The sequence below is a fragment of the Mesorhizobium sp. M0052 genome (genome assembly GCF_040323255.1).
Taxonomy (GTDB): domain Bacteria; phylum Pseudomonadota; class Alphaproteobacteria; order Rhizobiales; family Rhizobiaceae; genus Mesorhizobium.
On the sequence record NZ_JAMYUS010000009.1, the window covers coordinates 220,405 to 278,075 of the forward strand.

48 protein-coding genes, 2 tRNA genes and 5 pseudogenes (2 of these 55 only partly in view) are annotated in these 57,671 nt (G+C 61.9%); 20 read left to right on the plus strand and 35 right to left on the minus strand.

The annotated features are described in order from the left end of the window. Positions 1-677, minus strand: partial view of a glycosyltransferase family 2 protein gene (locus NKJ77_RS14945; RefSeq protein WP_023694104.1) — the 5' portion only. The gene continues 58 nt to the left of window position 1, outside the view; 677 of the gene's 735 nt are visible here — the first part of the coding sequence; its start codon is at positions 675-677; the stop codon falls past the left edge of the window. A gap of 254 nt (positions 678-931) precedes the next feature. On the opposite strand from NKJ77_RS14945, the gene tyrS reads away from it, so the two are divergent. After that, entirely contained in the window at positions 932-2,185 is a 1,254-nt protein-coding gene (gene tyrS, locus NKJ77_RS14950; protein ID WP_352535387.1) for a tyrosine--tRNA ligase, read from the plus strand. A 17-nt stretch (positions 2,186-2,202) separates the two neighbouring features. Here tyrS and NKJ77_RS14955 read toward each other — a convergent pair whose 3' ends face one another. Continuing rightward, the gene (locus NKJ77_RS14955; protein WP_352535388.1) at positions 2,203-5,589 is read right to left on the minus strand and encodes a hypothetical protein; all 3,387 of its coding nucleotides are present in this window, start codon (positions 5,587-5,589) and stop codon (positions 2,203-2,205) included. A 184-nt stretch (positions 5,590-5,773) separates the two neighbouring features. On the opposite strand from NKJ77_RS14955, the gene NKJ77_RS14960 reads away from it, so the two are divergent. The 3 genes and pseudogenes from NKJ77_RS14960 to NKJ77_RS14970 form a co-directional block, all read left to right on the plus strand. Further along, the gene (locus NKJ77_RS14960) at positions 5,774-6,241 is read left to right on the plus strand and encodes a peroxiredoxin (RefSeq protein ID WP_352535389.1); all 468 of its coding nucleotides are present in this window, start codon (positions 5,774-5,776) and stop codon (positions 6,239-6,241) included. 164 nt (positions 6,242-6,405) lie between these two features. Then, complete coding sequence (locus NKJ77_RS14965; protein ID WP_023708648.1) at positions 6,406-7,689, plus strand: M23 family metallopeptidase; 1,284 nt, start codon at positions 6,406-6,408, stop codon at positions 7,687-7,689. A 93-nt stretch (positions 7,690-7,782) separates the two neighbouring features. Next, positions 7,783-8,040 (plus strand): annotated as a pseudogene (locus tag NKJ77_RS14970) (ABC transporter permease); the annotation flags it as partial. Between the two features lie 47 nt (positions 8,041-8,087). Here the strand turns inward: NKJ77_RS14970 and NKJ77_RS14975 are convergent. After that, positions 8,088-9,269, minus strand: a complete 1,182-nt coding sequence (locus tag NKJ77_RS14975; protein ID WP_352535390.1) for a M24 family metallopeptidase — start codon at positions 9,267-9,269, stop codon at positions 8,088-8,090. Positions 9,270-9,480: 211 nt separating this feature from the next. Between NKJ77_RS14975 and NKJ77_RS14980 the strand changes: the two genes are divergently transcribed. From NKJ77_RS14980 to NKJ77_RS15000, 5 genes are all read left to right on the plus strand, one after another. Then, on the plus strand, positions 9,481-10,647 hold the full coding sequence (locus NKJ77_RS14980) for an ROK family transcriptional regulator (protein WP_352500022.1): 1,167 nt from the start codon (positions 9,481-9,483) through the stop codon (positions 10,645-10,647). Beyond that, entirely contained in the window at positions 10,644-11,408 is a 765-nt protein-coding gene (locus NKJ77_RS14985; RefSeq protein ID WP_023669142.1) for an ATP-binding cassette domain-containing protein, read from the plus strand. Before NKJ77_RS14980 ends, NKJ77_RS14985 begins: the two co-directional genes overlap by 4 nt. Before the next feature lie 41 nt (positions 11,409-11,449). Next, positions 11,450-12,490 (plus strand): sugar ABC transporter substrate-binding protein, encoded by a 1,041-nt coding sequence (locus tag NKJ77_RS14990; RefSeq protein ID WP_352535391.1) that lies wholly within the window; start codon positions 11,450-11,452, stop codon positions 12,488-12,490. A gap of 158 nt (positions 12,491-12,648) precedes the next feature. Continuing rightward, entirely contained in the window at positions 12,649-13,644 is a 996-nt protein-coding gene (locus NKJ77_RS14995) for an ABC transporter permease (protein ID WP_352535392.1), read from the plus strand. 13 nt (positions 13,645-13,657) lie between these two features. Beyond that, a complete protein-coding gene (locus tag NKJ77_RS15000) occupies positions 13,658-14,428 on the plus strand; it encodes an SDR family oxidoreductase (RefSeq protein WP_352535393.1) in 771 nt (256 codons plus the stop codon). Here the strand turns inward: NKJ77_RS15000 and NKJ77_RS15005 are convergent, their stop codons facing one another. After that, positions 14,429-15,250, minus strand: a complete 822-nt coding sequence (locus tag NKJ77_RS15005) for a M15 family metallopeptidase (protein WP_352535394.1) — start codon at positions 15,248-15,250, stop codon at positions 14,429-14,431. A gap of 57 nt (positions 15,251-15,307) precedes the next feature. Here NKJ77_RS15005 and NKJ77_RS15010 point away from each other — a divergent pair, with 57 nt between their 5' ends. Further along, positions 15,308-15,889, plus strand: a complete 582-nt coding sequence (locus NKJ77_RS15010) for a hypothetical protein (protein ID WP_245266122.1) — start codon at positions 15,308-15,310, stop codon at positions 15,887-15,889. 60 nt (positions 15,890-15,949) lie between these two features. Here the strand turns inward: NKJ77_RS15010 and NKJ77_RS15015 are convergent. After that, positions 15,950-16,025: transfer RNA gene (locus tag NKJ77_RS15015), tRNA-Val, on the minus strand. Between the two features lie 218 nt (positions 16,026-16,243). On the opposite strand from NKJ77_RS15015, the gene NKJ77_RS15020 reads away from it, so the two are divergent. Continuing rightward, positions 16,244-16,320: transfer RNA gene (locus NKJ77_RS15020), tRNA-Asp, on the plus strand. Between the two features lie 45 nt (positions 16,321-16,365). On the opposite strand, the gene NKJ77_RS15025 is transcribed toward NKJ77_RS15020, so the two are convergent. The 3 genes and pseudogenes from NKJ77_RS15025 to NKJ77_RS15035 form a co-directional block, all read right to left on the minus strand. Further along, the gene (locus NKJ77_RS15025; RefSeq protein WP_023831318.1) at positions 16,366-17,553 is read right to left on the minus strand and encodes a site-specific integrase; all 1,188 of its coding nucleotides are present in this window, start codon (positions 17,551-17,553) and stop codon (positions 16,366-16,368) included. Further along, on the minus strand, positions 17,546-17,836 hold the full coding sequence (locus NKJ77_RS15030) for a hypothetical protein (RefSeq protein ID WP_023716020.1): 291 nt from the start codon (positions 17,834-17,836) through the stop codon (positions 17,546-17,548). Before NKJ77_RS15030 ends, NKJ77_RS15025 begins: the two co-directional genes overlap by 8 nt. 261 nt (positions 17,837-18,097) lie before the next feature. Continuing rightward, positions 18,098-18,310 (minus strand): annotated as a pseudogene (locus NKJ77_RS15035) (adenylate/guanylate cyclase domain-containing protein); the annotation flags it as partial. A gap of 790 nt (positions 18,311-19,100) precedes the next feature. Here NKJ77_RS15035 and NKJ77_RS15040 point away from each other — a divergent pair. Beyond that, positions 19,101-19,385 carry a hypothetical protein gene (locus tag NKJ77_RS15040; RefSeq protein WP_023831320.1) on the plus strand — a complete coding sequence of 95 codons (285 nt, stop codon included), beginning with the start codon at positions 19,101-19,103 and terminating at the stop codon, positions 19,383-19,385. A gap of 41 nt (positions 19,386-19,426) precedes the next feature. Here NKJ77_RS15040 and NKJ77_RS15045 read toward each other — a convergent pair. From NKJ77_RS15045 to NKJ77_RS15110, 14 genes and pseudogenes are all read right to left on the minus strand, one after another. Continuing rightward, positions 19,427-19,729, minus strand: a pseudogene (locus NKJ77_RS15045) (IS5/IS1182 family transposase); the annotation flags it as partial. A 1,243-nt stretch (positions 19,730-20,972) separates the two neighbouring features. Beyond that, positions 20,973-21,266: pseudogene (locus tag NKJ77_RS15050) on the minus strand (Rieske 2Fe-2S domain-containing protein). Between the two features lie 27 nt (positions 21,267-21,293). After that, complete coding sequence (locus tag NKJ77_RS15055; RefSeq protein ID WP_352535395.1) at positions 21,294-22,388, minus strand: fatty acid desaturase family protein; 1,095 nt, start codon at positions 22,386-22,388, stop codon at positions 21,294-21,296. Positions 22,389-22,506: 118 nt separating this feature from the next. Continuing rightward, positions 22,507-23,682 carry an aldose 1-epimerase family protein gene (locus tag NKJ77_RS15060; RefSeq protein WP_023831322.1) on the minus strand — a complete coding sequence of 392 codons (1,176 nt, stop codon included), beginning with the start codon at positions 23,680-23,682 and terminating at the stop codon, positions 22,507-22,509. A 10-nt stretch (positions 23,683-23,692) separates the two neighbouring features. Beyond that, positions 23,693-24,475 carry an ATP-binding cassette domain-containing protein gene (locus NKJ77_RS15065; protein WP_023831323.1) on the minus strand — a complete coding sequence of 261 codons (783 nt, stop codon included), beginning with the start codon at positions 24,473-24,475 and terminating at the stop codon, positions 23,693-23,695. Next, entirely contained in the window at positions 24,472-25,491 is a 1,020-nt protein-coding gene (locus NKJ77_RS15070; RefSeq protein WP_023685253.1) for an ABC transporter permease, read from the minus strand. Before NKJ77_RS15070 ends, NKJ77_RS15065 begins: the two co-directional genes overlap by 4 nt. Before the next feature lie 46 nt (positions 25,492-25,537). Beyond that, positions 25,538-26,479, minus strand: a complete 942-nt coding sequence (locus NKJ77_RS15075) for a sugar ABC transporter substrate-binding protein (RefSeq protein WP_023831324.1) — start codon at positions 26,477-26,479, stop codon at positions 25,538-25,540. Positions 26,480-26,534: 55 nt separating this feature from the next. After that, on the minus strand, positions 26,535-27,449 hold the full coding sequence (locus tag NKJ77_RS15080) for a sugar phosphate isomerase/epimerase family protein (protein ID WP_023831325.1): 915 nt from the start codon (positions 27,447-27,449) through the stop codon (positions 26,535-26,537). Beyond that, positions 27,446-28,570 (minus strand): Gfo/Idh/MocA family protein, encoded by a 1,125-nt coding sequence (locus NKJ77_RS15085; protein ID WP_352535396.1) that lies wholly within the window; start codon positions 28,568-28,570, stop codon positions 27,446-27,448. Before NKJ77_RS15085 ends, NKJ77_RS15080 begins: the two co-directional genes overlap by 4 nt. 35 nt (positions 28,571-28,605) lie before the next feature. Then, entirely contained in the window at positions 28,606-29,667 is a 1,062-nt protein-coding gene (locus NKJ77_RS15090) for an ABC transporter ATP-binding protein (protein ID WP_023831326.1), read from the minus strand. Position 29,668: 1 nt separating this feature from the next. Beyond that, complete coding sequence (locus NKJ77_RS15095; protein ID WP_352535397.1) at positions 29,669-30,760, minus strand: ABC transporter ATP-binding protein; 1,092 nt, start codon at positions 30,758-30,760, stop codon at positions 29,669-29,671. Beyond that, positions 30,757-31,713 (minus strand): carbohydrate ABC transporter permease, encoded by a 957-nt coding sequence (locus NKJ77_RS15100; protein ID WP_352535398.1) that lies wholly within the window; start codon positions 31,711-31,713, stop codon positions 30,757-30,759. The genes NKJ77_RS15095 and NKJ77_RS15100 overlap by 4 nt, the downstream gene beginning before the upstream one ends. Continuing rightward, entirely contained in the window at positions 31,710-32,570 is an 861-nt protein-coding gene (locus NKJ77_RS15105) for a carbohydrate ABC transporter permease (protein ID WP_023669474.1), read from the minus strand. The genes NKJ77_RS15100 and NKJ77_RS15105 overlap by 4 nt, the downstream gene beginning before the upstream one ends. An 81-nt stretch (positions 32,571-32,651) precedes the next feature. Continuing rightward, entirely contained in the window at positions 32,652-34,265 is a 1,614-nt protein-coding gene (locus tag NKJ77_RS15110) for an extracellular solute-binding protein (protein WP_352535399.1), read from the minus strand. Positions 34,266-34,620: 355 nt separating this feature from the next. On the opposite strand from NKJ77_RS15110, the gene NKJ77_RS15115 reads away from it, so the two are divergent. The 3 genes and pseudogenes from NKJ77_RS15115 to NKJ77_RS15125 all read left to right on the plus strand — a co-directional run. After that, positions 34,621-35,649: a LacI family DNA-binding transcriptional regulator gene (locus tag NKJ77_RS15115; RefSeq protein WP_023669472.1), complete on the plus strand. Its 1,029-nt coding sequence runs from the start codon at positions 34,621-34,623 to the stop codon at positions 35,647-35,649. A 419-nt stretch (positions 35,650-36,068) separates the two neighbouring features. After that, positions 36,069-36,959: an adenylate/guanylate cyclase domain-containing protein gene (locus NKJ77_RS15120; protein ID WP_023705650.1), complete on the plus strand. Its 891-nt coding sequence runs from the start codon at positions 36,069-36,071 to the stop codon at positions 36,957-36,959. Between the two features lie 67 nt (positions 36,960-37,026). Beyond that, positions 37,027-37,128 (plus strand): annotated as a pseudogene (locus NKJ77_RS15125) (CsbD family protein); the annotation flags it as partial. 322 nt (positions 37,129-37,450) lie between these two features. Here the strand turns inward: NKJ77_RS15125 and ligD are convergent. From ligD to nanR, 13 genes are all read right to left on the minus strand, one after another. Beyond that, positions 37,451-39,220 carry a DNA ligase D gene (gene ligD / locus NKJ77_RS15135; RefSeq protein WP_352535400.1) on the minus strand — a complete coding sequence of 590 codons (1,770 nt, stop codon included), beginning with the start codon at positions 39,218-39,220 and terminating at the stop codon, positions 37,451-37,453. Between the two features lie 96 nt (positions 39,221-39,316). Next, entirely contained in the window at positions 39,317-39,676 is a 360-nt protein-coding gene (locus NKJ77_RS15140; RefSeq protein ID WP_050589886.1) for a DUF4112 domain-containing protein, read from the minus strand. A gap of 57 nt (positions 39,677-39,733) precedes the next feature. Further along, positions 39,734-40,228, minus strand: a complete 495-nt coding sequence (locus NKJ77_RS15145; RefSeq protein ID WP_352535401.1) for a YidB family protein — start codon at positions 40,226-40,228, stop codon at positions 39,734-39,736. Then, the gene (locus NKJ77_RS32400; protein WP_502902084.1) at positions 40,150-40,626 is read right to left on the minus strand and encodes a DUF6894 family protein; all 477 of its coding nucleotides are present in this window, start codon (positions 40,624-40,626) and stop codon (positions 40,150-40,152) included. The genes NKJ77_RS15145 and NKJ77_RS32400 overlap by 79 nt, the downstream gene beginning before the upstream one ends. A gap of 41 nt (positions 40,627-40,667) precedes the next feature. After that, a complete protein-coding gene (locus NKJ77_RS15150) occupies positions 40,668-42,641 on the minus strand; it encodes a D-apionate lactonase family protein (RefSeq protein WP_081732516.1) in 1,974 nt (657 codons plus the stop codon). Further along, positions 42,638-43,732, minus strand: coding sequence for an ABC transporter ATP-binding protein (locus NKJ77_RS15155; RefSeq protein ID WP_023833114.1), 1,095 nt, complete (start codon positions 43,730-43,732; stop codon positions 42,638-42,640). Before NKJ77_RS15155 ends, NKJ77_RS15150 begins: the two co-directional genes overlap by 4 nt. An 11-nt stretch (positions 43,733-43,743) precedes the next feature. Beyond that, positions 43,744-44,592 (minus strand): carbohydrate ABC transporter permease, encoded by an 849-nt coding sequence (locus NKJ77_RS15160; RefSeq protein ID WP_023833113.1) that lies wholly within the window; start codon positions 44,590-44,592, stop codon positions 43,744-43,746. Continuing rightward, complete coding sequence (locus tag NKJ77_RS15165) at positions 44,592-45,533, minus strand: carbohydrate ABC transporter permease (RefSeq protein WP_023833112.1); 942 nt, start codon at positions 45,531-45,533, stop codon at positions 44,592-44,594. Before NKJ77_RS15165 ends, NKJ77_RS15160 begins: the two co-directional genes overlap by 1 nt. 84 nt (positions 45,534-45,617) lie before the next feature. After that, positions 45,618-47,273, minus strand: coding sequence for an extracellular solute-binding protein (locus NKJ77_RS15170; protein WP_023833111.1), 1,656 nt, complete (start codon positions 47,271-47,273; stop codon positions 45,618-45,620). A gap of 120 nt (positions 47,274-47,393) precedes the next feature. Beyond that, positions 47,394-48,446, minus strand: coding sequence for an NAD(P)-dependent oxidoreductase (locus NKJ77_RS15175; RefSeq protein ID WP_023833110.1), 1,053 nt, complete (start codon positions 48,444-48,446; stop codon positions 47,394-47,396). Positions 48,447-48,460: 14 nt separating this feature from the next. After that, positions 48,461-49,237: an HpcH/HpaI aldolase family protein gene (locus NKJ77_RS15180; protein WP_023726880.1), complete on the minus strand. Its 777-nt coding sequence runs from the start codon at positions 49,235-49,237 to the stop codon at positions 48,461-48,463. A gap of 47 nt (positions 49,238-49,284) precedes the next feature. Beyond that, complete coding sequence (locus NKJ77_RS15185) at positions 49,285-49,590, minus strand: putative quinol monooxygenase (RefSeq protein WP_023833108.1); 306 nt, start codon at positions 49,588-49,590, stop codon at positions 49,285-49,287. Then, positions 49,590-50,297 carry a transcriptional regulator NanR gene (nanR, locus tag NKJ77_RS15190; RefSeq protein ID WP_023682279.1) on the minus strand — a complete coding sequence of 236 codons (708 nt, stop codon included), beginning with the start codon at positions 50,295-50,297 and terminating at the stop codon, positions 49,590-49,592. Before nanR ends, NKJ77_RS15185 begins: the two co-directional genes overlap by 1 nt. A gap of 1,105 nt (positions 50,298-51,402) precedes the next feature. Between nanR and NKJ77_RS15195 the strand changes: the two genes are divergently transcribed. The 5 genes in view from NKJ77_RS15195 to NKJ77_RS15215 are tightly spaced (at most 23 nt apart) and all read left to right on the plus strand, a layout consistent with a single transcriptional unit that may run on beyond the window. Further along, on the plus strand, positions 51,403-53,040 hold the full coding sequence (locus NKJ77_RS15195; protein WP_023689447.1) for a methyl-accepting chemotaxis protein: 1,638 nt from the start codon (positions 51,403-51,405) through the stop codon (positions 53,038-53,040). A gap of 23 nt (positions 53,041-53,063) precedes the next feature. Further along, a complete protein-coding gene (locus NKJ77_RS15200; RefSeq protein WP_032898240.1) occupies positions 53,064-53,531 on the plus strand; it encodes a chemotaxis protein CheW in 468 nt (155 codons plus the stop codon). Next, positions 53,528-54,769, plus strand: coding sequence for a CheR family methyltransferase (locus tag NKJ77_RS15205; RefSeq protein WP_031196101.1), 1,242 nt, complete (start codon positions 53,528-53,530; stop codon positions 54,767-54,769). The genes NKJ77_RS15200 and NKJ77_RS15205 overlap by 4 nt, the downstream gene beginning before the upstream one ends. After that, a complete protein-coding gene (locus NKJ77_RS15210; RefSeq protein ID WP_023819373.1) occupies positions 54,769-55,473 on the plus strand; it encodes a chemotaxis protein CheW in 705 nt (234 codons plus the stop codon). Before NKJ77_RS15205 ends, NKJ77_RS15210 begins: the two co-directional genes overlap by 1 nt. Then, a protein-coding gene (locus tag NKJ77_RS15215) for a hybrid sensor histidine kinase/response regulator (protein ID WP_023833104.1) crosses the window boundary here: on the plus strand, positions 55,470-57,671 show its 5' portion. 72 nt of this gene lie beyond the right edge of the window; only the first 2,202 of its 2,274 coding nucleotides appear in the window; the start codon lies at positions 55,470-55,472; its stop codon lies off the right edge, out of view. The genes NKJ77_RS15210 and NKJ77_RS15215 overlap by 4 nt, the downstream gene beginning before the upstream one ends.

Below are 57,671 nucleotides of genomic sequence, written 5' to 3' on the forward strand. Positions count from 1 at the left end.
CAGACGCCGGCGAGATCGAGCGCGCCCTGCAGGCCGCGATCGAAGATGCCGTAATTCGACTTGCCGTGGCGGCGCGAGCGGTCGACGACGTCGCAATGGACGACGCGGTAGCCTTCCTGGATGACCAGGGCCGGAACGAAACGATGCGTGCCGTCGAAGAAGGGCAGTTTGCGCAGGATATCGGTGTGGATCGCCTTCAGGCCGCAGCCGGTGTCGCGGGTGTCGTCATGCAGGATCGCGCCGCGCAGCCAGTTGGCGAAACGCGATGCCAATTGCTTGATCTTGCTGTCGCGGCGCTTCAACCGCTGCCCCTGCGCGGCGCCGAAATCGGGCCCTGCCCGACGCAGCGCATCGACCAGCACGGGGATATATTGCGGGTCGTTCTGGCCGTCGCCGTCGATGGTGGCGATTATCGAGCCGCGCGCCGCCCAGGCGCCCGAGCGCACCGAAAGCGACTGGCCGGCGGATTTTTCGTGCCGAAGCTGGCGAAGCGGAAACGGCCGTGTGGCGGCTTCAGCGGCAAGCACCGAAGCGGTGTCGTCAGTCGAACCGTCATTGACAACGATGATTTCGAAGTCGCGCCCGGTCATCGCCGCCTCGATCTCGTCGATCAGCAGCGGCAGGTTCGCCGCCTCGTTGCGGCAGGGAATGACGATGGATATCAATGCGTCCGGCATATCGCGTCGGGCTCTGTCACAAGATATGGCATTCGGTGGATGCCGTGCGGTGCCGTTCCAGCGGATCGAACCCGTTGGCGCGGCGCCTCATTACGCCAGCCGACAGGATGAAGCAAGCATGCGCGGCAGTGCAGAATAGGCTGTCCATGCCGGCGCAAAATCGGAAACCACTTTTGCTTGACGCGCTTGGATGCTAAACGCCCGCGTTCAGGCCATGCCGGGCCGTTCGGACCCGGCGCTTTCAGGAAGAAACAATGCCCGCCTTCAAGTCCGATTTCCTGCGCGTTATGAGCGAGCGCGGCTTCATCCACCAGATTTCGGATGAGACCGGGCTGGATCAACTTTTCGCGAAGGAAACGGTGACTGCCTATGTCGGCTACGACGCCACTGCGACCAGCCTGCACATCGGCAATCTGATATCGGCGACCATGCTCTACTGGATGCAAGAGACCGGCCACCGGCCGATCGCGCTGATGGGCGGCGGCACCTCGATGATCGGCGACCCGTCCTTCCGTGACGACCAGCGCAGCCTTTTGACGCCCGAGGCGATCGCCACCAACATCGAAGGCATCAAGCGAATTTTTGGCCGCATCCTGCGCTTCGGCGACACTGGCAACGACGCCATCATGGTCAACAATGCCGACTGGCTGATGAAGCTCAACTATGTCGAGTTCCTGCGCGATGTCGGCCGCCACTTTTCGGTCAACCGGATGCTGACCTTCGACAGCGTCAGGCTGCGGCTCGAGCGCGAACAGTCGCTGTCCTTCCTCGAATTCAACTACATGATCCTGCAGGGCTATGATTTCGTCGAGCTCAGCCGCCGCCACGACTGCCGGCTGCAGATGGGCGGTTCGGACCAGTGGGGCAACATCATCAACGGCGTCGATCTCGGCCACCGCATGGGCTCGCCGCAGCTTTATGCGCTGACCACGCCGCTGCTGACGACATCGTCGGGCGCCAAGATGGGCAAATCGGCCAAGGGGGCGGTGTGGCTGAACGGCGACCTCTTCTCGCCCTATGATTTCTGGCAGTACTGGCGCAACACCGAGGATGCCGACGTCGAGCGCTTCCTGAAGATCTTCACCCGGCTGCCGCTGTCGGAGATCACGCGGCTGGCCGCCCTTGGCGGCTCGGAGATCAACGAGGCCAAGAAGGTGCTGGCCACCGAAACCACGGCCATCGTGCACGGCCGCGAGGCGGCGCAACAAGCCGAGGAGACCGCGCGCAAGACCTTCGAGGAAGGCGTGACGGCCGAAACGCTGCCGACCGTGGAAGTGGACGGCGCCGCGCTGGAAGCCGGCATCGGCATCCTGTCGCTGCTGGTCAGCGGGGGCCTTGCCGGGTCCAACGGCGAGGCAAGGCGTCACATACAGGGTGGCGCCGTGCGCCTCAACGACCAGCCGGTGGCGGACGACCGGCGGATGGTGACGCCTCAGGATTTGAGTCCGGAAAACGTCGCAAAGCTTTCAGTGGGCAAGAAAAAGCACGTGCTTGTGCGGCCTGCCTGAGCCGTCTTCTGGGATCCTCAGCGATACTCGAAGATCGACCGGAAAATGCCCGGCGCGATTACCGATAGCGGGTTGATGTCCAGCACCGGCTTGTTGGCGTTGCCCTTAAGCCGGTAGGTGACGCCGATCAGCCCGCGGTCGCGGCCATTGCCGAGCAGCGCGCCGACCAGCGGCAGTTCGCCAAAGATGCGGTTGAGGCCATAGGCCGGCATGAAGGTGCCGGTCATGTCCATATTGTTGTTCTGGTCGTAGAGCGTGCCTTGGAAGGTGGTGCCGATGCGCGGGCCGCGCAGCACGCCGTTGGCCAGCTTCAGGTAACCGCTGCCCTTGTCGATCTCGGTAAAGCCGCGCTCGAACTTTACCCGCGAAGTGTCGATCTTGCCCTTGACCGCTTCGTTCAGGCTGCGGCTGTCGCCGGTTGGCGTGGTCGAGACGATCGAGGCGAGCTTCGGTTCATTGACGATGAAGAAGTTGCTCGAATCGACCTGTCCACGCATCGGGCCGTCGGCTGCGCCGCTGAGCGCCAGCGTGATCGATCCGCCTTCCATATGCTCGTAGATGTTGAGGAAGCGCAATATGGCGCCTGCGTCGGCCGACTTCATGGTGAGCGCGCGAGCACCATTGCCTGCCGTATTGCTGATGGTGATGGCGGCGCCGGAACTTGCCGCGGCGCTGACCTTGAGCCTGTTCACCCTGGCGCCGGCGGCACTGTAGTCGAGCTTCAAATTGGACAGGACCTCGTCATGGAACCCGGTTAGCGAATTGACGTCGGCGCTGACCGAAACCGCGTCCGTGCCGGTGGTTTTGGTGGCGGTATCGACATCGGAGGTGAACTGCTTGATCAGCGAGCGGGCATCGAGCGCGTTGCCGCTGACATCGACTGCGAAGCCCTTGCCCGACCGCTTCACCGTCACGGCGACATCGTCGCCCCGGTTCAAGGCGACTTTGCTGAAGCGGGCCGAAGACAGCGCGCCCTTGACCAGGACGACATCGCCTTCGACCGAAAAGCTCTTTCCGTCGAGGTCGAAGTCGGACAGCGTCGTGGTATCGCCGGACTTGCTCATGGTAAAAGTGGCATTGGCGGGAATGCCCGGCCCCTTGCTCCAGCCTGCCCAGGGAATGTCCAGCCTGGCGCTCGTCAGGTCGACGTCGACGTTCTGGCTGCCGCCTTCGCCGCTCTTGTCGATTGCCACCTTGATGGTGCCGGAAATCAGCGGCGACAGGCCAGGCATGGCGATGGCGCGCGTCTTGTCGTCGAGCACAAGCGCCACCTTGCGGCTGCGCGGCGGCCCGCCATCCCTGAGCGGCTCAACCAGATCGAGCTCGGCTGGAATGCCGTTCAGCCGCGCCTTGGCAGAGATCACCGCCTTGCCGGGCCCGACTTCGATCGAGCCGTCGGCATCGGTCACCATCTGGCCTTCGAACGGCTTGGCGAGCGACAGGTCCTTGTAGTCGAGCGATACCAGCCAATCGAGCTTCGACGTGTCGACGCCGGATTGCAACGGAATGTCGGCCTTGACGTGGCCGGTCACCGTGCCCGACAGGTCGTCCGGCAAGATGCCGACATGGCGCATGGCGTTGATCGGTTCGTAGGAGGCAAGTTCGGCGATGGCCGGCGCCTCGCCGGCGACGTCGATGTCGAGCGCGCCGATCACCGGCGGGTGGTTTGCCGCCTTTACCGACAGTGTGCCATTGCTTGCCGCCACGGTGCGGCCGCTCGGCATATAGACGCTGCCCGACGACAGCGCGACGTCGACATCGTTGCCGTGGAAGGAAACGACGCCGACGGCATCGCGTATCGGCGGGATGCGGCCGGCGGTGTCGAAACGCGAGCCCTCGACCTGGAAGCGGCCGAACACCTCGTCGGCCGAAAGCGGCACGCCGTTGCCGAGACGCCCCGGCACGACCTGGAACTGCAGGCTGGCATCGACGACGCGGCCGCCAAACAGGTTCTGCAGCACCCACAGCCGCGCGTTCTTGGCCGAGAACCAGGGCCACAATTGCTTCACGTGCGAGACCGCCATGTCGTGGACGTTGAGCGACACCGAGATACCCGGCGGTCCGTTGTCGATGAAGGAAACCGCAGCGGTTCCCAGCACTTCGCTCCCCGATCCCGACCTGATGCCGATCTGGTCGGCGACAAGCTTGCGGCTCTTGATCTGATAGACGCCGGCGATGCGGGCGAAGAAATTCAGCGCCGGCTCGGGCGATTCCGAAGGCGCCAGCGTCGAGCCGTCGCTGGTCAGGTCGTAACGATAGGAAGGCTCCTCGCCGGCCGCGCCGGTCGACGGCTTTGGCCCGATCGAGCCGGCGAAATTGAACGCCGAGCGCCCGGTCTTTAGAACCAGCCTGCCGACATCGATCTTGTTGGAGCCGGAGACAAGGGCGGCGTCGACATCGACATCGGCCGGCAACAGCCCGCGTGTGCCGAGGTCGAGCACCGAGCCGGTTAGCGACAGCGAGCCCGTCAGCCGCGAATCGGTCTCGCCCGAGCCTTCGGATCCCGTGAGCTTCAAAGCCATCGCGCCGGTTCGCCCGCCGGCCGCCGGCGTTGTCTCCGCGACATCCGCCATGTCGATGGCGGCGTTCAAGGCGGTAACGCGCATCGAGCTCGTATCGCGGGTGGCGGTGGCCGTGACGGTGAGCGCGCGGCCATCGACATCCGCCTCGGACGAGAACTCCATGCTGCCGGGGCCTGACTGCAGCACCGTGGCGTTGGCGATCGTGACCAGCTTGACCGATCCGGCCTCGGGCAGCTCGAACGCGACATTTCTAAGATCGATGCGGCGCATCGAATCCTCGCGCACGGCATCGAGTGCACGATTGACGTCACTGAAGACGGCGGCGGCCAGTTTTTCCGGATCGATGAGACCGTCTTGATTGCGCAGGCGCGCTGTCCAGTCACCACCCGACGGCATTGCCGCGGTGACGATATGGGCGTCGGAAATCCTGGCGCTGGTCAGCCGAACCTCGCCCGAAAGCAGCGGGATCAACCGGATGCCGAAGCGGACGCGCCCGGCATCGGCCATCGGCTTGCCGTCGGCCGTCTCGACGCTGACATCCTTGACCTGCAGCGCAATGAAGCTCGATCCGTCAAGTGTCAGGCTGGCAGGACCGACGGCGACTTTGACGTCGAAACCGGCCAGTTTCTCGATCGCCGTTTCGGCTTCCAACCGCAGCCGTTCGCTGCCGATGCCGGTGGCGCCGATGACGTAGACGGCGGCCGCTGCCAGCAGCACAAGGGCTCCAATGCCGGCAAACAGCCGGGCAAGGATGCGAAAGCCGCGGCCGATCCGTGCCTTGCCGAGCGGCGGCACGCGGCAAGCGGACGGGAAAGCCCCCAGGTCGGTGATCTCGTCACGCCTGAACCGGATTTTCTCGTGCTGCGGTTCTTCCTGATCCACGCAATTTTCCGTTGTGCGAATTCGATCGTGGACGAATCCCCGCCCGACACTATGACGACGCAGGCTAGAGCATGATGCCGAAAAGTGTGAGGCGGTTTTCTCGGACAAACGGTTTCCGTTTGTCCAGACATCATGCTCTATCTCTTTGATTTATGGCCGCGTAACCTCAAACAAGGGCATCGATATGGCTGATCTCGACATTGGCGACGTTGCGCCGCAATTCGATCTTCCGCGCGACGGCGGCGGCTCACTCAGCCTTGCCTCGATGCGGGGGAAGCCCGTTGTACTTTATTTCTATCCGCAGGACGACACCACAAGTTGTACCAATGAGGCGATCAGCTTTTCGCAGCTGAAGCCGGAGTTCGAAAAGGCCGGCGCCGTGGTGATCGGCCTGTCGCCGGACAGCGTGAAGAAGCACGACAAGTTCAAAACCAAATACGATCTCACCGTCGACTTGGTTGCCGACGAGGCGCGCAAGGTGATCGAGGCCTACAATCTGTGGGTCGAGAAGACGATGTATGGCCGGAACTATATGGGCGTCGAGCGGGCGACGTTCCTGATCGGCAAGGACGGGCGGATCGCCGGGATCTGGCGCAAGGTCCGGGTGAAAGGCCATGCCGAAGCAGTGCTGGAGGCGGTCCGCGCGCTCTGAGGCGCCACCGATCTGGCCAACGCCGCGCAGTGCATTAGGGGCATAAGACATATATGCGGTTGGCTGACACCGTTGGTCACTAGCGCGCCCGCGACGGCAAAACTTTGTTAACCCTAATAATGTGTAATCGGGCTTCGTTGGTGTCGTAACGAAAGCTTGGTCCCGTGAACCTAACCGGTCAGTCAGCGGTCTTCGGCAGGCGCAAGGAGCCGCATACGGTCATCATTGCGCGGGGCAATGAAATACGGCATTTCACCATCCGGCCGTGGCTCGTCGCCTTTCTCGGCTCGGCACTGGCGGCGATCGCCATCGGCTATCTCTTGGCGACCTCCTATCTCGTACTGCGCGACGATCTGATCGGCGCCACCACGGCCCGGCAGGCGCGCATGCAGCAGGCCTATGAAGATCGCATTTCCGCATTGCGCGCGCAGGTCGACCGCATCACCAGCCGCCAGCTTCTCGACCAGAAACTGATGGAAACCAAGGTCAGCGAATTGATCGAGCGGCAGAGCCAGCTCAGCCAGCGCCATGGCCGCCTCGGCCCGATTCTCGAGCGGGCCGAAAACGAAGTCGGGACGCTGCCAACCGCTGATGCCGCAGCGACAACAAAACCCGACGAACATGCCGAACTGACTGGCGGCGAGCCACTCGCCTATTCGGTCGCCAGCCTTGGTTCGGGCGACACCAGGCCATTCTCGCTGTGGTCGACACGTTCCGATCCGCTGCCCAGCGAAACGGCTGCGGACCGCGCCGACAAATTGTTCGTCTCGATCAATGATTCACTGAAGGCTATCGAGAGCCAGCAACTCACCCGCATCGAAACCCTGGCCGACAACGCCTACAAGAACGCCGATGCCATCACCCAGGCGCTGGAAGCGGCCGGTCTGCCGGTCGACAGTGATTTCGGCAAAAACGAAAGCGATGTCGGCGGACCGCTGATCCCGCTTGACAGCTCGATGATGTTCGACAGCAAGGTCAAGGAACTGGACGAGGCGCTGGATACGCTCGACCAGTTGAAGAAAGAGGCGCGGCGGCTGCCGCTCGCCAACCCGGCGCCGGGCCACTCCGTCACCAGCCCGTTCGGCGTGCGCACTGACCCCATCCTCGGCACCGCTGCCCTGCACTCGGGCATGGATTTCCGCGCGCCGGTCGGCATGGCAGCCAAGGTCACGGCGGCCGGAATCGTTACCAAGGCCGGCTGGAACGGCGGCTATGGCCGCATGGTCGAGGTCGATCACGGCAACGGCTTTGCCACGCGCTACGGCCATCTGAGCGAGATCGACGTTGCCGTCGGCCAAAAACTCGCAGCCGGCGACATCATTGGCAAAACCGGCAGCAGCGGCCGTTCGACCGGCCCGCACCTGCACTACGAAGTCCGCCACAATGGCGAGGCCATCGACCCGCTGCGCTTCCTGACCGTCGGCAAGAAGGTCGAGCAGTATCTGTAGGGTCAAGCCAGGCGGCTGGTTGCACGCCCCCGCCTCCTTCACCCGTTGTACCATCCTGTTGTTTGGCAATCCGACATCGCGTGCTCCGGCGTCACGTTCTGGAGCCTGCGGCTGCCGCGCGCTTTGCCGATGCTGTTCTCATCGCTGAGGATTGCCTCGGCCACCGCCGTGATCGGCGCCATTGTCGGCGAATGGATCGGCTCCGACCAAGGACTTGGCGCGCTGATCGTCCAGGCGTCCTTCAACTACCAGTCGGACCGCCTCTACGCGGCGATCGTGCTGTCATCGGGCCTGTCGATCGTCCTGTTTTGTCTTGTGGTGCTGATCGAGCGCCGGACGATCCAATATTGAGCAGATGCGTCAGGCGGGTCGCGGTGGCGTCCGTCGTGGCTGACCGGTCAGGATTTGACATGGATGTCTCGCGGGAATTTGGTCAGCGTCTCATGGCCGGTCTCGGTCACCAGAATGGTCTCGCTGATCTCGATGCCCCAGCCATCCATCCACATGCCAAGAATGGAGTGCAGGACGTTGCCGGGTTGCAGCGCGGTCTTGTCGCCGGGCCGCAGGCTGATCGTGTGCTCGCCCCAATCCGGGGGATAAGCGACGCCGATGGAGTAGCCGATGCGCGATTCCTTCTTCAGCCCGTAGCGCTGGATAACCTTGCGCCATGCGGCCTCGACCGCTTCGGCTGTGGTCCCCGGCCTGACCGCGTCGAGCACCGCATCCATGCCTTCGATCACCGCCTTTGCGGTGTCGGCGACACGGGCCGGCGTCTTGCCGAGCTGCATCGTTCGGGCGAGGCCTGCGGCATAGCGGCGGCAGACACCGGCGAGTTCGAGCGCGATCGTCTCGTCCTTGCCGAACCTCCGGTCGCTCCACATGATGTGCGGAGCCGATGCATTCTCGCCGCCGAGGATCGTCGGCGGAAGTGCCGTGATGTCGCCGGCGAAGTCTGGACTGCCGGCAATCTGCGCCGCCTGGATCGCGGCAATCGCATCGCATTCGCGCACGCCTGGCGCGATGACTTCGAAGGCCCGCGCGACAGCTGCTTCAGCCAAGGTCGACGCCTTGCGCAGGTAGGCGATTTCCGGCGCGGATTTCACGGCGCGGATCCAGTTCACCAGGAGATCGGCGTCGTGCCATTTCGCATTGGGCAGGCCAGCGACCAGCCGGGCATGCGCCTTCGGCGAGAAATAATAAGCTTCGAGCTCGATGCCGATATGTCTCGCGCCCCAGCCCTTGGCGACGATCCAGGCCGCCATCCAGTCCATCGGATGGCGATCGGCTCGCTGCACGTGGTCTTCGGGGAAGCCGACCACATTCTCCGGCTTCATCCAGGCCGTCAGCAAGCCGCCTGCCGCATCCATGGCGCGGCCGATCCAGACCGGCTCGGCCTCGTTTTCGATCGGGACCAGCACGACCTGCGGCGTGTAGAACGACCAGCCGTCATAGCCGGTGATGTAATGCTGGTTGGCGACATCGTTGACGACCAGCAGTTCCAGCCCACGCGCCGCCATCTCGGCGCGGATCTTCTTGAGCCGCCGCTGGTACTCATCGCGCGCAAAAGGCAATTCGATCATCGGTTTTCCTGCTGGATTGTTGGCCGGCGAGCCCCGCGCCCGCCTGACGTCATTCACCATTGCGGTGGTTTCAGCCCGGCTGCAATCGGCCAGCGCGGCGCATGGGACAGGTCCTGCACCGCGTCCGGGAACCATTCCGAATTATTTTTGAATTCCATTTGACTGAATAAATTGCCTGTGCAAGTCTTGGTCTTCCTAAGGGGCGCGGGACATGGCACTGCGGGGAACCAATCAGGAGTTCGGACGGCCCTACAACCGGCGCATCGTGCTGGAGTCCATCCGTCTTCACGGTCCCATCGCCCGCGGCGACATTGCCAGCCGGGTCGGCCTCACCGTCCAGACCGTATCGACCATCGTTCGCGAACTCGAAGAGCACGGCTATGTGCTGTCGCTGCGCGAAGAGCCGCGCGGACGCGGGCTGCCGCCGGCGACGCTCAGGATCAACCCCGAGGGCGGCTATGCCGTCGGCGTCCACCTCACCCCGCTAGGGATCGACGCGGCGCTCATCAATCTCAGCGGCGATGTCATCGAGAGCATGCATCGCGAGGCGCCGCATGCGACGCCCAACCATGCCTTCGAGCTGATCGGCGCGATGGTGCCGGAGTTGACGGCGCTGCGGCCCGGCGGGCGCGTGCTCGGCATCGGCATGGCGCTGCCTGGACCGTTCGGCGTGGAGTCGATGAGCTTCGTCGGCCCGACGACCATGGCCGGCTGGAAGGATGTCGCGCTGCCGGAACGGCTGGCGGCGTCGACCGGGCTGCCGGCCTTCTTCGAAACCGACATGGCGGCGGCCGCCATGGGGGAACGGCTTTACGGTCTCGGCTCCGGTTATTCCGAATACTACTACCTCTATTTCGGCGTCGGCCTCGGCGGCGTCATCGTGCATGACGGCGCGGTGATGCGCGGCGCCTGGGGCAATGCCGGCGAAATCGGACACATCCCTGCCGTTCCCGGCGGCGAGCCTTGCCCATGCGGCAACAGCGGCTGCCTCGAACGGTATCTCTCGCTGGAAGCACGTCGCCGCCGCAACATCAGCGACGCCGCCTGGGTGGCCGAGATCGCGCCGATCTTCCGCAACGCCATCGTCACAATCGAGAATATATTCGACCCCGAAACCGTGATCCTCGGCGGGCTTGCGCCCACAGACCTGCTCGAAAAGCTGGTCGGCGCGGCCGGACAGTTCCCCAATTCGGTCTCGGCGCGGCGCGACCGCAAGACACCGCGCGTGACGGTGGCGACCGGCGGCAAGCATTCGGTGCTGCGGGGCGCTGCCGCATTAGCCGTTTCGGGCGTGCTGTCGCCGCGCTTCGGCCAGATGTTCATTGCCGAGCGCGAGCGCCGGTCCGACCTCATGCACAGCAAGGGAGTGGCGGCATGACCGAACCGCTGCTGGTACTCGAAAACGTCACCAAGAATTACGGCGCCATTCATGCGCTGAGGGGCATCAGCTTCTCGATCGGCAAGGGCGAAGTCGTGGCGCTGCTCGGCGACAACGGCGCCGGCAAGTCGACACTGGTCAAGATCATCGCCGGCGGCCTCGAGCCGAGCTCCGGCCGCATGCTGTTCGAGGGCAAGGAATTCCTGGCGAAAACGCCGGCCGAGGCCAAGGCTGCCGGCATCGAGACCGTCTACCAGGACCTGTCGCTCTGCACCAATGTCGACGTCGTCGCCAATTTCTTCATGGGCCGCGAAATCACCCGCAAGGTTCTCGGTGTCCCCATCCTCGACGAGCGCGCCATGGAGGCCGTGGTCGGCAAGGCGCTGGCAAGTGCCGGCACCCGCATCCCGTCGCTGCGCACCAATGTCGAGCATCTCTCGGGCGGCCAGCGCCAGGCCATCGAGCTCAACCGCTTCGTCCATTGGGGCGGCAAGCTGGTGCTGCTTGACGAGCCGTTCGCGGCCCTCGGCGTCGAGCAGACCAGGCGCGGTCTCGAGATGATCCGCCAGGTGGCCAACCAGGGCATCGGCGTCGTCATCATCACCCACATCATGCAACAGGCTTTCCAGGTCGCCGACCGGATCGTGGTGATCCGGCAAGGCGTCGTGGCCGGCGATGTCGCACGCAACAAAACAAGTCCCGATGCGGTGATCAACATGATCACCGGTGAGACGCTTGCCGGTGCCGGACCGGCAGGTTGAGGGACAAAAGAGGGGTCCGGTATAAAAGAGGAGCGAACGACATGAAGCGAATACTGGTTCTTGTCTTCGGTATCCTGGCACTGGCTCTTGCCTCGCTCACGCCGGCAATGTCCCAGACCAAGGGAACCGTCTATTATATGGTCCCGACCCTGCTCGATGAATTCCAGACCGGCTCGGTGAGCGCGCTGGAGCTGTTCCTCAAGCAGGTCGGCTATGAGGTGAAAACACTCAACGCCGACAACAAGACCGACGCGCAGCAATCGCAGATGAACGACGTCATTGCGCTGAAGCCGGCGGCGATCATCCTGGCCGCCGTCGATTTCAACGCGCTGAAGCCGTCCATCGAAGCGGCGCGTGCAGCCGGCATCCCGGTGGTCGAGTTCGACCGCCAGATCACCTCGACCCCGTCCGATTTCACCTCGGTGGCGGGCACGGTCGAGACCGGCTACGTCGCCGCCGAGCAGGCGCAAAAGCTTCTGACCGCCAAGAACGGTTCTGTGAAGGGCAAGATCCTGCAGGTGCTCGGCGATCCCGGCGATCCCTACACGCTCGACATCCAGAAGGGTTTCGAGGAGAAGTTGAAGGCGTTTCCGGACGTCAAGATCATCTCGCTGCCGGCCATGCAGTGGGAAGCCAGCAATGCCGGCACCATCGTTGCCGACCAGATGCTCGCCAACCCCGATATCGACCTGATCTTCAGCCATGCCGCGCACCTCTCGGTTGCAGCCGTCGCCTCGCTCGAGGCCGCCGGCAAGAAGCCGGGCGACGTCATGTTGATGAGCTCGAACGGCGCTCCGGTCGGTCTCGACCTGATCCGCAAGGGCTGGCTCAATGTCGAAGTCGAGCAACCGCTCTACGCGCAGGCCGCAGCCGTCGCCATGTTCATGGACAAGATCGCCGGCAAGCAGGAAATCAAGCCTGGCGAGTATGACGTGCTCGGCTTGAAGTCGACCGTGACCAAGGAGAGCTGGGGCCCCAACATCAAGATCCCGGGCGCCGCCATCACCAAGGAAAACGTCGACAATCCGGCCTTCTGGGGCAACCAGAAGCCGCCGACGGACACGATCAAGTCTGTCGAATAGTCGCTTAGCGAAGCGCTCCGGGCCATTGCGGCCCGGAGCCTGCCCTTCACGACGCCGTGTCCAGGACGCCGTGGCGAACCTAAACCCGCGCCTGAACCCGACGAAATCGAGTTGATTTCTCAGCCTGATTTTCTCGGGGGCGCCAACCGGATCAGCCCATGAACCCGCGCAGCCGCAAAGCCCTGGAGTTCGTTCTCGACAACCTCGTCTGGTTCATGCTGATCTTTGTGCTGGTTGTCTTTTCCGTCTTCGTCCCCAACTACTTCCAGCTCGGCATCTTCGCCAACATCATCGAGGCCTCGAGCGTTCTCGGCGTGATGTCGATCGGCCTGTCGCTGGTCATCATTGCCGGCCATATGGACCTGTCGGTGGAATCGGTGGCCGCACTCAGCGCCATGGCGGTCGGCATCCTGTTCTGCTCATCGGGCATCGGCATGGGCATACAGCTCAATCCGCAATGGCTGATGGTTCCGGTTTCGCTGCTGGTTGCGCTGGCCGTCGGCGGCCTCATCGGCGCCTTGAACGGCTATCTCGTGGTCAAGGTGAAGATGAGCGCCTTTATCATTACGCTGGCGTCCTACATCTGGGTGCGCGGCCTGGTGCTGGTGATTTCCGGCGGCCGCTCGGCACAGGATCTGGCGCCGGCCATCCGCTGGTTCGGCATCCAGCGAATGGCCGGCCTGCCGCTGACCGCCTGGATCGCCGTCGCCTGTTTCGTCCTGTTCTCGATGATCATGGCCAAGACGCCGTTCGGCCGCCACCTCGTGATGATCGGCGGCAACGAGACCGCGACCTTCCGCGCCGGCATCCGCGTCAACCGCAATCTGATCATCGCCTTCGTACTTGCCGGCGCCATTGCCGGCCTCGCCGGCTGGCTGCTCGCCATCCGCACCTCGGGCGCCACCGCCAATCTCGGCACCGGGCTGTTGTTCAACGCCTTTGCCGCGGTCGTCATCGGCGGCGTCAGCCTGAAAGGCGGTGTCGGCACCTTGCCCGGCGTCTATGCCGGCGTGCTGCTGCTCTCCTCCATCAACACGGCAATCAACCTGATGGGCCTGCCGGCCAATTTCACCCAGGTGATCCATGGCCTGCTGGTGCTCGCCGCCGTGCTGCTCGACGCCTTCAAGCAAACCATTCGCCAAAGACTCGCATGACAGGACAGCTCACATGACCGGACGGCTGCAAGACAAGGTCGCGCTGATCGTCGGCAGCGCGCGCGGCATCGGCAAGGGCATCGCCCAGCGCTTTGCCGAAGAAGGCGCAAGGCTGGTCCTGGCCGACAGCGAGGCCGAAGCCGGCCAGGCGACCGCGGACGAGCTCGGCGCGGATTTCATTCGCACCGACATCTCGCAAATGGCCGATGCAGAAGCTGCGGTGGCGCTGGCGCTGAGCCGCCATGGCCGCCTCGACATCGTCGTGCAGAATGCCGGCATCTATCCCTGGCAGCTGATCGAAAACACCAGCCCGGACGACTGGGACCGGGTGATGGCGGTCAATCTGCGCGGCACGTTCAACGCCACGCTGGCGGCGCTGGCGCCGATGAAGGCGCAAGGTTACGGGCGCATGCTCTACACCTCGTCGATCACCGGTCCGCACGTCACCAGCCCCGGCCACGGCCACTATGCCGCCAGCAAGGCCGGCATCAACGGCTTCATCCGCTCGGCGGCGCTGGAATTTTCGGGCTACGGCATCACCGTCAACGGCGTCGAGCCCGGCAACATCCTGACCGAAGCGATCGAGCTGCATCGCGGCGCCGCCTACATCAAGAACATGGAGGATTCGATCCCGCTCGGACGCCTCGGCAGTCCGCGCGACGTCGCCAACGCCTTCCTGTTCCTCGCCTCCGACGATGCCAGCTACATCACCGGCACCACCATCGTCGTCGACGGCGGCCAGTTGCTGCCCGAAGGCAAGGATTTCCGGCTGCTGCCGCCGTGATCAGCCGGATTTCTTGTACAGCAGCAACTCAGGCCGGTACTCGAAGTGCATGGTGTCGTAGTGATACCAGCGCCCGCCCCAGATGAAGCCGTTTTTCTCGAACAATTCCACGATTTCCAGCGGAATCCGGTTCTTGAAGGGAATGTGGGCCTTCGGGTTGGTTTTGTTCCTGTTGTTGTACCAATAGTCGGAGAAGCCGACATTGATATCGAAGGCCGCTCCGAACGAGTGAACGCTCAACCGGTCGGTGCCGGCGATCGGCCGCCAGACAAAGCCGCCGCCGGGCTTGAGCCCGTAACGGCTCAGTTCCGCGGGCATCGCCTCAAGCGCAGCGGAGACCTTGCCCAGCCGGTCGTTGATGCCGAAAATCCTGGTGACCTGCACGGTCTTCTCGCCGAGCTTCGGCAACCATTTGACGTTGGCGATGTGCTTGCCCACCTCGGCGGCACTTGCCCCGTAGAGCTTCTCGAAGAAAGGTTCATTGCGGATACGGCCGGGATCGAAATCCTCCGCCGGGACCAGCGCGCCCTCGGCTGCTCTGGGATAGACGTAGCGAAACATGTCTTCGATGTCGGGGCTCTCAAGCAGCGCGTCGGCGTCGCGCGCCTTGCCGTCGTCCCACATCATCGTGGTGCCGTCGGTCCAGGACAGCACATTGCCCGAGATGGTGAAAAGTCCGGGATAGGCCTTGAGCAAGGCAGCCTTGGCGGCCGGCTGGTCGACGCCGTCGCCCGCATTCCCTGCATAGGCGAAGCGTCCAGTGCCGACGATTGCCAATGCGAACAGCAACCGCAGCATCAGGCGCCCTGGATGATCCATCATTGTCCTGCCTTCCCGGAGGGCTTTCGTTCATCGTGTATTTAACAAGGCTGCTGTACCATGCTGGTCGAATCGAACGGGAGACAAATCGTGTCAAAAACCTTCAATGCTTTGATCCGGATGACGTTTACATTCATCTGCCTGGTCGGCCTGGCCTCGTCCGTCTCTATTCTTTTTCCAGCCACCGCATCCGCCCAGCGGATGCAGCGATGCGCCGACGAAGGCGAAATCTGCCGCCTGCCCTACCCCTCGGAAGTGGTCTACGGCGCGCGCGGGCAGACCACTTCGCGCTTCATCGATCGTCGTGCCGTGCCGTGTACGAATCGCGTCTTTGGGGACCCGGCGCCTGGCCGCGACAAGGCTTGCTACATCGTGAGGCGCGGCGGCGGTAACGACTATGGCGACAGTGATGACGACGACGACAATTACGGCGATGATGATTACGGCCAGGGCCGCGGCAGATGGGTGGCCTGCGCCCGGGAGAATCAGTTCTGTGATTTCCGTGGCCGCCAAGTGGTCAGATACGGAGCGCGCGGTCGGTTCACGCAAGGCGTTTTCAGGAACGGCGTGCGCTGCGGCAACGATGCCTTTGACGAGGATCCCGCTCCGCGTGCGAAGAAGACCTGCTACATCAGGAAGTAGACAGGTGCCGGCATGAAAGGGGGTGTGGCTCTTTGAGGCCGCGCCCGGAATCCGGGATCTTGGTGGGCGATGACGGGCTCGAACCGCCGACATCTTCGGTGTAAACGAAGCGCTCTACCAACTGAGCTAATCGCCCGCTCCGGCCGGACCTTTAAGCGGTCGCAACCGGCTTCGCAAGGCCAAATGAACAGCTGCGAGCTTAGCCGCACAGTGGTTTTCGCGGGCAAAGTGCCGCCCGTCAAAAAACCTTCTCCTCTTTGCGTTTATGCTGTCCAGCTGCGCTTGACACCCGGTGGCGAACCCCTTATCCACCGCCCCAACGACGAACACGGCTGACACGTGCTCGTCCAATGCGCGGGTGTAGCTCAGTTGGTTAGAGTGCCGGCCTGTCACGCCGGAGGTCGCGGGTTCGAGCCCCGTCACTCGCGCCATTAATTTCAAGGGGTTAGCTACCGCCCCTTGAAAAGTTTCAACTCTCATTCTGCGGAGAGTTTCAACTTTCTGTATTCGTTCCGTTCCAGGCCAAGCAGCTTTCTGCCCTTGCGGCGGCTGGCATCGGCTGAGCGGACGGCGGCCAGATTGACCGGCATATAGGTCTTCTGCAGCCCCTTGTTCCCGTCGATCGAATTGCCCATCTTGGCCGAGATTGCCTCGACCGACGCGCCTCCGGCATTCGCCTCGACCGCGCCGGAACGCCGCATGTCCATCAGCCGCCGCTTCTCCGATGTCCCGAACACCAGCGTGCGCAGATCGGCAAAGTCGTCGACCAGAGAATCCTTCGTGTAAGGCACGCCGGCGCGCGGCCGGCCGCCCTTCGGGCCCGGCGCGAAACCGCGCGAGCGAAAGATCGGCGCATCGTCAAGCAGGGTGACGCCTAGTGATTCGACATAGGCCAGCACCAGGCGCTGCGTGCGTGACGACAGCGTGCCGACAGCCGCCTCGCCACTCTTGCTGCGTGCAATCAGAAAACCCCATTCCTGTGCTGTCTGCATTGCCTGCGCCGGTGTGAGCGTGCGCACGTCGACGGGTGAGAAGCTCGTGTCCCACGCAACGGCGATGATGCAGGCCAGTCCGCGGTAGCCGGCGCGCCAGGCGCCCTTGACCATGCGCACCGCCTCGCCTGCCGTCCAGGTCTGGTGGCGCGGTGGTGGCGTCTGGCGGCGGATCGCCTGCGATGGGTCGGAGCCGGGCGGGCATAGCTTCATGCCGGCCATGACATTATAGAGCGAACGCCACGTCTTTACGGCACGGTAGGCGATGTCGACACCTTTGACCCGCAGCAGACGGCCATACCAGTCGTCGAGCAGCTCGAGGGTGATGTCGGCTGGCGGCAGGTCGGCGAAGTACGGCTCGATGAAGGTCCAGCCGCGCTCCCGATCCTCGCGGGTGCGCGGTGGCTTGCGCTTCCATGCATCCATGCGGCGATAGCGTGCAAAGGCGTCTCCGATGGAATCCTTTGGCCATACATGCAGGCGCGACGGCTCCCTGCCCTTGCGGAGTTCCTGCCAGCGGTCTTCCCACTCCTTGGCGATCGTCCAGGCCTCAGGCCCGTCGACCCCACAGGAAATGCATCTGAAGCCAGCTTCGACCATCTTCGGCGTCGGCAGCCAGTAGCCGTATTTGCCCTTACGGATGACGTAGTGCTTCAACTTGATCTTACCCAAGGGTCGCCAGCCTCGCTCTTGCAATGTCGATGCTAGACTGCGCGCCGGATCCTGATCCTGCAAGACCCGAGCGTCGATCGAGCCAGGCGTCGATCGCAACCATGTCGTAGTTGCCGGTAATTGGGCAGGCCTTGGGAAAGCCTTGATCCTGCAACGCGGGCAGCAATTCCATGAATTCCCGCAGCGTCAGGTGGAGATAACGCGCCGCCTTGATCGCCGGCACGAGCCGCGGCTGTACCGGGAAGCGGATAGATGACGGTTGTAATGTGTGGGTTTGGCTCATGGCACCAAAACTCTATCCACCGTCCATCGGGACGGCGGATGGGCGCTTGTCGTTGAGCGGGTGTGAATTTCGCCCGTGTCAGCACCTCCGCCGCACAGCATGCGATTTTCCTACTCCGTGATCTCGTTATTCCTGCATCGAGGGTGAATGAGGCTTAGAATAACGGCCTTTTTCCCCCATGCCTATTCGTCCAATCCTTAATTCGCAGAATCGGCGGCCACAGGGCGAGAATACTTATAATCGGCGGCTTCGAAGCCGCTACGCCCGGGCAACCCGGATACCCTCGGCGATGTTGACGCCATTACCCATCAGGTCGCCATCGTGCTCCTGCACGACGTCACCCAGGTGAATGCTAATCCGGAACTCAATGTGACGATCATCGGGCACCCCGGCATTGCGCTTAGCAATAGCGTTTTGACGCGCGTAGCGGACTACTTCCACAACGCTGCTGGACTCGACGAGGCTCCCATCACCGCGATAGACAGACGCGAGCGTTGCCTGCCGGTCGCCTGGACTGCCCCCCCGCGCTCCCGCCCCACACAGGATGCCGGCAAGCAGACGCTGAGCCAGGCGCCTCATCTCGGCTCGGGTGGAAATTGGCTACAGTGACGGACACAAGCCTGCTTTGCCACTTACTCGACGCTGCTGAGGAAGGCAGCTTTGCCGCTGTCGCACGAGACTGCGAAGTTGTTTCCCCTTCGTGGCCCGACGCGTCGCAGCTCTCACAATATCCGAATTCTTGAAGGGCCCCGATATTCCCGAACTGGACGGCCGATGTTGCGGGCCAAAGAGCGTTAAAAACGAGGCGCCCGGACCAATCACATTGCCGAGACAGAATTTGCGCTGTCCGGGAATAAAACGCCGCTTGCCGTGGTCCTCCATGCATAAGCTGCTGATTGCCTTGAAGGAACACCACACTGCAAACCTACACTTTGACGAGCACGACGGGGTCGGTCGGCGCACTCCAGGACCTCTGGAAGGCGAGAGGTCCGCCGCCTGCGGCCGGCTGCACCCAAGTACACTGCCTTGGAACGTCGCCTCAGGGCATACCTTTGTTATCAGCGATTGCCCGTCGGCCAAGGCACCGGTTTTGAAATTCGCTTGATGGCGTCCCTGCCCTTCCCGTTCGACTCCGTCGAGTCCTTGTGTGTCAATTTGTTGCGACGAGAGCTAGGGTTCAGACTCAATCAACCTATAGGGCTGATCTTGCCTTCAGTTCCGAGAAGGCACATTCTCTGCGTATCGGGCGGTCTCGTGAGGATCAATGTTCAAGAAAATAGTTCAGAGAGTGCCAGTTGGCGCCGCTGACCCGGTAAGCGACCTGATTGGTCTGATCGACTTGATCGAAATGGAGTTGGGGCTCTGGGCGGGTGGCAAAAGCGTGCGCAACCGTCTCTCCGAGGTCATCAGTGAAATTCGCCGATCCGAAGGTGTCGCGAGCCAGGAGAGTGTGAGCGTTTTGCTCGATGTTATCGAACGACTGGGTAATATTGAGCGGTTTTTGTCCGACAATGGTTTTGAGACTGGCTCTGAAACTTCCAACGGTTGACGCTTCGAACTCTGCTTGTACGACGAGAAGAGCGTGATCGGTCAGACCCAGAATGCGATGAGCGTTGCGAGTGCGACGGCGGAGAGAAAATTCCTTGCGAGCTTGTCGTAGCGGGTTGCGATGCGGCGGAAATCCTTGAGCCTGCAGAAGGCAGCTTCGATACGCCATCGGCCCTTGTATCGGGTCTCATCGTAGCTGATCGTCGCCTTGCGGTTTGATCGTCCCGGGATTACTGCCTGCGCCCCTTCAGACTTCAGGTGCTTGCGCAAGGCGTTGGCATCGTAGCCTTTGTCGGCGATCAGGCATCGCACGGGTCCGGCGGCATCCAGCAGCGGCTTGGCCATCGTGATCGGGATCGGGACAATTGAGAGGCGAAAGCTGTGACAACGAAAAGCCCGCCACCGAGAGCCAGACCAGAAAACTCATATTTTAGCACCTGCGAAACAAAGCTCACTATTCCGCGTTGAGGCTCGTCGAACAACGGAGCTTCACGAATGGATCCGGCAACTGCAGCTGTGATGATTTTGCTTTCTTGCAGTCCCGCCCAGGGAGTCTGCAAGCCACTCGATACATCACCGTCCATGTTCGGATCCCTTGACACATGCCAGTTGGCGTTAGCCGTGAGGCTCGAGGGCGCTCCCAACGGGGAGATCGTGGGGCGATGCAGTTCGATCGACCCCTCCGCTACAGGTTCCGTTCCAGCCGGGTACAGCACGATTGTCGTCACGCGGGGCACAGGGGCGGGTGCGGTGAGCAGTCGCTACATCGTGCCACACAAAAACTGAAGCCAGCCACCGTGAGGCAGCGGGCTATTCATTCTCGACCGGACATTTATAGGCCTTGCCCTCCCTCCATGAAGCCATACTCGGCATCGTTGGCTTCGCGCTCGTCGTCCGCTTCGCCATAGTCGTCGCCGCCCCTGTCATCGATCCCGGTGACTTCGATGCCACCGGCCAGACAGGGTTCGAGATCCGGGTCGCTCTACGAAGTCGAGCAGCTACATCAGGCGTTCTTCATCTTCGATCGAGCGACGGACCGCCATGTCCGAAAGGCAGAGGTTCGTGGCTGGATAGCGAAGAATCGCACACTTTCCTTCATTCGCATGGTTCGCAGAGATTAGCATTATCGCCTACTCTCATCTCGTCCGGCGTCGTCTCCCTCAAAGCAGCGCCGGTAAGGCTCGGCGCCCTTCTTGGTTTCTCACCGTATGTCAAAAGGAGGTCGCCGGGCCTTGCCAGGCCCCGCTGCTCATCGCTTGCGGGGTGTCCTGATGACTGAGCTTGGCCCCGTGGCCTAACGGCCCAAACCAAACGTTCCGAAAAGCTTTCCCAGGCTGGCGACAGCCGAAGGGCTGCAGAAGAGGGATCGTCAGACCGCTCCTGGCGCACCACAGCGACACCACCAAGCTGTAAGTCAGGTCCGTCGGCCCTGCTGATGAGTGCCCTTGGACAGATGGATTGCGTTTGCCACGAAAAAGGAATCGTACCGGCCCGTTCTCAGCACGTCAGCCGGAACGGGCCATGAGCAGAAGCAGCCGACTAGCTAAAATCGCAAGACGACCGAAGGACCACGTCGGCGATAGCACCGTCAGATCTGGATCATCACGTTGCCGGCCTCGCTTCTCACCGGATAGATCGCGAGATTGACGCAGACCGGCGCGCCCTGGCCTGGCCGGTGTTGTAATTGAAGCGGCCATTGTGCTTCGGACATCGATGACGTCGTCGATCACCAGCTTTCGGCTAGATGCGCCTTCTCATGCGTCCAATATCCGTCGGTGGCGAAGAACTCGTCATCGGGCGAGCGGCAAACCGCGAGGATCGAAGCAGATGACATCCTCTTGGAGATGTCGTCCACCGCGCACGCTTCAATCCAGTCAGCCATCTCCGGCTCCGGCAAAATTCGCTATCGCTATTCAGCGGCCGCCGACATATCCACCTGGTGAAATTCGCCGCGATAGGGTCTGGCTGTCGGCGGCAATTTCCGCTTGAGATAGAAATCCTCATATTTCAGCTGTCGAAGCAGCACCGGCCAGACCTCGCGATAGGCATGCCACATCGACGGGTTCGCCACCGGCAGGTCGTGCTTGATCAGCTCGTGCAGTCTTGGCAGCGCATGATAGGGCACCATCGGGAACATATGGTGTTCGACATGGTAGTTCATGTTCCAGTAGATGAAGCGGCTGACCGGGTTCATGTAGACGGTGCGCGTGTTCAGCCGGTGGTCGACGACATTGTCGGCCAAGCCGATATGCTGCAGCAACCCTGTCAGCACCATGTGCCAGCTGCCATAGAGGCGCGGCAGGCCGATCAGCACCAGCGGCAGCAGCGACCACGTGAACAACGCCAGCCCGACTGTCGCCGCATAGATGGCGACATGCCAGCGCGCAGCGATCACCGCCTTGTGCTGCTCCATCTCGGGGATATAGCTCTTCTCTTCATCGGACAGCTTGCCGAACGCCTGGCGCACCAGCGCCGGCAGCGAATAGCGGAAATCGAGAATACCGGTGAAGGCGAGCGCCGCCCGCAGCAGATCTGGGGGGCGCATGACGGCGATTTCGGCATCGCGGCCGACGATGATGGTATCGGTGTGATGGCGGGCATGGCTCCAGCGCCATTGCACTGGGTTGCGCATCAGCATGAAGCTTGAGATCTGGTAGACGACATCGTTCATCCAGCGCGTCCGGAACGCGGTGCCGTGGCCGCATTCGTGCCAGCGCGAGTCGCTCGACGAGCCGTAAAGCACGCCATAGACGAACAGGAACGGCACCACCCACCACGTGCCCCAGAACCATACGATGCCGGCGGCCGACACCAGGATCGCCGCGACCCAGATGATCGTGTCGCGGATTGCCGGCCCGTCGGAGCGTTGCATCAACTCCTTGATCGCCTTGCGCGGGACATCGGTGTGATACCATTCGGCCGAAGCCAATCCGGTCTCGATGGCGCGCTTGGTGCTTTCACCGACCAGGCTGTAGTCACGCTTCCTGCTTGCCGTCATCGTCATCTCCGCTTTCCCGCCTGCTCTCCGCAAGGGCCGCCTGGGGCCGGCCGGGCCGCGCCTGCTTCCGTATTCCGGCGCACTTCCCGCCCGCCGCGGCAACCGATCGTGCGTTTCAAGCCGGTCACGCCTGCAGTCTCGCAAAAGCGCCCGACGGCGCAGGGTAATCCTGTTGCGGCTGCCGGGCGATCGACGCTATCCTCGCTTCCGCTTGGGCGATCTGGCCGGCACCGTCGAGCACCCGGAACACGGCGTCATAGGAGCGGCTTTCGCCATGGTCCAGCCAGATCATCTCGCCCCGTTCCCGCGCGGCGAGATTGCCCAGAACATGATGCGTCGAGGGTTCGATCCCCAACGCATATAGGCCGGCCTGGAAGTTCTGCCACTGATACGTGCATGGCAGCTGATCCTTGCGGGTAACGACCTCGAAGCCGAGGCCCAGGTGGTCATTGACGACGGCCACCGGCACCTCGCCCGCCGCATCGGCGCCAAGCTCGTGCTCCCAGACCTGCTCGCTGAATCCGAGTTGCGGCGCCGGCACGGTTCGGTAGCCGACCTTCTGCGCCTCGTAGCGTTCGCCGGCGTGCGCCGCCCAGACGACATCCCGGATCGGCGCCAGGTAACGCGAACCCTCGTCGAGCAGGGGATGGCTGACGTTGACGTGATAGAAATACATGTGCGGCGTGCGGCTGAAACCATGATTGACGACGCGGTCCGACAGCCGGATCTCGGTGCCGCCGACATCGGCCTCGATGCGGCGCAGCAAATGGAGATCCTCGCCGAACACGGTTGCCTGCTGGACGATGCCTTCCGCCCACAGCACGCAGCGGTCGCCGTCCCAGGCCTCGCCGTAGCCGGTCAGCCGCGCCGGCACGGTGCCGATGCGGCCATGCAGCGAGTGCAATACCCGCTTGCGCCCCGGATACTTGTAGCTTTCGGCCGGCACGTCTTGCCGGCCCAGTATATGGTCGAGGCCGCAGGTGACGAGCAGCCCCGAAAACGACCGGCCAAAGGCGAAACCGTCCTCCCCTTCATGCTCGTGCAGTCCGGGGTGGCGAAAGCCACTCGGCGAATGCCAGCCGATCGCCTGGCCCCGGAAGTCGCAATCGGCGATATCGAGCGCCCGGTCGACCAGCGCCGTGAAGCGCAGGCCGGAGCCGGTGCGGAACTCGAGCATCCGGATGCCGCGCTCCACGCCGTCGCCGAGCGTCATCAGCCGCACGCCGGCAAACTGCGACAGCATGCCGGACCGCTCGGCCACCTGCCTTCGCGACAGCGTCTTGCCGTAAAGCTCTACCATGCGACGTCCTTCACTTTGCCCTCGCCTCCTTGAGCAAGGCCGACATGTCGGCGCCGGTGATGATGCTTTCCACCGTCAACAGGTCGGTGTCGGCGACCGTCTGTTCCGCGACGATTTCGCCGCGGCGCATGACGATGATGCGGTCGGCGACCTGAAACACGTGGTGGATGTTGTGGGTGATGAGCAGCACCGAGTGGCCGGCGTCGCGCACCTCCTTGACGAAGCGCAGCACGCCGTGGGTTTCCTCGACGCCAAGATTGTTGGTCGGCTCGTCGAGTATGATCACCTTGGCGGCGAACTGCATGGCGCGCGAGATCGCGATCGATTGCCGCTCACCGCCCGAGAGGGTGCTCACCAGCGCATCTGCATCGAGCTTTTTCGAAATGCCGACCCGCTTCAGCAGCGCCGAGGCGGCGTTGCGAAGCTTGGCGAGATCGAGCGGCGCGAACACGCCGAGCCAGCCGAAATTGACCGGCTCCCGGCCCAGGAAAAGATTGCGCGCGATGCTGAGGTCCGGCGCGAGCGATGTGTCTTGATGGATGGTCTCGATGCCGAGGTCCATCGCGTCGCGCGTCGAGCGGATCGATGCCTTCTCGCCGCGCACGAAGATGTCGCCGTGGTCGGCCGGGAAGACGCCGGAGATCGCTTTGATCAGCGTCGATTTCCCGGCGCCATTGTCGCCGAGCAGGGCAACCACCTCGCCTTCGTTGAGGGTGAACGAGGCGCTCTTCAGCGCACGCACGTTGCCGAAGGACTTTTGCAGGTCTTGCAGACGCAGCACTTCCATCGTCAGCTCCTTGCGGCGTTCTTCTGCAGCAAAGCGTGCAGGATGAGCATGGCGAGGATGATGACGCCGACGAAGATGTTGTATGCCAAGCCCGGCACGCCGATCAGCACGATGCCGTTGCGGATGGCGCGCAGCATCAGCGCGCCGACGATGGTGCCGAGGATGGTGCCGCGCCCGCCAGTGAGCGCCGTGCCGCCGACCACCACCATGGCGATCACTTCGAGTTCGTAGCCGGTGCCGGCCACCGGCGAGGCGGCCGAAATCCGGAACGCGCTGATCATGCCGGCCAGCCCGGCCACCACCGAGGTCAGGATGAACAGCCAGATCTTGACCGCGTCGGCCGGCACGCCGCGCGCCACCGCTGCGTTGCGGTTGCTGCCGATCGCGCTGATCCAGTTGCCGAGCTTGGCGTAGCGCAGGATGTAAATCGCCAGCAGCGACAGGCCGATGAACCACCAGAGCGAGGTGTAGAACCGGAACGAGCCTACATTGAAGCTGCCGGCAAGCAGCGTGACGAAGAAGCCGGGCTGGTCCCACGACTTCAGGGGGAATCCCTGCGTGATGTAGAGCGCCGCGCCGCGCACGACGAGCAGCATCGACAGCGTGACCAGGAACGAGGAAATGCCGATCTTGGTGACGATCAGCCCGTTGATGGCGCCGATCGCGATGCACAGCACAAGCCCGGCCAGGAGGGCGACGCCGATGTCGATACCGCCATTCTGCACCAGCAGCATCACCACGACGGGCGCAAGGCCGAACACGGCGCCGACCGACAGATCGAACTCGCCCGCCGTCAGCAGCAGCGTCATGCCGAGAGCGATGATGCCGAGCTCGGGCAGGAACGCCATCATGTTGGATATGTTGAGCGGCGACAGGAAGTTGCCGTCGGCGATGGCGAACACCACGAGCAGCACGATGAGGATGATGAGCGAGGAGAATTGCGGCGAGCGCAGCAGCGCAGACCTGCCCTTCGCTCGCTGCGTGTCGTCGTCTGCTGTGATTGCCATATCTGTCAGGACCATGCGTTTCGTCCGGCGCCCGCCATTTCGCGGCGGGCGCCGATTGTCGTCACTTATTGTAGAGTTTCAGGATCGGCTCGACGCTCGAGGCGTCGTAGAGGCTGAATGTGTGAATGTCGTAGCCGATCGGCTCGCCAGAGGCCGCAAGCCCGAGCAGCGCCACCGGCATGAAGCCCTGCGCCGACGGGTACTGCCAGGCCGCAGCATTGACGAAGCCGGACTTGACCGCCTCGGCCGTCTCCTTTGAGTTGCCCCAGCCGACGACCGGGACCTTGCCGGCCGACACACCGGCCCCGTCGAAGACGCGTTTGATGCTTGCTGCCACGGAATCGCCCAGTGCAATGATTGCCGGCGGATTGTTGGCGACCATGTAGTCGGTCATCTTGGCGATGATGCCGGCCGGGTCGGTGCCGCAATCGACCACGTCGTACTTGATGCCGAGCGGATCGAAGACGCTGGCGATGCCCTCGGTCTCGAGCTGCTGGTAGCTGGCGCCCGGCACTTCGACCGGCAGGAACACCTTGTCGCCCTGCTTCACCATCTTGTGGTCGACGAGATACTTGGCCCAGATGACGCCCGCTTCCCTGAGGTCGGCCCCGACATAGGCCTGCCGCCCGGTCGCCGGATCGTCGGTGTTGAAGAACACGATCGGTATGCCGGCGGCCTTGGCGGCCTTCACCTCCTCCGTCCACAGGCCGGGCTGAGCCGAGGTGGTGGCGATGCCGTCCGGCTTGGCGGCGAGCGCCGAGTTGAAAGCCTCCTTCTGCGCCGCCATGTCGCCGCCGCTGAACGAGATCTTGCAGGTCACCTTGAGCTGGTCGCAGGCCTTGGTCGCGCCGGCATTCCAGTCGATCCAGAACGCGTCCGAAGGGCCACCATGCGACAGCAGATAGAAGGTCTTCTGGCCGTCCTGCGCGAATGCCGGCAGGCTCATGGAGACCCCGGCTACCAGCGTTGCCGCGGCAGCCACTTTCAATGCGAATTTCAACATTCATTCCTCCCTTGGTTGGAGTTGCGCCGCCATGCGCCGGCGGCGCAACCGGCGCTCACAGGCCGTTGGCGCGGAACTTCCCGTCGAGGAATTTCTTCGCGCGCGGCACGTCGTCTTCCGAGAGATGCTCGATGATGACCGGGATGTTTGGGTGCTTTTCCGCCAGCCGCTGCAGATAGAGATCGTAATTCAGCGATCCCAGCCCGGGCGCCGGCAGCTCGATTTCGCCGACACCGCGGAAGGTGTGGCTTTCCAGCGCGTCCTCGTCGCCGATATCGGCGTGTTTCTCGGACTTGTCGCCGCCAGAACGCTTGACGTCCTTGGCATGCGCGATCTTGATCTTGTCGGTCAGCGTATCGAACACCTGGTTGAGGATCTGGTCCATCCTGTCGATGTTGTGGGTTTCGAAATAGTTGGTCGGATCCATCAGCAGGCCGAGGCCGGGATGGTCGACGTGGGCGAACATCTTCACCGTCTCCTCGACCGAACCGACGACATTGTTGACGTAGGTCTCGAGCAGGAAGACCGCGCCGTGGTCATAGGCGGTCTGGGCAAGCTCGGCGATCACCTTGCGGCATTCCTCGAATCCTTCCTCGGTCTTGTTCTTCGGGTGATGCACCCAGTCGGATTCGGTGTTGTAGGTACCGGTCTCGGAGATCACGTAGGGCGAGCCGAAGGCGCGCGCATTGCGGATGATCTCCTTGAGATAGCCGACGCGCTTGTCGCGCTCGGCCTTGTCGGGATGGATGATGTTGGTGTAGCCCGACACGCAGCAGATCGGCAGGTTGTTGTCGCGGAAGACGTCGCGCACCTGCTTGGCCTTTTCCTCAGTGATCTGCCCGGCCGACAGATCGATATCCCTGAAATGCAGGTCGAGCTGCACCGTGTTGAAACCGAGCCCGCGGATCTTCTTTGCCGTCTCTTCGAGGCCGTACGGGAAATAGCCCGTGAAAATACCTGCCTGCATCATGATGTGAACTCCTCCCTAAGCGATTCAGTTGGCTGATTTATCGAGATTTCGGAAAGCTTGACGGTGCGGCCCTCGTCGATCGAGCGGTAGCCGGCCTCGACCAGCGCCATCGTCTTGACGTTGTCGGCCACCGATAATGCCGGCGGCGCACCGGTCTTCACCGCGTGCTGCAATTGCTCCATGACGCCGATGAAGGCATGCGGGAACCACATCGTGTCCCAGCTCGGGCTGACCCACTTGCCATCCGTCGTCTCGGTCGACGCATAAGTCAGCGTCGAGGCCACGCCTTTCGGCCAGCCGATCGTGCCTTTGGCGACACCCTTAGTGCCGTCGACGCGCCAGTTGATGTGCTGGTCGTCCTCATAGCCCTCCTGGCGCGGTCCGGACCAGACATCCTCCAGCGACACGGCGAGCACGCCGGAGGGAAAGCGCAGCGTCGACACGGTGATGCCGTCGGTATGCTCGAATGTGGTGCGCGGGTCCTTGCGTGTCAGCGTGGTGATTTCCGAGGGATCGCCGAACAGGAAGCGCAGCACGTCCAGATGATGCACGCTCATATTGGCGAGCGTCAGCCGGTCGTAGTCCTGAAGGAAAGTCTGCCAGTGCGGGATCGCATGCATGTCGATCTGCGCGAAGACGATGTCGCCCAGCGCGCCGCCGTCGATGATCTGCTTCAGCACGCGCATCGACTGGTCGTAGCGCATGTTCTGGTTGACCGAGAGGATCTTGCCTGACTTTGCGACTTCGTCGCGCAGCTTCACGGCTTCATCGACCGACAGCGCCAGTGGCTTCTGCGCCAGGATCGCCTTGATGTGAGGCTGCTTCAGCGCATGGCGGATCAGCGCCGGCTGCAGATCGGGTGGAAAGGCAAGGTCGACGATCTCGACCTCAGAATCCTCGATCAGCTGTTCCGGCGTGTCGTGGACGGTCGGGATGTCCCAACGCGCGGCGACCTTCTGCGCATTGGAACGGGTCCGCGAGGCGATCGCCACCACGTTGAACCCCGCTTCGCGATAGGCTGCCAGATGGCACTCGGCCATGATCATGCCAGCGCCGATGCAGCCGATACGGTATTCTTTCGTGCGGACCTTCACGTCCGGCTCGAAGCCTTCGCTCGCCATGTCTTCCTCCCGAAATTCTGTTTTCGCAGCCGCGATCATCTCGCCAACGCGCCTCCGTCCTGCCCGAAATAATGCACCCGGGCCGGCTCGCAGGATATCGCTACCACGGCATCCGGCCTGATGTCGGGCTGGCCGCGCAGCAGCGCCTTCAGCCGCGCCTCTCCGGCGGCGAGCGTTACCACCGTGTAGCCGCCAAGCGGCTCGACCTCGAACACGCGTGCCGGGCGGCCAACGCCCCCGTCGACCCAGGGCCGGACCTTGATGTCCTCCGGCCTCAGCCCGATTTCGATCGCGTCGGCCGGAGCAGCGCGATCGTCGATGCTGACCGCGCCTTCGGCGGCCTCGATGCCACCGTCGCCGCGCACGGATTTGAGGATGTTCATGACAGGCGAACCAAGCAGTCGCGCCACATAGGTGTTCGCCGGGCGGTCGTAGATCTCGGACGGGGCGCCGATCTGCCGGATCCTGCCATTCTCCAGAATGGCGATGCGGTCGGCGATCGACATCGCCTCTTCCTGGTCATGGGTGACGTAGATCAGCGTCTTGCCGAGTTCGCGCTGGATGCGCTTGAGCTCGACGCGCGTTTCCTCGCGCAGCCGCGCATCGAGCGCAGAGATCGGGTCGTCCATCAGATAGGCGTTCGGGTCGCGCACCAGGGCGCGGGCTATGGCCACGCGCTGCCGCTCGCCACCGGAAAGCTGCGCCGGCGGCTTATGCAGGATATGGCCGATGTGGAGCTTGGCGGCCACGTCGGCGACACGCTTCTCGATCTGGGCCTCGGCGACCTTGCGCTCGACCAGCGGGAAACGCACATTGTCGCGCGCGCTCATATGGGGGAACAGCGCCAGGTTCTGGAACACCATGGCGACATTGCGCTCGGCCGGCGAGACGGTGTTGACCGGTTTGCCGCCGATCAGGATCTCTCCGGCATCAGGCGTCTCCAGCCCGAGCACGAGGCGCAGGATTGTCGATTTGCCCGCCAGCGGCGGCCCGAAGAAGCAGAAGAATTCGTTGTCATTGACGGTGAACGAGGCGTCGTCGACGGCGAGCGTCGTGCCGTAGCGCTTGCTGACATTGCGAAAGACGATATCGGCCACGTCAACCTGCCTTCATCGCAATGCCGCTGCGGGCATCGAAGACACGCACGGACGATGCCACGGGGGCGACGACGGCAAGCTCGCCGATCGACAGTCCGACATTATTGTCGAACACCGCCTTCACGGCGGTCTCGCCATCGCCGAGATGGACGACGGTCCTCGCGCCGATCCGCTCGACGAAGCTCACCCGCATGGCGAGGCCCTGCTCGCTCTGCACCAGCGACACCTGTTCGGGCCGGAAGCCGTAAAGCACCTCGGAGCGCGATCCGCGCAAGGTGGCGGCCAGCTCATCCGGCAGCGTCGGCGTGACCCCCAGCGGCCCGAGATCGACCACCAGGCCCCGATCGCTCTCCGCCGGCCTCCCCCTCAGCAGGTTCATGCCCGGGGCGCCGATGAAGCGTGCGACGAAGACGTTGGCCGGATTGTTGTAGACTTCCAGCGGCGTTCCCACCTGCTGCAGCACGCCGTGATCCATGACGGCAATGCGGTCGGCCATGGTCATGGCCTCGAGCTGGTCATGGGTGACGTAGACCATCGTCTGCCTGAACTGGCGCTGCAGCTGCTTGAGCTCGGTCCGCATCACCGCCCGGAAGGCGGCGTCGACATTGGACAGCGGCTCGTCGAGCAGAAAGATCGCCGGCTCCATGATTGCCGAGCGCCCGATCGCCACCCGCTGCAGGATGTTGACCGAGAGCCGGTCGGCCTTGCGGTCGAGCAGCGGCGTCAACTGCAGCAGCTCGGCGGTGGCGCCGACGCGGCGGTCGATCTCAGCTTTCGCCGCACCGCGCATCCGCGGCCCATAGGCAAGGTTCTGGCGCACCGTCATGTGGGTGAAGATGGCGTAGTTCTGGAAAACGAAGCCGACGCCGCGGCGGCCCATGGGCACGCCGGCCATGTCGCGCTCGCCAAACAGGATCTTGCCGCTGGTCGGCTCTTCCATGCCGGCGATCATGTTCATCGTCGTCGACTTGCCGCAGCCCGAAGGCCCGAGCAGCGCCATGAACTCGCCATCGGCGACATCGAGATCCATGGTCTTCAGCGCCGTGAACTCGCCAAAGGTCTTGACCAGGTTGCGCAACTGGATCGCGCTCATGCCGGCACCAGCCTTGCCCGCGCCATGCGCTTCATGGCGAATACGGCCACGATCGAAAGCACGACCAGGATGGCCAGCGCGATCGCCGCCACATAGCCCCAGATCAGGTCCTGCGTCGTGACCTTGTAGATGTAGACGGAGATCGTCTCCGTGGCGACGCCGGGGCCGCCGCCGGTCATGATGTAGAGCGTGTCGAAGATCTTGAAGTTCTCGATGACGCGGATCGCCAGCGCGATGATGATGATCGTCTTCATCTTCGGCAGCACGATGGTGACGAAGCGCTGCCACGGGTTGGCGCCGAGCAGGGTCGCCGCCTTGATCTGGTCCTGCGGCACGCCGACCAGGCCGGCAAGCAGGATCAGGAACATCAGCGGCGTCCACTGCCAGATATCGGCGATGATCACCGCGATCAGCGCCAGTGTGGGGTCAGACAGCCAGGCGATGGTGACGCGGGAACCGCTGAGTGCCGACAGGATGTCGTTCAGCGGCCCGCCCGACTGGAACAGCATGAAGAACATGTAGCCGGCCACCGCCGGAACCACCATCATCGGCATCAGCAGGATCGAATAGAAGATCCGCTTGCCCGGAAAATCGTCCGCGAACAGCGTCGCCAATGCCAGGCCAAGCAGGAATTCGACGGGCACGCACAAGACCATGACGATGGCCGTGCGCCTCAGCGCGCTCCAGAAGCGCGCATCGGCGGCAAGGTCGGTGTAGTTGGCGAAGCTGTTCCACATCTCCCATGCGTTCCACCAGCCCAGGCCGGATAGCGGCGACCAGTCGGTGACGCTGATGTAGAGCTGCATCAGCAGCGGGAAGACGGAGATGAAGAGCACCAGGATCTGCGCCGGCAGCGTCAGCCGGAATCCCAGCCGCGCTCCCTCGTCCCGCAGCGCGGGCTTGCCAAGCGCGGCCTTTGCGTCCTTCGAGACAGTCACGGTCACCGCGCTCATTGCTTGAGCGCGCCGAACGTCAGCCCGCGCACCAGATGGCGCTGGATGGCAATGCCCATGATGACCGGCGGCACCGCGGCGATAAGACCGAGCGCGGCCTTGGCCCCATAGAGTTGACCGGTCATCGAGGAGGACAGCGAGGCCATGTAGACGGGGATCGTCACCCATTCGCGCGTCGTCAGCAGCAGCGCGATCAGATAGTCCGACCAGTTGAGGATGAAGACGAAGAGGGCGGCGCTGGCCAGCGGTGCGCGCATCATCGGCAGCGTGATGCGCGTGAAGACGCGCAGCCGCGAACAACCTTCGACAAGCGCCGCTTCCTCGATCTCGCGCGGCATGTCGTCGAAGAAGGTCTTCATGAGCCAGAAAGCGAACGGCAGGGTGACGATGCCGTAGATCAGGGCCAGGCCAAACCAGCTGTCGGTGAAGTTCAGGAAGGCCCACATGATCATGACCGGGATCATCACCGCCATTGGCGGAAACAGCCTGAGCTGGATCAGCGCCAGCGGCAGGTTCTGGCCGGAGCCGAAACGCGACAGCCCGTAGGCCGCAGCCGTGCCCGCCGACATTGCGATCGCCGTGCCGAACACCGAAGACAGCAGCGACGACAGGATCGGCTTCAGCGCGGTGCGGTCGAGCGCCACGATCAGATTGTTGTTGGACTCGCCGAAGACGAACTGGAAATTGCCGAGCGTCGGGTTCTTCGGCCACCATGTCAGGTCGGCGCCGGTCGCCGACCATTCGGCGATCGGCTTGAAGGCCATCGACACCATCCACAGGATCGGTACCAGCGTCACCGCCATCGCCGCGAAGATCGCGGCGTAGCGGAATATCTCGAAGGGGACGGAACGCTTCATCTGGCTGCTTTGCTGGTGGCGTTGACTGCGGCGGGGAGGAACAGATGCTCCTCCCCTCCAGCGCTGATCCAGGGAGACGGATCAGCTGATCGGGTCGAGAACCGTCGGCCAGGCCTCCTTGTTCGTCCTGATGGCTTCGAGCAATTTGTCCTCGCCGATGCGGCGGGCGATCTTCTTCCACTCCGCTTCCGTGTCGGCCATCGCCTGTTCCGCTGTCTTGGCCTTGGTCAGCGACGCCATCAGATTTTCGTCCAATGCGTTGTGGAAGGCGGTGGCGCCGGGATAGTTGATCGTCGGCACCGTGCGGGCAACGGTCTCGCGCACCACGTCGATGTGGTAGGCGTGGTAGGTCTGGCGCACCAGCGGATCGGAGAAATCCGAGAGCCGGAACGGATCGAGATAGCCGCCCGGATTGGCGCTCATCCAGGCATAGATGCGGGCGGAGCCCAGCCACTGCAGCAAAAGGTAGGCGACCTCCTGGTTTTTCGACTGCGACGAGACCATGCCGGTCAGCGAGAACCACAGCACGGAACGGCTGATCAGCTTGCCGTCGACTTCGCGGCCGGGCGGCAGCATCGAGCCGATCTTGCCGGTGACGGCAGAATCTTTGTTGCCGGCATTGTCGAGGAATTTCGGCAGGTTCGAGAAGGCGCAGGTCATCGCCGCGCCGCCCTTGGCGAAATTTCCATACTGCTCCGGCCAGCCCCAGGAGATCGCGTCCGGCGAGTGATGAACCAGCGAGCCGACATATTCGTTGGTGGCGGCAATGCCGTGCTCGGAATTGATCAGCGGCTTGCCGTCGTCGCCGAACAGGAACTGGTTGGGCGATGCCATCGAGACATAGCGCTGATACCAGTTGGTGTAGCCCCAGCCCTGGTTGCGCAGGTCGGTGGAGCCGAACAGGCCCTTGTCGGGCCGCTGGAAGAAGCCCGCGATGTCACTGTGCTGCTTCCAGGTCTTCGGCGGCGCCAGATCGTAGCCGAATTTGTCCTTGAACGCCTTCTGCTCGGCAGCGTCGCCGAACAGGTCGGTGCGGTAGACCCAGGTCTGGAAGTCGCCGTCCAGCGACACGCCATAGTTGGACCCGCGATATTTGTTGAGCAGCGACACGCCCTTGGCGCCGTCGACATAGCCGGTCTTGGGATCGTCCCATTCGGGCTTGTACTGGGCGACGAAGTCGTCGAGCTTGGCGATGCCGCCGGTCTCGGCAAGGTCGCCGAGGCGGTTCCATTCCGTCGAGTAGATGTCATAGGCCCCACCCTTGGTGGAGATGTCCTGCATCGTCTTGGTGAATTCCTGGCCGTTCGGCAGGCCGACGATCTCGATCTGGATGCCGGTCTCCTTTTCCCACAGCTCCTTGATCGACGGCGCACCCGCAGGGAAAGGCTGTGTGAGTTGGCCAATCGAGCCATCCGACAGGCCAAGCACGATCTTGGCCGGTGCCTTGCCAGCTCCCCTCAAGGCCTTGGCCGCCTCAACGGCACGGCCTTCCGGCGTGTCGGCGCCATATTGATAGCGCTCTGCGCCCTCGAAACCGGTGGGGCCGCCGACCATGCCTGGCGCCAGCGCGTCGGCCGCAACGGCACGGCCGGGACGGATGAATTGCGGTGCGATACCGGCCGCAGCCACGAACGCCGCGGCCTTTCCTCCGGACGCCAACAAGCCGCGTCGCGATATGCGGATCAGATCAGACATTGGAATTCCTCCCTCAGGGCCGATGTTTCCTCCACGAGCCCATTGAGGGATATTGACGGCAGCACCGGAAGGCTGTCAACATCATAAATACTCAAAATACATCGTAACACCGCAACCGCGGAGAAAATACGTCATGCAAAGGTCGACACACGGGCTCAATGCCTCGATTTGATGGGAAATCTGCCTTTCTGGCACGCGACTATCACGCCGGGCGACGCGATTTAGCCCAACCTCCTTGCGCATCGGCTAAGGCTCGATACATCATTTCCCATCAGAATCGCTGATGGCTGGCAGCTGTGGCCGTCGGACGGGCTAGCGGCATTGTGCGATCTGATGCATTGAGGAGATGAAGACGGTGCGTTCGACCTTGACTGACATAGCCCGGGAAGCCGGCGTTTCCGCCGCCACCGTCGACCGCGTGCTGAACAACAGGCCCGGTGTGCGGGCGCGCACGCGTGAGATCGTGCTCGAAATGGCGCAGCGCCTCGGCTACATCGCGGAGGGCCCGAACGGAGCGCCGCCCAGGCCCTCACCTGGAGAGGTCATCCGTCTCGACTTCGCTCTGCCGGCCGGCACCAATTCCTTCATCAAGATGCTGCATCGACACATCGAAGCGCAGGCCCTAGCGCGCCCCGATCTCGACGTCCACATCGCCACCATAGAGGGCTTCAACCCCGACCGGCTCGCCCGCCTGCTGCAAGAATTGCGTGGACAGACACAAGGCGTCGGCGTGATCGCGCTGGATCATCCAACGGTGCGCGAGGCGATCCGCTCGCTGTCAGCCAATGACGTCAAGGTGGTGACCATCGCCTCCGACATCCTGCATGTTCCGAGAGTGGCCTATATCGGCATAGACAACCGCGCCGCGGGGCGGCTGGCCGGCTATCTGCTTAACCGCTTCATGGGATCGGAACGCCCAAGCAAGGTGGCGCTGTTCGCCGGCTCGCTGTCCTATCGCGGCCATGAGGAACGCGAGATGGGATTCCGGCACATCTTGACCGAGGAGTCGCCCAATCTCAAGATCGTCGAGATGCGCGAAATGCTGGATGACCGAGAGAAGGCTTATTCGGAAGCATCAGCGCTTCTGGACCGGCACCCCGATCTTGCCGCGATCTACAATGTCGGCGCCGGCAACACCGGCATCGCTCGGGCGCTCAAGGAGCGTGGACGCGCCAAAGACATTCTCTTTCTCGGCCACGAGGTGACAGACGGCACCAAGGAACTTTTGTTGGATGGGACGCTCGATGCGGTCATAGATCAAAATCCGCGCGTCGAGGCGCGGGAAGCGCTCAACATTTTAAGCCACTCCGTCAGGCACCTGAACTATGAACCGCATCAACCACGACTTCAGGTCATCTTCAAAGAGAATATACCTGAAATCTGATCAATGGATCCGTGATCTTATCGCAAAGCACAGCGTTGGCGTCGCCACCGGTCACAAATACGAACGAGAGCCCGAATGATCTCGTCAAAGCCGCCGATCTGGCACTATTCCGTGCGAAGTCGGAGGGACGAGATCGGGTCGTGGTTGATGGTGCATGAGAAGGCCGTCGCCCGTTGCACCTCGGTCAGCCTTTCCGAACCTAAAAAGACCAAGTCCACTCATAGCACCGAGGTCGCGAACGATTGGGGCGAAGACGGTTCTGGATGTCGCCGGCACGAAGCCGACGAATGGCATACGCCCGTCCGTCCGCCACGATCACCTGAAGCATCGCCCCGATCAAAGGCGCTCGAGCAGATATGTTGCAGGCGACCTCGTGTGTTACACACGCACGCTGAGTTTTCGGGTCGGACACGAGATCGATGGATCAGGAGACGCTTCTTGCCGCAGTCCTCTTAGCTGATGTCGTGGGCAGCACGCCGCTGTATGAGCGGATCGGAGACGATGCCGCTCTACAGCAGGTCTCGGATTGCCTGGACACAATGCGCGAGATTGTCGCCAAGCACCGTGGTGATTTCATTTACTCGAAAGGCGATGACATACTCAGCCTCTTCGAGAGCCCGGAAATGGCGCTGAGGGCCGTCTGCCAAATTACCCATCAACTGACTAAAGGGCCGTTGAGCGCCCGTATCGGATTGCATTTCGGGGCGGTCATTCGCGCGCGGGGCGCGATATTCGGTGACGTTGTCAATGTCACCGCAAGGTTGTCCACCACGGCGAACCCCGGAGAGGTGCTGATCAGCCAGAGCTTCTGCGAAGCCCTTTCCCCGAGAAGCCGCAAGGGCCTGCGGCTCCTCGACAAAATGGCCTTGAAAGGGAAGCAAGAGTTCTTCGATGTCTATACCCTGTGGAGCGACGATGGGGCCCCCGGTACGCAGATCACCAGCCATGGCGCCACTACAGATAGACGCTCGGTCCTGCCGCGGCAGATTCATCTGGTCATCCGCTACAGAGATCAGCTGCGATCCTGTCGAAACGGCGAATCCGTGACAATCGGCAGATCGGCGGAATGCGATATCATCGTCGAGCGGCCCTGGGTATCGAGGCGCCACGCCGCCTTCACCATATTGAATGGCAGAGCTCGGCTTCTCGAACGAAGCTCTTCGGGCACATTTGTTTCCATGGGACTCGGCCATGAAGTATTCGTACGCCGTGAAGATATTGTCCTCTTCGGCTCCGGCGTCATCTCGCCTGGAGTGAAGTCGGCACTCGACGAAGCCCAGCTTCTTCACTACGAAATTGTCTCGGATTGACCCGGCCCGGCTACTAGCTCGACCGGTTTCGAGCTGGTTCGCTGGCGCCCTCAATGTCGCGCTGTATCACCGCGATCAGCTGGAAGGCAAGATTCAGGAGCGCTACGGCATTGAGAAGGACCGCGCTCAGCGCGACATCGATGACTGGTATGGCCGGCAAGGCTGGTAGGTCGCCGGTTCCAAACTGAACTTGAAAAAGGGCTCCGAGAGTACGTTTTTGCCGCGTTTCCTGTCACCTTTTCGTGAGTCTCACGACAAGAGCGCTCACCGAGAGACGTGGAACCGCCAAAGGTGCCCGTCGTTATCTGGTTCTCGAAATTACATTGGGGGATTAGTTGGACAGAGACGACGCCTCAGCGATCGCAACTGGAGTTAGCGGGCTCGACTACATTCTTCGTGGCGGCTACGCCAGGAACCGCTCCCATCTCATCGAAGGGAAGCCGAACGCGAGGCAAGAAAACGGGCTGATATCGGCTGATGGTCGCGACGCATCACGCGGCTTTTCGACGAGCGGGTCTGAAAGGCTGCGCGAACGTGAAAACGTCTGGCCGGATGCCCGCCTCGACTTGCTTCCATGTGACCGGGTGGGCAATTGGGAAGCCGGGCCGCGCTCGCGGGGAAAAAGCGCCTATTGCGGTATTGCCCCGTCCGTTGCGCAGGTAGTCGAGAAAGATCCGGCCTCCTCGGGCTGCGGGGTCAGCTGACAACAGGTATCGGTCAGGATCGGTATCAACCAGACGGTGGGCGAGCGACTTGGCCAGTTTCCGGGCGCTGTCATGGGTCATCTTCGCAACGAGCGGTGCCATCAAGTGGATGCCTTTGCCGCCAGTGACCTTTGGCCAGCTCTCCAAGCCTGCCGCTTCCAAGATGCCCCGTAGCGCCAGCGTGGCCTCGATCACAGCGTCCCATGGGACGCCTTCTCCGGGATCGAGGTCGAGGACGAGCCGGTCCGCATGTTCGATGTCGTCAATCGTCGCGTTCCAAGGATGAAGCTCAACGGCATCCATCTCGACCAAGCCAAGCAGACCATCCATGTCATCTATCCATACCCGAATGCCTTCGCCGCCTTCGCGCTTTTGAACGCGGAGCTGGTGCACGGACGCCGGTATCCGAGGTAGCGGTCCCTTGTGATAGAAGGTTGCGCCGGAGGCGTGGCGGACCATCTTCAGCGGTCGCCGAACCAGATGAACTAGAGCTTGATCAGCGACCCGCCGCCAATAGTCTGCCAGCTCTTCCTTGGAAGGTGCAACCGCATCGGGTAGCAGCTGGAGAATGTTCTCGCGCGGGACGCCGTGTTGGCCTTCCGACCTCCGCTTGGACGGCGATGGAGGCTTGGGCGGGATTGCCTTAAGGTCCTCGCGGAGTCCCTTGAAGACCGCCTCACGCAAGATGCCCCGGTCCGACACGCCACTGAATTGCACCTCGGCGAGAACGTCTGGTTTGACCCATGTTGCCTTGGGCTTTTTGATCGGCTCCGACAGCGGTGACTTGGCGACTACGAGCGGATTAAGCCGTTCCCTAACGCGCCGGGCTGCGTCCAGCGTATAGCCGGTCTGGGCCTTCCCGGCATAAAGCAGCCGGTCGCCCTCTCGCCTGCCGATGTACAACGATGCGATGCGGCGTGGCTGCGCGCCAAGTTTCTCGACGAAAGCCACGATTGGAAAAGTGTCGCTCTTGACACATTTGACCTTGACCCAACTGGTCTGGACGCCCGAGCGGTAGTGAGCATCCGCTCGCTTGGATACGATTCCCTCTATGCCCATCCGGCAGGCATGGTCGAACATATCCTTGCCGTTCACCTCCAGATGCTCGGCATAAGTCAGGGTTGGCTCGGTTTCGGTCAGCAGCTTCTTCAGCGCAGCCTTGCGCTTCACTAACGGTTGTTCCCGTAGATCACGGCCATCGAGGTACAGGAGGTCGAAAGCGTAGAGAGTCATCCGCAGTGAACTTGGGTTGCCCAGCTCACGTTCCAGGGCTTGATAGTCCGGCAGGCCGGTGTCGCCCAGGACGACAGCTTCACCATCGATGATAGCGGATTTGACCGGCAGGCTTGCCGCGACCTGAACAATCCTCTTGTAACGGTGGGACCAATCGTAGCCGCGACGCGTGAATGCTCGCGCCTTTCCGCCTTCAACGACCAGCTGCGTCCTGTAGCCGTCATATTTGATCTCGTGAAGCCAATCTCCACCTTCGGGAGCTTTCTCGACCAGTGTGGGCGATTGGAACTCGATGAACGAAAGCCGGTCAATGGCACTGGTCATATGCTCGCGACTCCAGGAATCGCGACTCAAGCCCCAGCGCCCCTGTCGGTTCCGAGCCTTTTAGAAGAATTGCATCGCGACGATTGGTTATCCGCCTCACCTGTTGATGTGACGGCGCAGCAGTCTGATGTTGCGATTGTTCGCCTTAAAATAGACGTCGAAGATCGAGCCGAGAATTGGAACACTTCCTACGAGCGTATCCAGCAGCACGTTGCCTAGCATGCGGGCGACCAAGCCGTTTCCGGCACCGACGTTTCGAGCTCGCAAGACGATGTAGGCCGAGACAATGCCCGTCGCCGCATCTCCGAGTACGGGGACCAGACCTACGAGCGCATCCAGTCCAAAACGAATTGATGTGCCTGGAATGCGCCAGCGGGAATCGAGTAGCGCGGCCAATAGATCCAACTCGGCAAGTACGTTTACTGTATGACCACCGTGACCGCCCTGCCCGATCATGCCAACTCGCGCGCTCCAGTACGATTTAGTATCTCTCCCTGATGGATAGCCGTCACCTTAGATATCGCTTTGACCGCCTGAATTCGCTTGCGTCCTGTGCGATGGCACGCCGTCGAGCAAGGCCGTCTCACCGGAGCTTTTCGGCGCCTCAACGGGCAATTCACCAGTAGGCGTCATTTTGCTGATGGCCTCAGGCAAATCTCGCGTGATCCGACTTATGAGTTCCTCGCGCGAAAGGCCGGTCTGCATCGAGAGGGAAGTCAGGGTGTCTTCGTCTATGGCTGCTTCTACCTCGCTTGGCTGGATCGGCTCGTTCGGCCCGGTGCCTACCCACGAATCGACCTTCGATCCGGCGCCTGCCCCTCTGAACCGGTCGAGAATATCGCCAAGCGCGGTCCCCGAAACGCCCTTTGAAAGCTGATCCAGAATCCCGCCTTGCGGGTCATTTGGGTTGCGATCACCCGCTCTACGGATCATGTCGCCGATCTTGTCGCGATTTTGGTATGCCAGGACGCCGAGCATCGCGATCGCCAATTTCCCCAGATTTGCCATTGGTACCTCCACTGTTCAATGGACAAGGGCTCAACATCACAAAAGTTCCGACGGCGACGATCTAATTGAATAAGGCGGGGCGTGTCGACACAGACGTGAGCGGTGCTGCCTAACCGGCTTGTTTCCGTTTGCGGTGCGGCTTCGGCCTCGCAGACGTTGATCGTGCAAAGCTCGTTGCCTGCCTGATCGCGCATGCGCACTAACCATCCGGTCATATCGTCATCGCCCAGATCAGCCAACAGGCCGATTACGCAACGGATCGCTTCGGCGCGAGCGGCCTCAAAACTTGGCGTCTCGGCAGGCGGAACCTGGCGAGCCTGGTCGGCGTCGCGATAGTAGAACGTATAAGCGAGATGGATCCCACGCGCTGCCTTAGAGTATGGAACTACCACCCTCATCCTTGACGGGGGTTTGGCCAAACAGCGAACATCGGCTAGGCCTAAGACGATCGATCGAGCTCGACTCGCGCGACGGCGTAGGCGCCAAGCGAGATGATTTGATCACCCAGCGATCTTGCGGAACTTTCCATGAAGTCGGGATCGGTTGCCGCCCGCTCGAACTGCTCGGCGGCGAGAAGAGCAACACGGGCGCTGCTCGGCGCATCCGAAAGCCGCACAGATTGCGTCTCGGCGGTGAGGTTAGCGACCCACAGGGTCACGCGCCGATCTTTTTCAGCTGCGATCGTGGCGACGCCGTCAACGGCGGAAGTTCCTACGGACAGCAAGGTGGCTTCGCCGAGCTTTGAGAGACCAGCCAAGACATGGAAAGCGGGATAGACCGTTGGGCCATCCTGCTGGTCATACCATGGCTGCACGAAATCAGCCTTCCTATGGATTTGGCCAAAGGGGCCGGCGAAGTCACCGAACGCGACGGCCTCGATTCCTTCGCGAGCGCAGGCCGCGAAATATCCGACAGTCCAAGCCGCATTGAACAGCCCGCGCTGACGAGGATCAATGCGCGATAGACAGACGCGAGCGTTCGCTTCATTCGGCGCAGTGGATTTTCCGTATGGGTTCTCACGGCAGCCGAGCTGGATGGGACCGATACGCAGTGGCAAGCGTTCCCCCATGAAAGCATGCGCGGAGTGGATTAGATGGGGGATTGCCTGAAGTGTCTCCATCACCGAGACATCATCTGCGGCGTGCACGCTTGGACAGGTGGTGAAGGTCACGTAGTCGAGCGCTTCGGCTGGCGGACGCTTGCGGTTGAGTTCGGTGAAGTAAGCGGCCATGCCGCCGCCCAGCGCGATGCCCGGGAAAGCCCGGCGAGCGGCGGAGTAGCTTTCGTGGAAGCTGGGCATAGTCGGCCACGGTGCTCCCGGCTGTACGGATGTCATGTCCTGCGCCGGAAATACGGAGACAGCTTCTAGTTTGAGGCCGAGTGAGTGGACAGCATCCGCGACCGGCGCCAATTCGCCGAATGGATCGCGCGTGCCCTTGCTGACAATCTCAAGGACCACGCCAGCGCCGGTCAGCCGTGCGAGCGCGGCGTAGCTTTCTAGTTCGTCCTGGCCGTGTGCGATCCGGAGATCGACCTGGCAGACCATCCACTGGGGAGCCATTCGTCGTAGGAGCTCGGGGGTTTCGAGCGCGTGCTTTGCCTCGTCGGCGGCGACGCCGACGCCAGTGCGGGGCACTCGGCCGACCGGTCCGCCGATCGTCAGGTTGATGAGTGGATTGCGATTTTCAGACGTCCCGGCAGGGAGCGTTCCTGACACGTGAAGCCGGACGGCCTGCGTGAATTTCTGGCCCTTGGGCAGTCTGTAAGGCCACGGGCGACGCAGAGGGCGGACATAGGTTTTATAGGAGGCGTCAGACCAATTGCGTTGATCCTCCATCTCAAAGGCATCACCCTCCATGGTGCATGTCGCCCAGATCCCAGGCGCGATCTCGTGCGACAACGCCCGGATGTCGGTGAACGGACACTTAGGATCGATGTGGTCCGGAAAGAACGATAGCTCGTCGTGACCATCCTCATGCAGCACCCTTATCGGCTTGCCGGCCAAGGCCTCGATCGGATGAAGGACGACGAAGCCGGTCCGGTTCGTCAAAAGGTCGGTCTCGGGCTCTGCCTCCGCCACAAACGACAGCGCACCATCGCCACGGCCTGAGACGCGCGCCCGGTAAATCAGGCGGCCGGATGTTGCAGCACATGTTGCACGGTATTCAATGGCGAACGCATCCGGCCTCTCGTCGATCCGCAGATCATCGAGAACGGTGGTACATGTTCCCCAGTTTTCGTCCCGTACAAGAAACGAGATTCCGCGCAAGACCTCGATCGTCCCGATGCGGATGTAACGCAACGCCCCATTGTCGAACGCGACCGACAAGGATCCGGCGCGCAGTGTGCGCAGCGGTGCCTCGAGCTGTTCGGTGCCACACAAGCGGACTGCCAGGGAAGCTGTCGAGGTCAAATTGCCCGCTCCGTCGTGGCGTCGAAGATCGAGGCCCGGTTCATGTTGATGTCGATCGCAAGCTTCTCGCCCGGACGGCTGACATCGTGCGCCTGCAGCTCAGCCATCACCGGCGCGCCGGCCAGTCGGAATGTCGCGTAGCTGCGCGAGCCGGTCGGCTGCAGCAGGTCGATCGTTGCCTCATAGCGAAACGTGCCCTGCTCCGGCGTTGCAGTGTGCGCACGAGTGAGGTGTTCTGGCCTCAACCCGAGCAGCACCTGCTGTCCGTCCGCGACGCCCTTCAGCCCCCTGCCGCGCGCTAAAGGCAGCAGTGCATCCGCGAGCCGGATGGCAGCGGCGCCTGCGTCCAAGGCAAGGGTACCTGGCAGGAAGCTCATCCGCGGCGAACCCAGGAACCCAGCGACGAACGTTGAGGCCGGGTGCTCGAACAACTCGAGTGGCGCGCCCTGCTGCTCTATCAACCCGTCGCGCATCAGCACGATGCGGTCAGCCAACGTCATCGCTTCGATCTGGTCATGGGTGACGTAGATCATCGTTGTCGCAATGTCCTGGTGAAGGCGTTTGATTTCGCCGCGCATTTCGTCGCGAAGTTGTGCGTCGAGGTTGGACAGCGGCTCGTCGAACAAAAAAATGCGGGGGTTGCGGACTATGGCGCGGCCGATGGCGACGCGCTGGCGCTGGCCACCTGACAATTGGCGCGGAAAACGCCCCAGCAACGGAGTGATGCCAAGCATGCGTGCCGCCTCGGCGACGCGCAACTCGACCTCTGGCTTCGGCATCTTGCGAGCCTTGAGGCCAAAGCCAATGTTCTTGGCCACGCTCATATGCGGATAGAGCGCATAATCTTGAAACACCATTGCCACGTCGCGATCGCGCGGCCGGAAATCATTAACCACCTCGCCGCCAATCTCGATCGTGCCTTGTGAGCTCTCCTCCAGTCCTGCGATGGTCCTCAGCAGAGTGCTCTTGCCGCAACCGGAGGGCCCAACCAGGACCGTGAACTCGCCGTCGCGGATGTGGAGGTCAATGCCGCGCACGGCATGGAATGCGCCGTAGCGCTTGTGCAAGCCGGTAATTCTGACTTCGGCCATGCCTTCCCTTCCTATCCGCGAACGGCGCCGAGCGTCAGCCCGCGCACAAGATGTCGTTGAGCAAGCACTCCAAGGGCGATCGACGGCACAAGGGAGACGATGGCAAGGGCCGCGGCTTCGCCATATTGCGCGCCCTGGAAGCCGATGAAGGCGCGGAAGACCGTTGGCAGCGTAAAGGCAGTTCGGCTGGTCAAGATCAGAGCGAAGAAGAACTCCGTCCAGCATGCAATGAAGGCGAAGACAGCCGCCGCGACGATGCCCGGTGCTGCGAGCGGCACGGCAACGCGCCAGAACGCCTCCCATCTCGTGCAGCCATCGACGAGGGCCGCCTCCTCCATCGACTTCGGCATGCCGCGGAAATAGGCGAACATCATCCACACCGAGACCGGCAGCGTGAAGACCGTATAGGCGATGATCAGGCCGACATGAGTGTCGTAGAGCCCGACCTGGCGATAGATCAGGAACACCGGCAGCACGATCCCGATCGGCGGCAAAAAGCGCTGCGACAGCACCCAGAAAGACAGATGCTTGCCGCCGGTGTCGTAGCGCGCCAGGCTATAGGCCATCAGCGTGCCGAGCAGCGCCGAAAGCACCGTGGCCGAAAGCGAAATAATCAGGCTGTTGACGAGCCCGTCGAGACCACGATAGGCGAACAGCGCAGCTTTGTAGTGGACAAGCGTCGGAGCGGCGGGGAACCAGACAGGCGGTACGGTGAGGTAGTCGTCGCTGGGCTTGATGGAGGTGTTGAACATCCAGTAGAGCGGCCACAGCACGAACACCAGGAAGAACCCCAGCAGCAGAATTCGGCCGATCGGCAACGACCGGCGTTTCCTGCGGCGGGCGGGCGCGACGGCGGCCATCAGACCGGTTCTACCTTCAAGAGCCGACGCACCAGCAACGTCACGATGAGCGCCGTAAAGATCAGGAACAGCCAACTTCCTGCTGTTGCCTGCGACAGATGAAACTGCGTGAAGCCGATGGTATAAAGATAATAGGAGGCCGTGTAGGTTTGTGTTCCCGGGCCACCCCCTGTCATGATGAAAATGGTATCGAACATACGGATTGCGTCGAGCAGACGGAAGGTCAGCGCCAGCAGCATCATCGGCCCGAGATGCGGGAGCGTGATCGCCCAAAAAACCTGCCAGGCGTTGACGCCGTCGAGTTCTGCCGCCTCATAGAGATTGGGTGGGATTGCGGTCAGCCCGGCGAGCAGGATGACGAACATGAACGGCGTCCACTGCCAGACATCGGCGATGATCAGCGAGACGTAGAGCCACGGGCGCTCCGTCATCCAGCCGATCGTAACCTCCTGCCCCAATAGTTGCGTCAGGATATAGTTCGTCGGTCCGAAAGGCCGCTGTAAAAGCAGCGTCCAGGCTTGGCCGACGATGACCGGGCTGATGAACAGCGGCACGATCAGGATCGACATGATCACACCGCGGCCCGGAAAGCTGCGCACCATTGCCAGCGCCACCAAGAGGCCGAGAACGAATTCTATAGCGACGCTGATGCCCGACAGCGATGCTGTCAGCAACAGCGACCAACGTGCTACGGGATCGAACACGACCCGCTCGAAGTTCTTCAATCCGACAAAGGCGTGGCCCGGCACCTGGAAGTCGTAGTTGATGAAGGATACCACCAGCGAGAACAGAAGCGGATAGATCGACAGTGCCAATATCAGCAGCACAGCGGGGGCGACCAGCAGCCACTTGAAATGACGGTCTGCCCATTGGGCAAAGGCAGACAGCCGGGGCGGTGCGCCGGCGGCCTTCAAATGACGGATCGTGGCTGTGGGCTGCATAGGCGTATCCTATCGCCGCTTAGCGGGGAGGTGTTGCGAGCCAAGCGCCCGCAACACCAATTGCTCCAGAGAGTCCGCCTCCCTTCAGAGGGTGACCGCCATGCCAAGTTTTTCCACCGTGTTGTCGGCGGTGGCGCCAGGCAGTTTCAAGAACTCGGTGTAGAAGCCCTTCTGCGAATCCACACCCAGTCGGTCGGTCGTCTCGTTCCACTCGGCGGCCGCCGTTTCAAGCGATGCCTTCGGATCCGCACCAGCCCACACTGCCGTGCACATGCGATCGATGCTCAAGAAGTAGTCCTGCGCGCCTGGCATGATCGGGTCGAGCAGACCGACATTTGCCGAGTTGTTGAGGTTGGCAAGGTACTCCTTGGCACTCGGGAAGAGCGCGCCGTAGAGCTCGGACTTGAAGTGCGAGATGCGGTACGGGTCGCGTAGCGCGTAGGGCAGCATGCAACGTGCCAGCGAGACGGGTGGCGAGCATACCCATTGCATGAACAGATATGCCGCCTCGGGGTTGGGCGAGTCGGCCGACAGTGCCTTGTTGTAGCCGGTGGCATGTTCCGGATTTCCCGGAACCACGGCATAGCCGACCTTGCCGGCGATCTGAGACTGCGGAATGAAGTTGATTGCCGTGGCCGACTGCGAATAGTTCGCCGCCATACGGCCGCTAGGAGGCCAGGAATAGATCATCGCGACTTTGCCGGTCAGGAAAGCCGCCCACAAGGAGACGGCGTCGAGCTCGTTGTTGCCGGGGATCGAGGCCTTGTTTGCGGCGAGCATGTTTGTCAGCGTCTTGACGCCGGCATCCGAAACCAAACCTGCCTCCATGTCGTCGCCGAAGAGTTTTCCGCCGTTGGCCCGGTACTGCTGCAGAAAGTCGAACTGATTGCCGGGGCTGCCCGCCTTGCGGAAATGTCCCGCGCCATAGACCTTTGGCGCCATCTGGTCGGTGATGAACTGGGCGATCTGGGCATATTCTTCCCATGTCTTGGGCGGTCCAAGCTTGGCGTTGAACTTCGCCTGGTAAGCCTCCACCATTTTCGGATCCTCGAAGATGTCCTTGCGGTAGTAGAGAGCGAACATGTCGCCGTCGTCGAAGAACCCCCAGATCTTGCCCTTGTAGGTCGGCAGCGCCTTGTACAGAGGATGATAGTCCTCGAGGTCTGCCGGGTTCATGTATTTGGCGATGTAGTCGTCTAGAGGGGCGATGACGCCGCCATCGGCAAGCGACGGCGTCCAGGCCGGCGAGATGTCGAGGACGTCATAGGCACCCGAGCCGGCGATGTGCTCGGCGACCGCCTTGGAGTACTGGTCCGGGTTCGACAGTTCGACGACATTCGACTTCATCCCGGTAAGCTGCTCCCACATCGGACCACTGAAATTGCGCGGGTCAAGTGCCTGCAGGCCAGCCTCGTAGGTCATGTTGAGGGTGACGCCCGAATGCGCCTTGGCCGCCTCCGCCGCGCGAAAGGCGGAACCGTCCGGAGGCCCTTCCTTCGATGCTTTTAGGGCTGCGGCCTGCGCCTGGCCGAGCGGCGACGTGGCGTCCGCCAATTCCAATGTTTGCTGCGCCAGCGCCCAATCGGTCATCATCCCCAGCAGCGGGCCGGACACGGCCAACATGCCGGTCATCTGACCGAAGCGGGTGATGAAAGTTCGGCGGGTGGTTTCGCCGCGCATGAAGGCGTCGACCTCTGCTTCGAGACCTGCCTGAAACTCACGTTTTTCATGATCGTTCATAGTGCTTGGTCCTCCCATTTTCCATTTGCTTCACTCGTCCGCCGGCGCAGCGGTCAAGCATTTCCTCCCGTAAGGTCGCCGCGAAGAGGCCGCGGCGGCGCGCCGAAAATCAGTGTCCTCCTAGATTCCAAAGCGGGCGGCGAGCCCAGACAGCCTGGTCTTCCACAGCTCGCTCGAAAGCACCTCGCGATTGACCACGCCGCGCGGCTCGCGACCGCGCTGCACCTCCATTACCGCTTTGACGTCGGCGGCACCGTTGCCGGCAAAGCACTGGTCGGTCCAGCAAAGCGCGTGCGGCGTCAGGATGACATTGTCGAGTTTGAGGATCGCATCGTCTGCCTCGGGAGGCTCTTGTTCCAGCACGTCGAGACCGGCGCCGGCGATGCGGCGCTCCTGCAGCGCTTGCGTCAGCGCTTTCTGGTCGACGATCGGGCCGCGCGCGGTGTTGATCAGGTAAGCTGTCGGCTTCATCAGGGCGATCCGCTCGGCATTGACGATGTGGTGGGTCTGGGGCGACAGGGGGCAACTCACCGACAGCACGTCGGCGCGGTGAAACAGATCCTCCAGCCCGACCAGCTCGACGCCCAGGTCGGCAGCGACCCCCTTGTCGGCAAACGGGTCATGGGCAATGAATTGCATGTCAAAGGGCCTCGCCAACCGGAAGACCTCGGCACCGATATTGCCGATGCCCAGCGACCCAAGCGTACGCCCGACGAGGCCGACCCCCATATGTTCGGAGCGCTTCTCAAAACCAACAGAGCCTTTGCGGGTGAGCGCGTCCTTTGTCAGCAGCTTGCCGGTCAGTGCCAGCATGAAGGTGATGACGGATACGGCGACGGGCCGTCGCACGCCATCGGGCGTGATGACCAAGGCAATACCGGCTGCGGTGCATGCCTCAACGTCGACAGTGTCGTAGCCGACCCCGAAGCGGGCAACGACGGCCAGGCGGCCGCTCCTGGGGACGCTCGTGGCATCGAAACGATGGGCGAGGAGGACCAGCGCATCGAAATCCTCAAGTTGGTCGGCGCGAAGCGGACTGTTTGACTCCAGGAACACCATCTCGACACCTGTCGCATTGCGCAGCGGCTCCAGATCGAAATCTGGGTAGGTCGGCGAGCCGTCCGGCCTGCGGAAATCACCGGAAAGCGCCACCCTGAATTTCACGCTGTCCATCGTCTCCTCCGCTCCTATTGGCACCCGGCCCGGATCTTGGAAACCGCGTCGGCGATCGCGTCGTGCAGGACCCAAACGTCGCCTGAATAACAAATGAAATCGAAGCCCTGTGCGTAGAACTCGTGTCCCTGGGCGACGTTGGGCACCAAGCGTCCAAGCGATTTGTTGTGCTTCTTGGCGGCGGCAACGATTTTGGCCATTGCAGCAGTGAAAGTGGGGTGGGCGAAGTCGCCAGGAATGCCGAGCGAGACGGACAGATCGAAATGTCCAACCCACAGACAATCGACCCCGTCCAGTCCCGCGATGCCATCAATGTTCTTGACGCCGTCGGCGGTCTCGATCAGGCAGATGAACGTCGAGCGCTTGTTGGCGGCCTCGAATTTATCAGCGACCGAGCCTGGCCGGTAGCGGTCATGAGCGATCTGCAGCGCCACGCCGCGGGCGCCGGCAGGGTGGTACTTCATGGAATTGATGATGTGCTGCGCCTGTTCGACGCTGCTCACCATCGGCGCGATCAGGCCTTCGGCGCCCATATCCATGGCGCGGGCAAGGAAGTGGTAGTCCTGCGATGGCACACGCACCATGACCGGCAGGTCAGCCGCCTCGAAATAGCGAATCGCACTCTTCAGCGTCTCCAAGCTAAATCCCGAATGCTCCATGTCGAAAAAGACGAAATCGCAGCCAGCGGACTTCAGGATGTGACCGATTCCCGGCGTCGCGAACTCGGCGACGAGCGTACCGAGTTTGACCCGCCTGTGAGAAGCTAACGCCCTGAGACTTGGCTCCGACATGCACTTCCTCCCGTTTGCCCCAATGGGCCAATCCGCCTATGTTCGCTTCAATGCGTGGCTTCAAGAACGAGGTCGCAGGTCGTCACCAACTTTGTCACGACGAGCGGCGCGCTCTGCGTATTGAATTCGTCGAAATGAGCGGTGCGGCAGTGGTCCTCGAATGCGGCCTCGCTTTCGTAAATCTCATAGAGCAGGACCCGATCCGCTTCGCCGCGCGCCTCCGTCACGTCAAAGCGGCGACAGCCGGCCTCGGTGCGCATCGAGGCGGTCGCATTGGCGTCGACAAGTTCTCGGAATCTGTCCCGGGCACCAGGCCTCAGGCGGAAATCGACCCAGACGACAAATCCGGTCATCACTTGGGCCTCGCAAGTTGCAGATACCGCTTGGCCACATATTCGAGATGGCTGCGCATGGCCGTCTCTGACGCGTCTGGATCGCGCGCGGCGACGGCCTCGAAGATTTCGCGATGAGCCTGGTAAGCCTTGCGGTCTTCACCCTTGGCCAATGTGGTGCGACGCTGTTCGAGCAACCATTCAGCCAAGGCCGCGTGAATAGCTGTAAAGATCCGATTGCGGGTGATTACCGCCAGCACGTAATGGAAGTCTACGTCCGTGCGCTCGAAGCGCGCCAGATCGCCGATCGACTGCCGGTTGAGTTCGAGCGCCTCCTTGAGGCTGTCAATGTCTTCCGGGGTAGCATGCACAGCGGCGTTGCGGGCAAGACCGACCTCGAAAAACAAGCGCGCGCTCTGGAAGTCGTGAACGCCTCCCGGCGCCGAAATCATGTGCCGAGCCGGCCCTGAAAGGGCGTCAATCACGAATTGAGGAGTGGGTCGAGTGACGCGGGCACGCTCCCCCGATTTTACCTCGACAAGGCCCATTTTGCTCAGATGCAGCAGCGCCTCACGGATGGAAGGCCGCCCTACACCGAACTGCCGCATGAGTTCCCGTTCAGATGGGAGACGGTCGGCTTCGGCCAACTCTCCCTCTCGGATCATCCGTTCGAGGTGCGCTGCCACCTCGTCCGAAAGCTTCCGCTGCTTGATCAGAACTCCGATCATGTGGCATACCTGTTATACCAATCAGGTACGTTATGATCCCATAGCACCCTTGTCAACGATGTCTAAGCATCCGGTAGCCGAGCCGTTTAATCACTCCGCCGAGGCGTCCTTTGCACACGCCTTCAACGTCTTCACCAAGGATATCGGTGACTTGAGGAGCGCGAGCACACTCTGCTCGGTGTTCCGATCGGGGACCGTCTTCGAACCCTGGGTCGGGTGGTCAGTTTCAACTGCGGTGTGGACCGCAGTGAGTGCCACCGGGCCGTGTGCTGGCCGAGACCTACCCAACCGCCTGCTTATGAGCTGCAACATGAGCCCTCGATGGCAAAGTAGACCTCGACCTGAGCAAGACCCGCGAATGGAAGTGGGGTTCACAGCCGAGGCGGAAAACGCGAACTCTCGCTGGTGGACCCATTTGGCAATACGCCTGCTCCATCTCGTAATCTTTTTGCGCCGCCGCAATGCCGCAAAGGAAGGTGGTGTCGGGTCAGTTCTCTCTAGGCTCCAGAGCGCTCGTCACGTTGTGCCCATCCTCGTGCGGTGGGCGGCCGCCGCTTGAGGATGCGCATTTGAAACTGGTTTTCTCAAGATCTTTTAGTCCTGAGGGCCTCAGGCGGGGGCGCTTGCCATTTAGTTATCGTCACCTGCAAATGCCGAACCCGCACTCGACGCGAATCTACGCGCTGGCCAGTTTGCGACATCTGGTTTCGGCGATTCCGCTTTCAGTAGCGACGATCATGCTGGACGGCTGATATGAGGCGCGTTCCCGCCTGGCAGCTTAGGGGCAGCAAGCAGGACGTCGGCTTTCTTGCCTCGACCTGGCCTAAGCAGTCATTCAATTCGTGGCCTCAAGCAGCTCATCCACGCTCCTCCTGACGCGGCGTGCCATCCAGCCGATCTCGGGCTGATGTGCGTGGACGGCAGTCGTCCTTTGACCACCGCTTCTGGCGGCGCCGATTGGCGAGCCGCCTCGCCATCATTAGCTATGGAACGGAAAAGAAACCATTCAGCATCAGACTACCGCTTTTCGACGCACCTTTTCGAATATGTCGGAACGAGCGCTTGTCGCGCAGCCCACGATGCCCCCCATTGGTGAACCGGTTCCATGAAGAGTCTGACAATACGCCACCGCATCCTCGTCAGTTTCGCAGCCGTTCTGGTGGTCATGTCCGTGATAGCCCTCATCGCGTACGCCTGGTTTCTTCAGGCGGGGGAGGAGGCGACTGAGGTCGAGAAGGGCATCCTTCCGGACCTTTATCACAGTACCGAGATCATGACGGGCCAGATGGCGGCCCATAGTCTGCTTCAGGAATATGCCCTTCAGGACAACCCGTCAGACAGAAGCACGGTTGAAAACGCGATCACGACCAATCGCAACCAGGTGCAGCGGTCGATGGACGACTATGAGGCAACGATCGTCTCCGATATCGACAAGCAGAATTATGCAGCCGTCAAACAACTCGCCAACCAATTCCGTCTGGCTGAAACTGCTGTGCTGGAAACAAGCCGGGCTGCCTTGTCGAAAGGTGAAACTCCCAATGAAAGCCCAGCTATCAAGAACGAAGTAGAGCCGATCTTTGTAAAATTGCAGTCCGCTCTGCAGGCCATGGTTGAGGATCACAGAGGCGAGGCAAACAGCGCGACGCAGCGGATCAGCTCGATCGTCAGAACGGCCGAAGTCGGTTTGAGCGTTGGCTTGTTGATAGCCCTCGGGCTAGCCCTTCTTTTGGGTTACCAGCTGTTTCGCGCCATTACAGGTCCGCTCACCCGTTTGGTCGACGCGGTTCAATTGATGCGGCAAGGCGACTTCAGCGAACGGCTCGATCTGAGGCGCCGAGACGAATTCAGCGTGCTTGCCGACGGCTTCAACGCAATGGCGGACGATCTCACAACCCTCATTGGTCAGGTTCAAAGGTCCAGCATACAGGTCGGCACGTCGATAACTGAGATCGCCGCCACCTCCAAGCAACAGCAGGCAACTGCGACTGAAATCGCAGCGACCACAACAGAAATCCGAGCGACAGCCAAGGAAATCTCCGCCACATCAAACGAACTGGTCCGCACGATGAACGAGGTCTCCACAGTTGCCGAACAAACCGCTGCCGTGGCTGGCGGGGGGCAAGCGGGGCTGACCCGTATGGAAGAAACCATGCAGCAGGTCATGGAAGCGGCTGGCGCGATCAATTCCAAACTGGCGATCCTGAGCGAGAAAGCCGGCAGCATCAATCAGGTGGTGACGACCATCACCAAAGTGGCCGATCAAACGAACCTGTTGTCGCTCAACGCTTCCATCGAGGCGGAGAAGGCAGGCCAATATGGCCGGGGTTTTGCAGTGGTGGCGACGGAAATCCGAAGGCTCGCGGACCAGACAGCTGTCTCCACCTACGATATCGAGCAAATGGTCAAGGACATCCAGTCGGCAGTCGCGGCCGGGGTGATGGGCATGGACAAGTTTTCCGAGCAGGTCCGTCGGGGTATGCAGGACATCCAGCAGGTCGGCGGGCAACTCTTCGAGATCATTCAGCAGGTTCAGGGGCTGGTGCCACGTTTCGAAGTCGCCAATGAAGGCATGCAAGCACAGGCGACCGGCGCGGGGCAGATCAGCGACACGCTAACCCAGCTAAGCGAGGCAGCTCAGCAAACAGTCGAGTCCCTTCAGCAATCGACGCTCGCGATCGACGAGCTCAATCAAGTCTCAGGCGGCATGCGAAGTAGCATATCGAGGTTCAAGCTACGAGCATAGCGAGCCGGCAGTAGGAGGTGACAATGCTATTCCTCGCCTTCAGCATGGGTCCGGATCGCTACTTGATCGATGTCCACAAAATTGAAGAGGTGCTGCCCTATATCGACGTGAAAGTTCTTCCGGGTGCGCCAACTGGTGTGGTGGGTTTGGTCAGCTATAACGGAATACCCATCCCCCTGATCGATGTCACCCTTCTTGCGCTTGGCCGACCATCGGAGCGCCTGTTGAGCACCCGGATCGTTGTGACGCGCTATCCGGCGGATGATGGCGAGCGACGCCTGCTGGGGCTGATCGCGGAACGGGTGACGGATACGATCGAGCGAGACCCGGCCGATTTCGCGCCGTTCGGACTGGAACCAGGAACCCCGCCCTATCTTGGGCCGGTGGCTTCCGATGGTTTGGAGATCATTCAGTGGGTCAAAGTGGAAGCGCTGCTTTCGGACGAGATTCGTACCGCTTTGCTCCGCCAGGCGGCAATAGGTGATCAATGACCGGAGCAATAGAAAAGCTCCTGACGGAAACCATTGGACTGGACAGTGCCAGCGTTGGTCCGACAGTGGTTCGTCAGGCGGTCAGAGAACGGATGGAAGCATGCCGGATAACCAACCCTCAGGCCTATAGGCAATACTTGGCCGGTTCCTCGCAGGAGCTGCAGGAGCTGATCAATGCGGTGGTGATCCCAGAGACCTGGTTCTTTCGTGACCGAGAAGCGTTCACGATGCTGGCGCGGCATGCGCGCGCGCACAAGCCTGCTCAGCCGATAAGAATCCTGAGCCTGCCATGTTCAACCGGCGAAGAGGCTTACTCGGTCGCCATGGCCATGTTCGATGCCGGCTTTGAGGCGCATGAGTTCAAGATCGATGGCGTGGACGTCAGCAGCCGCAATATCGCGACGGCTGAACACGCCATCTATGGCCGCAATTCGTTTCGCGGCAGCCATTTAGAATTCAAGGATCGCTATTTCGAAGCGGCCGAGGGCGGGTTGCGGCCTGTTGCTGGGGTGCTGAAACAGGTTCGGTTCATGGTAGGAAACCTGTTCGGTTCTCACGCGCCTTTCGGGCAAGAGGTCTATGACATCCTGCTTTGCCGCAATTTGCTGATCTATTTCAATCGAGAGCTGCAGGATCGCGCATTGATCTGCCTGAAGGACCTGCTGGCCAAAGACGGACTTCTTCTGGTCGGTCCGGCGGAAGCAGCTCTTCCAAGGGTGCATGGCTTTCTTTCCGCTGAATGGCCATTGGCCTTCGCCTTTCTGAAATCGGAGCCCGTCAAGACCACGGCGCCAAAGGTTTCGGCCGCCGTCCCGGTGCGGACGCCAAGCCCTAAGGTCAACAAGAGCGAGCCTCTTCGTCCGTTCCGACCGACAATTGGCAATGAAGGCCGCGGGCAGGCTCCGGCCAAGCCGCTTGCACACGCCTCGGAAAGCCTCATCGCGGTTGAACGGATCGCCAATGCAGGACGCGTAAAGGAGGCACAGGAGGTCGCCCTGGCGCATCTCAGGGAGTTCGGTCCTTCCGCAGAAATCTTCTACCTGCTGGGCCTCGTCCAGGATGCGGATGGTTCTGCACCCGAAGCCGCGCAAAGTTATCGCAAGGCGCTCTATCTCGCGCCAAATCATCGAGAAGCTCTTGTCCATCTGGCCTTGCTGCTTAGCAAGCAAGGCGACCATAACGGCGCCGAGGCGCTGGCCGGCCGGCTGGGTCGGGTCCAGAAAAGGAGCGGCAGTTGATGGCGGCTTCGACAAGGATCGCTCAGCCGGTGGAGGAGATCGAAATCAACGACTGCTGGCGGCAAATAGGCGTACGGGGTGACAAGTCATGTCCGCTACTAGAGCAGCATCTCCACTGCCGCAATTGCCCGACCTACAAGAAGATCGCACGACGCCTCCTCGACCGTGCAGCTCCCTCGGCATCTCGCGACGAATGGCCTGACAACGCTGGTCGTGCAGGGATCGATTCGGCAGACAGCGACGCGCTGCAGACGGCCGTTCTCTTCCGTTTGGGGGAGGAATGGCTGGCACTTCCGGTCGGTATTTTTCATGAAGTGGCTGAATCTCGTCGCGTTCATTCACTTCCACATCGCAGGAACAGTGCACTGCTCGGCATTGCGAATGTCCGTGGTGAATTGCTCATTTGCCTGTCCCTGGCCGAATTGCTCGGGATAGACGAGCGCAAGGAAGGGGAACAAGGCACACGAACCAAGGTATTTCGCCGCCTTGTCGTGGTAGGCGAGCGCGACAAGCGGGTTGCTTTTATGGTTGATGAGATCCACGGCTTACATCGGTACCAGGAACGCGACACTCTCGCTGTTCCGGCCATGATTGGCAAGGCACTGTCGGCCGCTACGGTTGCCGTGCTGCCATGGCAAGGACGAGCCGTTGGCTGTCTCGATCCACGACAACTGCTCACGATGCTGGATCGGAGCATCGCATGACAGATGAAGACTTCAGCCAGGTTTCGATGCTCAGCCTCTTCCAGGCCGAACTGGAGACGCAGTCACGGGCTCTAACCTCTGGACTTCTGGCACTCGAACGCGATCCTATCGCCGCCGACGCCCTGGAAGCATGCATGCGTGCCGCGCATTCTCTGAAAGGAGCTGCCCGCATCATCGACCTGATGCCCGCAGTCAAAGTTGCAAATGCGATGGAAGACTGCCTGGTCGCAGCGCAACGCGGGCATCTGAGGGTGCGACGGGAGCATATAGATGCGCTTCTGCAAGGTTCTGACCTTTTGAAATTGATCGCATCGGGATCATCGAGCGAGAGCGCCAACTCAGAAGTCGAAACCTTTCTCGCGAAGTTCGAGGGGTTGTCCCTCCCCCAGGCAAAGCCCGGGCCCCAAGATTCTGCAGCTGATTTCGCAACTCCAGATCATGCCCAGGAGCAACTGACGACGAGCTCTTCCGCGAACCTCCTCGTTGCGGCGGTACCGCAAGCCCACGGCAGCATCGGCTCTGATAGAATGGTTCGGGTGACGGCAGACAGCCTGAACCGATTGCTCGGGCTGGCTGGCGAGTCGCTGATGGAAGCTCGGCGGCTCAGGCCATTCGCTGACGGGCTGCTACGGCTGAAGCGACTTCAATCGGACCTCGCAAGTGCGTTCGACAATCTCCATGCAGTGCTGCCGCCGGTTTCAAACGATGCGGCGGTGGTGGAGGCGCTGGCTGAAGCGCAGCGAAAGCTTCGGTTGAGCCAAGCGTTCCTGGCGGAGCGTTTCGATGAGTTGGATTCAGTGGATCGGAAAGCGACCGATCTTGCCAACAGATTGTACGACGAAACGTTGGCGAGCCGGATGCGGCCTTTTGAGGACGGCGTGCGACACTATGCGAGAATGATCCGCGACCTCGGTCGTACCCTTGGCAAGCGGGTGCGACTGGAGATCGTAGGCGGCTCGACCGGCATCGACCGCGATATCCTCGAGCAGCTCGATGCCCCTTTGGGGCACCTTCTGCGCAACGCTGTAGACCATGGGCTTGAACCGCCTGAGGAGCGCTTCGCGATGGGCAAACCCGAAGAGGGGCTCATCAGGCTCGAAGCGAGGCACAATGCCGGGCTGCTGCAGATAGCCGTGGTGGACGACGGCAGGGGGATAGAGCTCTCGAAGCTGCGCGAGACCGTCGTCGCCCGGCAACTTGCAACCAGGGAAAGTGCTGAAACACTCAGCGAAAGCGAATTGCTCGCGTTTCTGTTTCTGCCAGGCTTTTCCATGAAAGCGGGCCTTACCGACGTCTCAGGTCGCGGTGTGGGGCTCGATGCAGTGCAAGCCATGACGAAGGAAGTCCGGGGAGTCGCAAGCGTCTCCTCAGAATTTGGCCACGGAACCCGATTTCAACTGCAATTGCCGCTGACACTGTCGGTCCTCCGCACGCTGCTCGTCGATGTCGATGGAGAGCCCTATGCTTTTCCACTCGCTGCCATTTCCAAGACTTTGAAACTGCAACGGACGGAGATCAACGTCCTGCAGGGCCGGCCGCATTTTCGATTGAACGATCGACAGATCGGGCTGGTCACCGCTCGCGAGGTGCTCGATCGAGGTGAGCCCGGATCGGAACCGAACGAACTATCGGTCGTCGTCGTGGATGCGGGTCGGGGCGATGCGTACGGCCTGATCGTTGACCGTTTTCTCGGGGAACGCGAGTTAGTGATCAGACCTCTCGATCCACGGTTTGCCAAGATCAAGGACATCAGCGCAGCGGCCCTGATGGAAGACGGTTCGCCTGTTCTGATCTTCGACGTCGACGATCTGATCCGATCGGTGGAAAAGCTTGCATCGTCCAGCGGATTTCGAGCTCTTCGGCGCGCCGCGGGCGGTCCCGAAGCGAGCAGGCGCAAGCGCGTGCTCGTGATTGACGATTCACTGACGGTTCGCGAACTCCAGCGCAAGATGCTCGGCAATTACGGTTATGAGGTCGAAGTGGCGGTAGACGGCATGGACGGGTGGAATGCCGTCCGGTCTGGTCCTTTCGATCTCGTCGTCACCGACATCGACATGCCTCGCATGGATGGCATCGAGCTGGTGAGTTTGATCAGAAAGGATGCTGATCTCAAGAACACACCCATTATGATCGTTTCATACAAGGATCGGGAAGAAGATCGCGCGCGCGGGCTCGACGCAGGTGCGGACTATTATCTG

What these genes read in the sequence shown, in the direction of transcription:
- ligD (WP_352535400.1), bottom strand. Translation starts at nt 39,220, where the DNA reads ATGACCAGTGCCATTGACCGGCTTTCGTTCATCGAGTTCCAATCGCCC.
- NKJ77_RS15160 (WP_023833113.1), bottom strand. Translation starts at nt 44,592, where the DNA reads ATGGCCGCCGTCGCGCCCGCCCGCCGCAGGAAACGCCGGTCGTTGCCG.
- NKJ77_RS15140 (WP_050589886.1), bottom strand. Translation starts at nt 39,676, where the DNA reads ATGATCGGGCAGGGCGGTCACGGTGGTCATACAGTAAACGTACTTGCC.
- NKJ77_RS15165 (WP_023833112.1), bottom strand. Translation starts at nt 45,533, where the DNA reads ATGCAGCCCACAGCCACGATCCGTCATTTGAAGGCCGCCGGCGCACCG.
- NKJ77_RS15120 (WP_023705650.1), top strand. Translation starts at nt 36,069, where the DNA reads ATGGATCAGGAGACGCTTCTTGCCGCAGTCCTCTTAGCTGATGTCGTG.
- NKJ77_RS14995 (WP_352535392.1), top strand. Translation starts at nt 12,649, where the DNA reads ATGAACCCGCGCAGCCGCAAAGCCCTGGAGTTCGTTCTCGACAACCTC.
- NKJ77_RS15205 (WP_031196101.1), top strand. Translation starts at nt 53,528, where the DNA reads ATGACCGGAGCAATAGAAAAGCTCCTGACGGAAACCATTGGACTGGAC.
- NKJ77_RS15145 (WP_352535401.1), bottom strand. Translation starts at nt 40,228, where the DNA reads ATGGCAAATCTGGGGAAATTGGCGATCGCGATGCTCGGCGTCCTGGCA.
- NKJ77_RS15040 (WP_023831320.1), top strand. Translation starts at nt 19,101, where the DNA reads ATGTTCAAGAAAATAGTTCAGAGAGTGCCAGTTGGCGCCGCTGACCCG.
- NKJ77_RS14990 (WP_352535391.1), top strand. Translation starts at nt 11,450, where the DNA reads ATGAAGCGAATACTGGTTCTTGTCTTCGGTATCCTGGCACTGGCTCTT.
- NKJ77_RS15030 (WP_023716020.1), bottom strand. Translation starts at nt 17,836, where the DNA reads ATGAGCCAAACCCACACATTACAACCGTCATCTATCCGCTTCCCGGTA.
- NKJ77_RS32400 (WP_502902084.1), bottom strand. Translation starts at nt 40,626, where the DNA reads ATGAGGGTGGTAGTTCCATACTCTAAGGCAGCGCGTGGGATCCATCTC.
- NKJ77_RS15175 (WP_023833110.1), bottom strand. Translation starts at nt 48,446, where the DNA reads ATGGACAGCGTGAAATTCAGGGTGGCGCTTTCCGGTGATTTCCGCAGG.
- tyrS (WP_352535387.1), top strand. Translation starts at nt 932, where the DNA reads ATGCCCGCCTTCAAGTCCGATTTCCTGCGCGTTATGAGCGAGCGCGGC.
- NKJ77_RS15110 (WP_352535399.1), bottom strand. Translation starts at nt 34,265, where the DNA reads ATGTCTGATCTGATCCGCATATCGCGACGCGGCTTGTTGGCGTCCGGA.
- NKJ77_RS15105 (WP_023669474.1), bottom strand. Translation starts at nt 32,570, where the DNA reads ATGAAGCGTTCCGTCCCCTTCGAGATATTCCGCTACGCCGCGATCTTC.
- NKJ77_RS14975 (WP_352535390.1), bottom strand. Translation starts at nt 9,269, where the DNA reads ATGATCGAATTGCCTTTTGCGCGCGATGAGTACCAGCGGCGGCTCAAG.
- NKJ77_RS15195 (WP_023689447.1), top strand. Translation starts at nt 51,403, where the DNA reads ATGAAGAGTCTGACAATACGCCACCGCATCCTCGTCAGTTTCGCAGCC.
- NKJ77_RS15155 (WP_023833114.1), bottom strand. Translation starts at nt 43,732, where the DNA reads ATGGCCGAAGTCAGAATTACCGGCTTGCACAAGCGCTACGGCGCATTC.
- NKJ77_RS15055 (WP_352535395.1), bottom strand. Translation starts at nt 22,388, where the DNA reads ATGACGATGACGGCAAGCAGGAAGCGTGACTACAGCCTGGTCGGTGAA.
- NKJ77_RS15185 (WP_023833108.1), bottom strand. Translation starts at nt 49,590, where the DNA reads ATGACCGGATTTGTCGTCTGGGTCGATTTCCGCCTGAGGCCTGGTGCC.
- NKJ77_RS15210 (WP_023819373.1), top strand. Translation starts at nt 54,769, where the DNA reads ATGGCGGCTTCGACAAGGATCGCTCAGCCGGTGGAGGAGATCGAAATC.
- NKJ77_RS15095 (WP_352535397.1), bottom strand. Translation starts at nt 30,760, where the DNA reads ATGAGCGCGATCCAGTTGCGCAACCTGGTCAAGACCTTTGGCGAGTTC.
- NKJ77_RS15080 (WP_023831325.1), bottom strand. Translation starts at nt 27,449, where the DNA reads ATGATGCAGGCAGGTATTTTCACGGGCTATTTCCCGTACGGCCTCGAA.
- NKJ77_RS15200 (WP_032898240.1), top strand. Translation starts at nt 53,064, where the DNA reads ATGCTATTCCTCGCCTTCAGCATGGGTCCGGATCGCTACTTGATCGAT.
- NKJ77_RS14960 (WP_352535389.1), top strand. Translation starts at nt 5,774, where the DNA reads ATGGCTGATCTCGACATTGGCGACGTTGCGCCGCAATTCGATCTTCCG.
- NKJ77_RS15180 (WP_023726880.1), bottom strand. Translation starts at nt 49,237, where the DNA reads ATGTCGGAGCCAAGTCTCAGGGCGTTAGCTTCTCACAGGCGGGTCAAA.
- NKJ77_RS15000 (WP_352535393.1), top strand. Translation starts at nt 13,658, where the DNA reads ATGACCGGACGGCTGCAAGACAAGGTCGCGCTGATCGTCGGCAGCGCG.
- NKJ77_RS14980 (WP_352500022.1), top strand. Translation starts at nt 9,481, where the DNA reads ATGGCACTGCGGGGAACCAATCAGGAGTTCGGACGGCCCTACAACCGG.
- NKJ77_RS14985 (WP_023669142.1), top strand. Translation starts at nt 10,644, where the DNA reads ATGACCGAACCGCTGCTGGTACTCGAAAACGTCACCAAGAATTACGGC.
- NKJ77_RS15100 (WP_352535398.1), bottom strand. Translation starts at nt 31,713, where the DNA reads ATGAGCGCGGTGACCGTGACTGTCTCGAAGGACGCAAAGGCCGCGCTT.
- NKJ77_RS15085 (WP_352535396.1), bottom strand. Translation starts at nt 28,570, where the DNA reads ATGGCGAGCGAAGGCTTCGAGCCGGACGTGAAGGTCCGCACGAAAGAA.
- nanR (WP_023682279.1), bottom strand. Translation starts at nt 50,297, where the DNA reads ATGATCGGAGTTCTGATCAAGCAGCGGAAGCTTTCGGACGAGGTGGCA.
- NKJ77_RS15010 (WP_245266122.1), top strand. Translation starts at nt 15,308, where the DNA reads ATGCTGGTCGAATCGAACGGGAGACAAATCGTGTCAAAAACCTTCAAT.
- NKJ77_RS15060 (WP_023831322.1), bottom strand. Translation starts at nt 23,682, where the DNA reads ATGGTAGAGCTTTACGGCAAGACGCTGTCGCGAAGGCAGGTGGCCGAG.
- NKJ77_RS15005 (WP_352535394.1), bottom strand. Translation starts at nt 15,250, where the DNA reads ATGATGGATCATCCAGGGCGCCTGATGCTGCGGTTGCTGTTCGCATTG.
- NKJ77_RS15070 (WP_023685253.1), bottom strand. Translation starts at nt 25,491, where the DNA reads ATGGTCCTGACAGATATGGCAATCACAGCAGACGACGACACGCAGCGA.
- NKJ77_RS15075 (WP_023831324.1), bottom strand. Translation starts at nt 26,479, where the DNA reads ATGTTGAAATTCGCATTGAAAGTGGCTGCCGCGGCAACGCTGGTAGCC.
- NKJ77_RS15170 (WP_023833111.1), bottom strand. Translation starts at nt 47,273, where the DNA reads ATGAACGATCATGAAAAACGTGAGTTTCAGGCAGGTCTCGAAGCAGAG.